50 protein-coding genes, 1 tRNA gene and 8 pseudogenes (1 of these 59 running past the window's edge) are annotated in these 56,145 nt (G+C 68.3%); 32 read left to right on the top strand and 27 right to left on the bottom strand.

Translation table 11 applies throughout. The annotated features are described in order from the left end of the window. The 5 genes and pseudogenes from NBG84_RS07535 to NBG84_RS07550 all read left to right on the top strand — a co-directional run. A protein-coding gene (locus NBG84_RS07535) for an amidase family protein (RefSeq protein ID WP_250918516.1) crosses the window boundary here: on the top strand, window positions 1–298 show its end. Its footprint begins 1,220 nt before the window's first position; 298 of the gene's 1,518 nt are visible here — the last part of the coding sequence; its start codon lies beyond the left edge, outside the window; its stop codon occupies window positions 296–298. Continuing rightward, window positions 295–684 carry a DUF2237 family protein gene (locus NBG84_RS07540; protein WP_250918517.1) on the top strand — a complete coding sequence of 130 codons (390 nt, stop codon included), beginning with the start codon at window positions 295–297 and terminating at the stop codon, window positions 682–684. The genes NBG84_RS07535 and NBG84_RS07540 overlap by 4 nt, the downstream gene beginning before the upstream one ends. After that, window positions 681–1,955, top strand: a complete 1,275-nt coding sequence (locus NBG84_RS07545; RefSeq protein ID WP_250918518.1) for an MFS transporter — start codon at window positions 681–683, stop codon at window positions 1,953–1,955. Before NBG84_RS07540 ends, NBG84_RS07545 begins: the two co-directional genes overlap by 4 nt. Window positions 1,956–2,049: 94 nt before the next feature. Next, a pseudogene (locus NBG84_RS40525) lies at window positions 2,050–2,109 on the top strand (hypothetical protein); the annotation flags it as partial. A gap of 156 nt (window positions 2,110–2,265) precedes the next feature. Next, a pseudogene (locus NBG84_RS07550) lies at window positions 2,266–2,461 on the top strand (transposase family protein); the annotation flags it as partial. Window positions 2,462–2,501: 40 nt separating this feature from the next. On the opposite strand, the gene NBG84_RS07555 reads toward NBG84_RS07550, so the two are convergent. The 3 genes from NBG84_RS07555 to NBG84_RS07565 all read right to left on the bottom strand — a co-directional run bounded on the left by NBG84_RS07555 (window position 2,502) and on the right by NBG84_RS07565 (window position 8,813). Beyond that, a complete protein-coding gene (locus NBG84_RS07555) occupies window positions 2,502–6,047 on the bottom strand; it encodes an indolepyruvate ferredoxin oxidoreductase family protein (protein ID WP_250918519.1) in 3,546 nt (1,181 codons plus the stop codon). A gap of 170 nt (window positions 6,048–6,217) precedes the next feature. Beyond that, on the bottom strand, window positions 6,218–7,234 hold the full coding sequence (locus NBG84_RS07560) for a 1-aminocyclopropane-1-carboxylate deaminase (RefSeq protein WP_250918520.1): 1,017 nt from the start codon (window positions 7,232–7,234) through the stop codon (window positions 6,218–6,220). Window positions 7,235–7,262: 28 nt separating this feature from the next. Next, entirely contained in the window at window positions 7,263–8,813 is a 1,551-nt protein-coding gene (locus NBG84_RS07565; protein ID WP_250918521.1) for a 4-hydroxyphenylacetate 3-hydroxylase family protein, read from the bottom strand. Window positions 8,814–8,968: 155 nt separating this feature from the next. On the opposite strand from NBG84_RS07565, the gene NBG84_RS07570 reads away from it, so the two are divergent. Then, the gene (locus NBG84_RS07570; RefSeq protein ID WP_250918522.1) at window positions 8,969–9,535 is read left to right on the top strand and encodes a TetR/AcrR family transcriptional regulator; all 567 of its coding nucleotides are present in this window, start codon (window positions 8,969–8,971) and stop codon (window positions 9,533–9,535) included. A gap of 8 nt (window positions 9,536–9,543) precedes the next feature. Here the strand turns inward: NBG84_RS07570 and NBG84_RS07575 are convergent. Next, window positions 9,544–9,882: pseudogene (locus tag NBG84_RS07575) on the bottom strand (transposase); the annotation flags it as partial. A gap of 565 nt (window positions 9,883–10,447) precedes the next feature. Continuing rightward, complete coding sequence (locus tag NBG84_RS07580; protein ID WP_250918523.1) at window positions 10,448–10,960, bottom strand: FBP domain-containing protein; 513 nt, start codon at window positions 10,958–10,960, stop codon at window positions 10,448–10,450. 479 nt (window positions 10,961–11,439) lie between these two features. Between NBG84_RS07580 and NBG84_RS07585 the strand changes: the two genes are divergently transcribed. Beyond that, window positions 11,440–11,673 (top strand): hypothetical protein, encoded by a 234-nt coding sequence (locus NBG84_RS07585; RefSeq protein ID WP_250918524.1) that lies wholly within the window; start codon window positions 11,440–11,442, stop codon window positions 11,671–11,673. Between the two features lie 250 nt (window positions 11,674–11,923). On the opposite strand, the gene NBG84_RS07590 is transcribed toward NBG84_RS07585, so the two are convergent. Continuing rightward, window positions 11,924–12,041: transfer RNA gene (locus tag NBG84_RS07590), tRNA-OTHER, on the bottom strand. A 13-nt stretch (window positions 12,042–12,054) separates the two neighbouring features. On the opposite strand from NBG84_RS07590, the gene NBG84_RS07595 reads away from it, so the two are divergent. Next, complete coding sequence (locus NBG84_RS07595; RefSeq protein ID WP_250918525.1) at window positions 12,055–12,624, top strand: hypothetical protein; 570 nt, start codon at window positions 12,055–12,057, stop codon at window positions 12,622–12,624. Between the two features lie 690 nt (window positions 12,625–13,314). Continuing rightward, window positions 13,315–13,380, top strand: a pseudogene (locus tag NBG84_RS07600) (hypothetical protein); the annotation flags it as partial. A 466-nt stretch (window positions 13,381–13,846) separates the two neighbouring features. On the opposite strand, the gene NBG84_RS07605 reads toward NBG84_RS07600, so the two are convergent. Beyond that, on the bottom strand, window positions 13,847–15,103 hold the full coding sequence (locus tag NBG84_RS07605; protein ID WP_250918526.1) for a sensor histidine kinase: 1,257 nt from the start codon (window positions 15,101–15,103) through the stop codon (window positions 13,847–13,849). Further along, window positions 15,100–15,780: a response regulator transcription factor gene (locus NBG84_RS07610; RefSeq protein ID WP_250918527.1), complete on the bottom strand. Its 681-nt coding sequence runs from the start codon at window positions 15,778–15,780 to the stop codon at window positions 15,100–15,102. The genes NBG84_RS07605 and NBG84_RS07610 overlap by 4 nt, the downstream gene beginning before the upstream one ends. 125 nt (window positions 15,781–15,905) lie before the next feature. Here NBG84_RS07610 and NBG84_RS07615 point away from each other — a divergent pair, with 125 nt between their 5' ends. The 7 genes and pseudogenes from NBG84_RS07615 to NBG84_RS07640 all read left to right on the top strand — a co-directional run bounded on the left by NBG84_RS07615 (window position 15,906) and on the right by NBG84_RS07640 (window position 20,915). Next, window positions 15,906–16,445 carry a hypothetical protein gene (locus NBG84_RS07615; protein ID WP_250918528.1) on the top strand — a complete coding sequence of 180 codons (540 nt, stop codon included), beginning with the start codon at window positions 15,906–15,908 and terminating at the stop codon, window positions 16,443–16,445. A gap of 11 nt (window positions 16,446–16,456) precedes the next feature. Next, window positions 16,457–17,515, top strand: coding sequence for a peptidoglycan-binding protein (locus NBG84_RS07620; RefSeq protein WP_250918529.1), 1,059 nt, complete (start codon window positions 16,457–16,459; stop codon window positions 17,513–17,515). Next, window positions 17,512–18,300: an ABC transporter ATP-binding protein gene (locus NBG84_RS07625; RefSeq protein ID WP_250918530.1), complete on the top strand. Its 789-nt coding sequence runs from the start codon at window positions 17,512–17,514 to the stop codon at window positions 18,298–18,300. Before NBG84_RS07620 ends, NBG84_RS07625 begins: the two co-directional genes overlap by 4 nt. After that, on the top strand, window positions 18,297–19,508 hold the full coding sequence (locus NBG84_RS07630; protein ID WP_250918531.1) for an ABC transporter permease: 1,212 nt from the start codon (window positions 18,297–18,299) through the stop codon (window positions 19,506–19,508). Before NBG84_RS07625 ends, NBG84_RS07630 begins: the two co-directional genes overlap by 4 nt. Window positions 19,509–20,263: 755 nt before the next feature. Further along, window positions 20,264–20,392 carry a hypothetical protein gene (locus NBG84_RS40530; protein ID WP_285366476.1) on the top strand — a complete coding sequence of 43 codons (129 nt, stop codon included), beginning with the start codon at window positions 20,264–20,266 and terminating at the stop codon, window positions 20,390–20,392. Between the two features lie 8 nt (window positions 20,393–20,400). Further along, window positions 20,401–20,565, top strand: a pseudogene (locus tag NBG84_RS07635) (DUF6444 domain-containing protein); the annotation flags it as partial. 176 nt (window positions 20,566–20,741) lie between these two features. After that, complete coding sequence (locus NBG84_RS07640; protein ID WP_250918807.1) at window positions 20,742–20,915, top strand: hypothetical protein; 174 nt, start codon at window positions 20,742–20,744, stop codon at window positions 20,913–20,915. 74 nt (window positions 20,916–20,989) lie between these two features. Here the strand turns inward: NBG84_RS07640 and NBG84_RS07645 are convergent, their stop codons facing one another. Then, complete coding sequence (locus tag NBG84_RS07645; protein WP_250918532.1) at window positions 20,990–21,514, bottom strand: DUF6326 family protein; 525 nt, start codon at window positions 21,512–21,514, stop codon at window positions 20,990–20,992. 162 nt (window positions 21,515–21,676) lie between these two features. Here NBG84_RS07645 and NBG84_RS07650 point away from each other — a divergent pair, with 162 nt between their 5' ends. Both NBG84_RS07650 and NBG84_RS07655 read left to right on the top strand, forming a co-directional pair. After that, window positions 21,677–22,822 carry a sensor histidine kinase gene (locus NBG84_RS07650; RefSeq protein ID WP_250918533.1) on the top strand — a complete coding sequence of 382 codons (1,146 nt, stop codon included), beginning with the start codon at window positions 21,677–21,679 and terminating at the stop codon, window positions 22,820–22,822. After that, complete coding sequence (locus NBG84_RS07655; RefSeq protein WP_250918534.1) at window positions 22,819–23,466, top strand: response regulator; 648 nt, start codon at window positions 22,819–22,821, stop codon at window positions 23,464–23,466. The genes NBG84_RS07650 and NBG84_RS07655 overlap by 4 nt, the downstream gene beginning before the upstream one ends. A 45-nt stretch (window positions 23,467–23,511) precedes the next feature. On the opposite strand, the pseudogene NBG84_RS07660 reads toward NBG84_RS07655, so the two are convergent. Next, a pseudogene (locus tag NBG84_RS07660) lies at window positions 23,512–24,367 on the bottom strand (amidase family protein); the annotation flags it as partial. A gap of 768 nt (window positions 24,368–25,135) precedes the next feature. Between NBG84_RS07660 and NBG84_RS07665 the strand changes: the two are divergent. Continuing rightward, window positions 25,136–25,365, top strand: a pseudogene (locus NBG84_RS07665) (transposase); the annotation flags it as partial. A 179-nt stretch (window positions 25,366–25,544) separates the two neighbouring features. Here the strand turns inward: NBG84_RS07665 and NBG84_RS07670 are convergent. Continuing rightward, on the bottom strand, window positions 25,545–26,024 hold the full coding sequence (locus tag NBG84_RS07670; RefSeq protein WP_250918535.1) for a helix-turn-helix transcriptional regulator: 480 nt from the start codon (window positions 26,022–26,024) through the stop codon (window positions 25,545–25,547). Between NBG84_RS07670 and NBG84_RS07675 the strand changes: the two genes are divergently transcribed. After that, window positions 25,935–26,522 carry an MBL fold metallo-hydrolase gene (locus tag NBG84_RS07675; RefSeq protein ID WP_250918536.1) on the top strand — a complete coding sequence of 196 codons (588 nt, stop codon included), beginning with the start codon at window positions 25,935–25,937 and terminating at the stop codon, window positions 26,520–26,522. The genes NBG84_RS07670 and NBG84_RS07675 overlap by 90 nt on opposite strands. 523 nt (window positions 26,523–27,045) lie before the next feature. On the opposite strand, the gene NBG84_RS07680 is transcribed toward NBG84_RS07675, so the two are convergent. Further along, on the bottom strand, window positions 27,046–28,335 hold the full coding sequence (locus NBG84_RS07680; protein WP_250918537.1) for a cytochrome P450 family protein: 1,290 nt from the start codon (window positions 28,333–28,335) through the stop codon (window positions 27,046–27,048). Between the two features lie 198 nt (window positions 28,336–28,533). Between NBG84_RS07680 and NBG84_RS07685 the strand changes: the two genes are divergently transcribed. Next, complete coding sequence (locus NBG84_RS07685) at window positions 28,534–29,037, top strand: YfbM family protein (protein ID WP_250918538.1); 504 nt, start codon at window positions 28,534–28,536, stop codon at window positions 29,035–29,037. Window positions 29,038–29,324: 287 nt separating this feature from the next. Here the strand turns inward: NBG84_RS07685 and NBG84_RS07690 are convergent, their stop codons facing one another. The 4 genes and pseudogenes from NBG84_RS07690 to NBG84_RS07705 form a co-directional block, all read right to left on the bottom strand. Further along, a complete protein-coding gene (locus NBG84_RS07690; RefSeq protein WP_250918539.1) occupies window positions 29,325–29,522 on the bottom strand; it encodes a hypothetical protein in 198 nt (65 codons plus the stop codon). 217 nt (window positions 29,523–29,739) lie between these two features. Further along, window positions 29,740–30,033, bottom strand: coding sequence for a hypothetical protein (locus tag NBG84_RS07695; protein WP_250918808.1), 294 nt, complete (start codon window positions 30,031–30,033; stop codon window positions 29,740–29,742). 166 nt (window positions 30,034–30,199) lie between these two features. Next, window positions 30,200–30,397: pseudogene (locus NBG84_RS07700) on the bottom strand (IS5/IS1182 family transposase); the annotation flags it as partial. Between the two features lie 207 nt (window positions 30,398–30,604). Beyond that, a complete protein-coding gene (locus NBG84_RS07705) occupies window positions 30,605–30,883 on the bottom strand; it encodes a GlsB/YeaQ/YmgE family stress response membrane protein (RefSeq protein ID WP_250918540.1) in 279 nt (92 codons plus the stop codon). A gap of 1,005 nt (window positions 30,884–31,888) precedes the next feature. Here NBG84_RS07705 and NBG84_RS07710 point away from each other — a divergent pair. Both NBG84_RS07710 and NBG84_RS07715 read left to right on the top strand, forming a co-directional pair. Continuing rightward, window positions 31,889–32,113 (top strand): hypothetical protein, encoded by a 225-nt coding sequence (locus tag NBG84_RS07710; protein WP_250918541.1) that lies wholly within the window; start codon window positions 31,889–31,891, stop codon window positions 32,111–32,113. Between the two features lie 5 nt (window positions 32,114–32,118). Beyond that, entirely contained in the window at window positions 32,119–33,471 is a 1,353-nt protein-coding gene (locus NBG84_RS07715) for a helix-turn-helix domain-containing protein (RefSeq protein ID WP_250918542.1), read from the top strand. Window positions 33,472–33,853: 382 nt separating this feature from the next. Here NBG84_RS07715 and ppk2 read toward each other — a convergent pair whose 3' ends face one another. Next, complete coding sequence (gene ppk2, locus NBG84_RS07720) at window positions 33,854–34,870, bottom strand: polyphosphate kinase 2 (protein ID WP_250918543.1); 1,017 nt, start codon at window positions 34,868–34,870, stop codon at window positions 33,854–33,856. A gap of 227 nt (window positions 34,871–35,097) precedes the next feature. On the opposite strand from ppk2, the gene NBG84_RS07725 reads away from it, so the two are divergent. Beyond that, window positions 35,098–35,259, top strand: coding sequence for a hypothetical protein (locus NBG84_RS07725; RefSeq protein WP_250918544.1), 162 nt, complete (start codon window positions 35,098–35,100; stop codon window positions 35,257–35,259). 462 nt (window positions 35,260–35,721) lie between these two features. Here NBG84_RS07725 and NBG84_RS07730 read toward each other — a convergent pair whose 3' ends face one another. The 3 genes from NBG84_RS07730 to NBG84_RS41485 all read right to left on the bottom strand — a co-directional run bounded on the left by NBG84_RS07730 (window position 35,722) and on the right by NBG84_RS41485 (window position 39,214). Beyond that, window positions 35,722–35,988: a hypothetical protein gene (locus tag NBG84_RS07730; RefSeq protein WP_250918545.1), complete on the bottom strand. Its 267-nt coding sequence runs from the start codon at window positions 35,986–35,988 to the stop codon at window positions 35,722–35,724. An 807-nt stretch (window positions 35,989–36,795) separates the two neighbouring features. After that, the gene (locus NBG84_RS07735; RefSeq protein WP_250918546.1) at window positions 36,796–38,502 is read right to left on the bottom strand and encodes a purine-cytosine permease family protein; all 1,707 of its coding nucleotides are present in this window, start codon (window positions 38,500–38,502) and stop codon (window positions 36,796–36,798) included. A 199-nt stretch (window positions 38,503–38,701) separates the two neighbouring features. After that, a complete protein-coding gene (locus tag NBG84_RS41485; RefSeq protein WP_425608595.1) occupies window positions 38,702–39,214 on the bottom strand; it encodes a DUF1275 family protein in 513 nt (170 codons plus the stop codon). 448 nt (window positions 39,215–39,662) lie between these two features. Here NBG84_RS41485 and NBG84_RS07740 point away from each other — a divergent pair, with 448 nt between their 5' ends. From NBG84_RS07740 to NBG84_RS07750, 3 genes are all read left to right on the top strand, one after another. Then, window positions 39,663–40,157 (top strand): RidA family protein, encoded by a 495-nt coding sequence (locus NBG84_RS07740; RefSeq protein WP_250918547.1) that lies wholly within the window; start codon window positions 39,663–39,665, stop codon window positions 40,155–40,157. Between the two features lie 107 nt (window positions 40,158–40,264). Next, on the top strand, window positions 40,265–41,008 hold the full coding sequence (locus tag NBG84_RS07745) for a FadR/GntR family transcriptional regulator (protein ID WP_250918548.1): 744 nt from the start codon (window positions 40,265–40,267) through the stop codon (window positions 41,006–41,008). Between the two features lie 76 nt (window positions 41,009–41,084). Continuing rightward, the gene (locus NBG84_RS07750; protein ID WP_250918549.1) at window positions 41,085–42,692 is read left to right on the top strand and encodes a gamma-glutamyltransferase family protein; all 1,608 of its coding nucleotides are present in this window, start codon (window positions 41,085–41,087) and stop codon (window positions 42,690–42,692) included. 377 nt (window positions 42,693–43,069) lie between these two features. On the opposite strand, the gene NBG84_RS07755 is transcribed toward NBG84_RS07750, so the two are convergent. From NBG84_RS07755 to NBG84_RS07770, 4 genes are all read right to left on the bottom strand, one after another. Further along, a complete protein-coding gene (locus NBG84_RS07755) occupies window positions 43,070–43,405 on the bottom strand; it encodes an STAS domain-containing protein (protein WP_250918550.1) in 336 nt (111 codons plus the stop codon). 742 nt (window positions 43,406–44,147) lie between these two features. Then, window positions 44,148–45,485, bottom strand: a complete 1,338-nt coding sequence (locus NBG84_RS07760; protein ID WP_425608588.1) for an NAD-dependent succinate-semialdehyde dehydrogenase — start codon at window positions 45,483–45,485, stop codon at window positions 44,148–44,150. Window positions 45,486–45,573: 88 nt separating this feature from the next. After that, window positions 45,574–46,674 carry an alcohol dehydrogenase catalytic domain-containing protein gene (locus NBG84_RS07765; protein ID WP_250918551.1) on the bottom strand — a complete coding sequence of 367 codons (1,101 nt, stop codon included), beginning with the start codon at window positions 46,672–46,674 and terminating at the stop codon, window positions 45,574–45,576. Further along, on the bottom strand, window positions 46,674–48,176 hold the full coding sequence (locus NBG84_RS07770; RefSeq protein WP_250918552.1) for an APC family permease: 1,503 nt from the start codon (window positions 48,174–48,176) through the stop codon (window positions 46,674–46,676). Before NBG84_RS07770 ends, NBG84_RS07765 begins: the two co-directional genes overlap by 1 nt. Before the next feature lie 235 nt (window positions 48,177–48,411). Here NBG84_RS07770 and NBG84_RS07775 point away from each other — a divergent pair, with 235 nt between their 5' ends. Beyond that, window positions 48,412–49,050 carry a TetR/AcrR family transcriptional regulator gene (locus NBG84_RS07775; RefSeq protein ID WP_250918553.1) on the top strand — a complete coding sequence of 213 codons (639 nt, stop codon included), beginning with the start codon at window positions 48,412–48,414 and terminating at the stop codon, window positions 49,048–49,050. A 679-nt stretch (window positions 49,051–49,729) separates the two neighbouring features. Here the strand turns inward: NBG84_RS07775 and NBG84_RS07780 are convergent. Further along, window positions 49,730–49,927: a hypothetical protein gene (locus tag NBG84_RS07780; RefSeq protein WP_250918554.1), complete on the bottom strand. Its 198-nt coding sequence runs from the start codon at window positions 49,925–49,927 to the stop codon at window positions 49,730–49,732. A 430-nt stretch (window positions 49,928–50,357) separates the two neighbouring features. Here NBG84_RS07780 and NBG84_RS07785 point away from each other — a divergent pair, with 430 nt between their 5' ends. From NBG84_RS07785 to NBG84_RS07800, 4 genes are all read left to right on the top strand, one after another. Continuing rightward, complete coding sequence (locus NBG84_RS07785) at window positions 50,358–51,194, top strand: hypothetical protein (RefSeq protein WP_250918555.1); 837 nt, start codon at window positions 50,358–50,360, stop codon at window positions 51,192–51,194. A 110-nt stretch (window positions 51,195–51,304) separates the two neighbouring features. Continuing rightward, window positions 51,305–51,835: a carboxymuconolactone decarboxylase family protein gene (locus NBG84_RS07790; protein WP_250918556.1), complete on the top strand. Its 531-nt coding sequence runs from the start codon at window positions 51,305–51,307 to the stop codon at window positions 51,833–51,835. A gap of 81 nt (window positions 51,836–51,916) precedes the next feature. Then, the gene (locus tag NBG84_RS07795; protein ID WP_250918557.1) at window positions 51,917–53,191 is read left to right on the top strand and encodes an MFS transporter; all 1,275 of its coding nucleotides are present in this window, start codon (window positions 51,917–51,919) and stop codon (window positions 53,189–53,191) included. A 53-nt stretch (window positions 53,192–53,244) separates the two neighbouring features. Further along, the gene (locus NBG84_RS07800) at window positions 53,245–53,625 is read left to right on the top strand and encodes a hypothetical protein (RefSeq protein WP_250918558.1); all 381 of its coding nucleotides are present in this window, start codon (window positions 53,245–53,247) and stop codon (window positions 53,623–53,625) included. 51 nt (window positions 53,626–53,676) lie between these two features. Here NBG84_RS07800 and NBG84_RS07805 read toward each other — a convergent pair whose 3' ends face one another. Together NBG84_RS07805 and NBG84_RS07810 are read right to left on the bottom strand one after the other, a co-directional pair. Continuing rightward, window positions 53,677–54,522, bottom strand: coding sequence for an ABC transporter permease (locus NBG84_RS07805; protein WP_250918559.1), 846 nt, complete (start codon window positions 54,520–54,522; stop codon window positions 53,677–53,679). Further along, complete coding sequence (locus NBG84_RS07810) at window positions 54,519–55,418, bottom strand: ABC transporter ATP-binding protein (RefSeq protein ID WP_250918790.1); 900 nt, start codon at window positions 55,416–55,418, stop codon at window positions 54,519–54,521. The genes NBG84_RS07805 and NBG84_RS07810 overlap by 4 nt, the downstream gene beginning before the upstream one ends. Window positions 55,419–56,145: the final 727 nt, after the last annotated feature.

A 56,145-nucleotide genomic window follows, 5' to 3' on the forward strand; every position in this document is an offset into this window, starting at 1 on the left:
CCTGGTGATGCCGACGGTCCCCATGCTGCCCCACCTCCTTCCCACCGATGCCCGCGAAGCCGCCATCGGCACCGATCTCCCCTTCGAGATGCACGACAACAACTGTGTCTACAACCTCACCGGGCATCCAGCGCTCAGCGTTCCGTGCGGGCTCGTCGACTCCCTCCCGGTCGGCATGCTCCTCATCGGCCGCCACGGTGAGGACGCCCGACTGGCCCGTATCGGAGCCGAGTTCGAGGAAGCCGTCTTCCGGTGCCCCGCACCCCCGACCACCCCCGCCGCCAGGAGCACACGATGACCGAACAAGCGCTGAACGTCCTGGGCGAGCCGCTCGAACCCTGCGGCTTCGACCCCGTCACCGGATACCGCCGCGACGGCCACTGCTACACCGGCCCCGACAATCCGAAAGGCCACACGGTGTGCGCCATCGTGGACGAGGGATTCATCGCGTTCCAGTCCACGGTGGGCAACGACATCGCCACCCCCAGACCGGACCTCGACTTCCCCGGTCTGAAGCCCGGGGACCACTGGTGCGTCATCGCCGTGAAGTGGTGGGAGGCGTACCGGGCCGGTCACGCCTGCCCGATCAACCTCGCCGCCACCAACGCCAGGGCGCTGGATGTGATTCCCCGCGATGTGCTGATGGAGTTCGGCGTCGGCCCCCGCCGCGGCGGGCCGAAGTGAGCCGCTGGGACGCCCTGCGCACCTACTCCGCACTGCCCTCCTCGGTGGGATACGGCTTCCTGCTGGTCACCCTGGTCGGCCGGATCCCGGCGACCATGGGGCAGCTCGGCTCCCTCCTGCTGGTCAGCGGCGCTACCGGCTCCCTGGCACTGGGCGGAGCCACCGCCTCCGTGTACGCGCTGGGACAGGCGGCCGGAGGCCCGCTGGTCGGCCGTGCCGCCGACCGCCGCGGCCACCGGCCAACCGGTCTGGTCTCGGCGCTGCTCCACGCGGCCTCCCTGGTGGCCCTGGTGGTGTTCGTCCAGGGGGACGCGCCGGTGTACGCGACCCTGACGGCGGCGGCCGCGGCCGGATTCTCGGTCCCGCAGGTGGGCCCGCTCTCTCGGGCCCGGTGGACCGCGCTGGTCCACCGCCGCCGGCTCACCGCGGGCCGGTTCCCGGTCGCGATGAGCTTCGAGGGGACCAGCGACGAGTTCGCTTTCGTCCTGGGCCCGGCACTGGTGGGCGTCATCGCGGCCGTGGCGTCGCCGCGTACGGCGGTCCTGGCCGCAGTCGCCCTCACCCTCACCGTGTGTGTGGCGTTCGCGATACACCCCACGGCAGGGCTGGTCAGCAGCCAGAAGGACGACGCCGACACCCATGACAAGACCGTCCCTCCGGTGCGCGGACTCCCGATCCTGCTGCTGGCCGCCGGACTGGTCGGCCTCGGCTGCTACTTCGGGTCGATCCAGGCAGCGGTCACCTGGCGCGCCGTGGACGCCGGTGCGGCCGGTGCCGCGGGGCTGGTCTACGCGGTGCTGGGGCTGAGCAGCGCGATCGCCGGGGTACTCGTCCCGATGCTGCCCGCCTCCTTCACCCTCGCCCGCCGGTTCCAGGCAGGATTTCTGCTGCTGGCCCTGCTGAGCGTGCCGCTCGTCCTCATCGGCGGACTGGGCGCCGGCGGTCTATGGGTACTCGGTCTGCTGATCGTGCTGCCCGGAATCCCCATCGCCCCGATTCTGGTCACCGCCTACACCCTGGCGGAGACGACCGTGCCGGTGCGGAAGATCTCCTGGGTGATGACCGTGCTCACCTCGGCCGTCGTCATCGGCTACGCGATCGGCGCGTTGGTCTCCGGCAGCCTCGCCGACCGCTACGGGCCGCTGCCCGCCTTCCTCACCGGTCTGGGCGCGGCGGCACTCGGCTCAGCCGTGGCAACGATGGGACGGCACCGGCTGGCGCCCCTCAGCCCCGGAGCGGTGCCGATGACGGCAGGACACGGCATCCAGTGACAGCCCGGACGGCCGGGGTTGCTCGCGCCCCGGCCGCTGAGGAAAGGGGCACCTCCGGCCCCATACCCGATGTAGGGGCGGCGATTCGGTGTCGGTGATCGATACCGCGACCAACACGGTCACCGCCACCATCGGTGTCGGCGATGCGCCCCGGGGGCTGGCGATCGGTACCGTACCGCCGCCCGCCACCGCTGATCTGGCCGTCACCATGACCGCCACCCCCACCCCCGGACTCGGCGGCCACATCACCTACACCCTCAGAATCACCAACAACGGCCCTCCACCTCTCACCTCTGCCACCATTCGAGCTCGGGGGCGGTGGGACCCTTTCCACCGGTCAGCAGGCGGTCAACCGGTCCCACGCCAAGATCCGCGCCCTCGTCGAGCAGGCCATGGCCACCCTCAAGTCCTGGCGGCTCCTCCGCAAGCTCCGCTGCTCGACCACTCGAATCACCTACCTCGTCCAGGCCGTCCTCACCCCGCATTTGGCCGACTCAGACCGATGATGGAAAATCCTCACTGCCTCCACTGCCGCGATCAACCAGCTCAAGGCTTTGATCGTCTCCGCGATGTTCCGCCGGGTTCCTCAGCGTGAAGTCCCATTTGCTTCTGATGCTCTGAAAGTTGTTGGCGGTACTGAGTGATGCTCTCCAGCTTGATCTTCTCGTAGCCACGTATCCCATCGGGTAGCTTGGCAGTCGCCACAGCGAGTTCATAGTTTTCCTGGCTCAGAGCATTGAGGATAAGTTGCATGGACTGGCGGTACTCGCTGATGAGGTTGCGCTCGGTGCGACGAACCTCGGCATACCCGAATACGTCAAATTGTGAACCGCGCAGCCTTCGAGCCAGAACCAGCGCTCTTAGAATTGGATTGAACCATTGCCCGAGCGTGATCTTCTTGTGCATTCCAAGTGCCCGAAGCAGTGGCGGGTGAAGCCGGTAGGAAATCCTGGCCTGCTCACCGAATTGGGCACGAACTGACGCAGCGACTTCGGGTGCGAGGCTGAGTCTCGCTACCTCATACTCGTCCTTGTACGCCATCAGCTTGTACAGATGGCGGGCAACTGCCTCAGCGAGCCTGGTCGTGCCAGGTACCCGCTGGGCTTCGGTTTGCCGCACATGCTCAACAAATTCCGTGTACTGCCGCGCGTAGGCCGCACTCTGGTAGGCGATGAGGTCAGGTGTCCGGACCTCGACAAGCCGGGCCAGTTCGGAGCCGGACGGAGCATGCACGCCGGCGATGAGCTCCTGAGCTGCGGGCGGCGGATTTGCGGCTGTTGGGGCCCCTTGTAGATCGAGCAGAATCCTGTCGAGGGCAACGGGATCGGCGATTGCCTGCCGCCCACGGCGGAATGCCTGAAGGTTGGCTTCCGCCTTCACGCCGTTGAGGATAATGGCCTTCTCGATGGCTTCGGCAGGAATCGGCAGCGCACCGCTTTGGAATGCCGCTCCGGTGAGCAGCATGTTTGCGAACTGGTCATCCCCGAGGAGGGTGCTGGCAAGTTGCCTGGCATCAAGGAGCACGGCCTCCCCGGGAAGGGTTGCCTGCACGATAAGTTCAGTTGTCTGTTCGACGCTGGGGAATGACACTGACGTGTCGCGCACCATGTGACCGGTAGGAACTCGCGACGTCGATACGACCGCAAGGGTACGAGCGGGGTCCGCCACCGTCAGGTTTCGGCTGTCAGCTGCGACCAACAGGTCGCATCCCAGGTAGAGGTCGCATTCTTGCTCGGCAGCTTTGCCGGTCACTTCGACTGGTCCGTCGACAATTTTGATGTCGGAGACAACGGCTCCGCCTTTCTGGGCCAGGCCGGTCTGATCCAGCGAACGGGCCTGGCGCCCCGCCGTGGTCGCCGCCGTGACCAGGATCTGGGAGAGAGTGACTACACCTGATCCTCCGATTCCGGTGATCCTGGTTGTGTGTACGCCCCCTGCGGGCAGGGCTGTACGCTGGCGCGGCGGGGGCACAGCGTCTGCCTCCAGTGGGGGAGCAATACGAGGCCGGTGCCCTGGGGCTGGAACGATCGTCAGGAACGACGGGCAGTCTCCCTCAAGGCACGAGTAGTCCTTGTTGCAGGAGCCCTGATCGATCTGCGTCTTCCGCCCAAAGTCAGTCTCCACGGGCTGGACCGACAAGCAGTTGGACTTGGTCCCGCAGTCCCCACAGCCCTCACAGACCCGCTCATTGATCATCACCCGCTGGACGGGGTCTGGCAGCATGCCGCGCTTACGCTTGCGTCGCAACTCCGTGGCACATTCCTGGTCGTGGATCAGGACGGTGACGCCTGCCACTTTGGCCAGGGTCTCCTGTGCTTCGACGAGGCGGTCGCGATGCCACACTTGTGCCCCTCCGGCCAATTTGACGCGGCGGTAGCGACGAGGCTCTTCGGTCGTAACGATGATCCGCTTCACGCCCTCCGCGACGAGAGCGCGAGTGATTTCAGGAACGGACATGACGCCGGTCGGCTGCTGCCCCCCGGTCATGGCAACGGCAGAGTTGTACAGCAGTTTGTAGGTGATGTTGATGCCGCCGGCGACCGCGGCGCGCACGGCTAGACTTCCAGAATGGTGAAAGGTTCCGTCACCGAGGTTTTGCAGTAGGTGATCGCGTTCGAGGAAGGGTGACATGCCGATCCACTGGGCCCCTTCGCCGCCCATCTGGGTGAGCCCGGACACCACGCCGGTCTGCTGCTCGTCCATCACAAGCACCATGGCGTGGCAGCCGATGCCGGCGCCCACAAGCGAACCCTCGGGGGGCTTGGTGGAAGCATTGTGCGGGCAGCCGGAGCAGAAGTACGGAGTACGGGTCAGCAGGGGAAGGTCGATACGTGCGCGCTGCGGTCGGCGGGCTTGCTGCCACTGCCGCACCGACGGAAACTCGTCATGTGCGATGAGGCGAATCGCCAGGCCCTCCGCGACGCTATCCGGGTCAAGCTCCCCACTCGGAGGGAAGAGCGGGCGGCCGTCCGGGAGTCGTTTCCCGATGACCGCAGGGGCGTTTGGGCGACCGTAGAGCAGGTCCCTGACGGCACCTTCCAAGAAGGGCCGCTTCTCCTCCACCACGATGATCTCGCGTAGCCCGGTAGCGAATTGACGGATGGCAGCCGACTCCAGTGGGTAGATCATGCCGACCCGCAGTAGACGCACCCCGCGCCGGTTCAGTTCGGCGTCATCCAGCCCCAGCGTGCGAAGCGCCTGCCGCACATCGAGGAAAGTCTTGCCTGCGGCGAGGATCCCGATGCGGTCGTCCGCGCTGGAGCACTCCTGGCGATTGAGGGTGTTGGCTGCGGCGTACTGCCGTGAAACCTCCAGGCGGATACCGTCCCTGCTCTCTTCCAATGGGGTGATGTGCGGCTGCAGCAGTTTGGACCCAGGTGCGTGACGGAAGGGTTTGCCCTCCAACAGGAGCTCTGGCGAGGCGGGCACGATTCGGTCCGGACCGACCTGGACGGAACTCGATCCGTCCGCAACGTTGGTGGCGATCTTGAGCGCGACCCAGAGCCCGCTGGCACGCGATATGGCGACAGCGTGTAGTCCGAGATCGAGCACGTCCTGGGAGTCCGCGGGATACAGGGTCGGCACGCCGAGATCGGCGAGCAGTTGCTCGGAGGCGCCGGGAACCGTTGACGATTTCGCTGCCGGGTCGTCCCCGACGAGCGCTATTGCGCCCCCGAGGGGGTGTGTACCCATCAGGTTGTTGTGACGCATGGCGTCCGCTGCCCTGTCCAGGCCGGGAGATTTTCCGTACCAGTATCCGGTGACCCCTTCGAAACGCCTGTCTGGAAAGGCGGCAGCAAGTTGGGAGCCCTGGACGGCCGTTGCAGCGAGTTCCTCGTTGACGCCGGGCCGGAAGACGATGTCCAGCTCGTCGAGGTGTGCCTGCTGTCGGGCCAGCTCCAAGTCGTAGCCGGCCAGTGGGGAGCCTTCGTAGCCAGAAATGAATCCCGCTGTGGCCAACTGGGCACGCTGGTCTGCGCGACGCTGGTCCAGAGGCAGCCGGACAAGGGCCTGGATACCCGTGAGTTGAACAGTTTTCCCCTCCGCTCCATAGCGGTGATCATTCCTGAGCTGTGCATCCTGATGGGCCATCGTCAGGGCTTCCCTTCCATTGCAACGGGGCGCCTCGAGGAGGGGCCACAGGAGAAATTCGCGTGAGAGCGCCGAAGGGGAATACCCCAAACGGGGCGCTACCACAGGAGGCGACGCCGCGTAGAGGGGTTTCATCGGTCTTGCAGGCGGGCGCGAACGCAGAGTTGGCGTCAGCCGCTTAGGAAGGGGTAGCTGTAGGCACTCAGTGCGGGCACTCCGCCAAGGTGTACATACAGCACCCGCGATCCCGAGGGGAATTCACCTCGCTCAACCATGTCAATCATTCCCTGCATCGACTTTCCCTCGTACACGGGGTCGGTCATCATCCCTTCCAGTCTTGCGCAACGCCGGATCGCATTCACTGTTTCGGTAGACGGAACGCCGTACCCCGGGAAGGCGTAGCGGGTGTCCAGCACGATATCGGCATCCGTAATGGTATGTCGCACACCGAGAAGCTCTGCAGTATTTTCGGCGATTCTCCTGATCTGGTTCCTGGTTTCGACGGGACTTGCTGTCACATCAATCCCGATGACTGATTGACTGCGGCCTTCGCGGGCAAGTCCAACGACCATGCCCGCCTGGGTACTGCCCGAAGCAGAACAAACGACGATAAAATCGAATGTGAAGCCGAGATCGCTTTCCTGCTGTCGCAATTCGTCAGCGAACCGCGCATATCCCAGGCCACCCAGAGGGTGGTCCGAAGCGCCGATCGGGATCGGATAGGGTTTGCCGCCCTCGCTGCGGACCTGCTCGAGTGCTTTCTCCCAACTCTCTTTGACGCCGATGCTGAACTCTTCTTCGGAAAAGTCGAGCTGCGCGCCCAGGACGCGACTCAGGAGCACGTTTCCTACGCGGTCGTAGGTGACGTCCTTCCAATCCACCCAGCTACCTTGGACGAGACGGCACTTCATGCCGATCTTGGCTGCGACGGCCGCGACTTGGCGGGTGTGGTTCGACTGGATGCCGCCGATGGACACCAGGGTGTCGCAGTCCTGAGCGATAGCGTCAGGAACCAGGTACTCGAGCTTGCGCGTCTTGTTCCCGCCGAAGGCGAGGCCGCTGTTGCAGTCGTCCCGCTTGGCCCAGATCTCGACCTTTCCGCCGAGGTCCGCGCTGAGCCGTGGGAGCGGTTCCAATGGGGTGGGACCGAAGGTCAGAGGGTATCGGGGGAATCGGTCGAGATACATGATCGCTCCTCGTTCTCCTGCAGCACCGTCACGATCCGTGACAGCCGGTGGAATTCTCGCCTTCGATGCTCTTTTCCGTTGTCTCCGGTATCTGACAACCGACGGCGCAGCAGCGCCCGGGCTGCTTGGAGACCTTTCGGCCGTCATCGGCGACGCCGCGGGCGATGAGGCGTTCCACGAAGGCAGACTTCTCCTCCACGGGGTAACTACGCCAGATCTCACGCTTCATGGCTTCCGGTGAGCCGCCGCCGTGCAGCGAGATCACCGAGTACCAGCCGCCTTGATAGGAAGCAGTGAGGTCCTCGATCAGTCGGGCTACCTCGAGTCGTTGTGAGGCAGGTACACCGGGGCGTGCGCTGAGCACCGCGGCCAACGAGGCCGCGGTCTCGGGGTTGTGATCCTCTTCCGGCGTGGGCAACGCGACGATCAGACCGCCCGAGACATGGTGAGCTAGGCGATGCATGTCATAGATCTGGGTGGCGAGTAGCAACTTCCCGATATTGGCAAAGACGGGTTCGGGGGACACCGTCCCGGAAGAGTCCTTGGCGCCGTATACCGAGGCCGCCACGCCGCAGGCATAGAAGCCTTCCACGATCTTGATCAGGTCGACCAGGGCGTCACGGATATGACCGTGGCGGTCAGGGTCGAGGCCGTTGGCCCCAGCCATGAGCACCCCCGCTCCGATGAGAAGGTCCCCGAAGCCGGCGCGGGCTCCGATGCAGGAATGGCGGTGGTGGGAGGCGTACGTGGTCACTAGGTGGCCCGCTGCCTCCGCTTCACCCGCGAGGAACACACGCTCCCAGGGAACGAACACGTCTTCGAACATGACGACCCCGGTGGACTGGCCGTAGCGTGCCGAGAACCGCGCCGCAGCCTCGCCCGGCCGCCCGGCCGGTCGCGCGACAATGGTGATGCCGGGTGCATCGACTGGCACCGCGCAGCACACGGCGAAGTCGGCGTCCTCCTGGGCCATAGCACGGCCCGGCATAACGAGGAACTCATGCACGTATGGCGCGCCAGTGACGATGGCCTTCGTGCCACGAAGCACGATCCCGTCGGTCCGGCGCTCGGTGATATGCACGTAAACGTCAGGATTGGCCTGCTGGCTGGGCCGCTTGGCACGCTCACCCTTGGCGTCGGTCATGGCCACCCCCAGTGTCAGGTCTCGGTCCTGTACGTCATGGAGGTAGGCAAGGAAGCGCTGGTGGTAGTCGCTGCCATGTTCGGAGTCGGTGCGGTTGGTCGACTGAAAGATCGCGTTCAGGGCGTCGTGGGTGAGGTAGCGCTGAGCGCAACCGGACTCGCGACACACCAGCCGCACTGCTTCAAGCTTGGCCAGAAGGTCATCGGGATGGGTGTTGATATGGAGCATCCGGTTGACGATCTTGTCCGAGGTGCCCTGCCGGGCAGTCATCAGCGGCTCGTACTCGGACTTCCTGGCGAAGTCATAGGTGACTCCCACGGCAGCGATCCCGGGCGCGAGGGCGGCGTCATCGGCCACACAGGTCACGGCACTACCGTTGACAAACACCCTCGGCCGGTAGGAACGGAGCGACTCCCGATAGTCCTCAGAGCTCATCAACACAACGAACCTCCTCAAGAAATTATTGTTCGACAGTGTGAACACTGTTAGATTTACAAGTCAAGCGTTAATCAGGGCCGATGAGAGAGAGAATCTTGAACGACGATCAACGCCAACGGCGTCAGCGCTCTGTCGGGAGCCTCAAGCGAGGCATGATCCGCGATGCAGCCCGAACAGTGTTCAAGGCTGAAGGGCTGGAAGGCTCAAGCCTGCGAGCTATCGCGGCGGAAGCCGGGTACACCCCAGCCGCGCTGTACGCCCACTTTGACTCCAAGGAGGCGCTCTACGCCGAGGTGCTAGAAGACTCCCTTGGCAGGCTCACAGCGTCCATCACGCAGGCAGGGTCCACCGCCGGTACTCCCAACGCCCGGCTCCACGCTGCCGCCATGGCCTTCTTCGACTTCTACGCCGAAAACCCGTCCGACCTCGACCTGGGGTTCTACCTGTTCCGCGGCGGCATGAAGCCACAAGGTCTGGGAAAAGAGCGTGACCAGGTACTCAACCAGGCCCTCGCCAGAGCCCTCAAACCCATCTCCGAAGCCGCCGCGAATATCGGAGTTGCTCCAGAGGAGGCCAATCTCCTGGTAGTCGAGATCTTCGCCCACGCCGCTGGACTCCTCCTACTCACCCACACCGGACGCATCCGCATCTTTGACGCGGCCGCACCGGACCTCATGGAGCGCTACATCACCGAAAAGATCAACATCCTGACCTCCTAGTGATGTTGTCAAGCCGCGACTGTGACAGGGAGTTCACTGTGGAAGCACCGTCCCTCACGAATCAGGGCCCATAGGACGCCGCCCCGTCGTCGGGCCAGCGCGAGGACGGCATGGGTGTGCCGCTTGCCTTCGGCGCGCTGGCGTTCGTAGAAGCGTCGCAGTTGCGGATGCTGATGAGCGCGGAGGTGTAGAGCACGCGTTGCAGGCCGCGGTGGTAGCGCCTGGGGCGGTGCAGGTTGCCGCTGACGTTGCCGGGGCACCGGGGCGACGCCCGCGAAGCTGGCCAAGCGGTCGGCGGTGCCGAACCGGCTCATGTCGCCCGCGGTGGCCGCGAGGAACTCGGCGCCTCCGACCGGATGCGCAGTCAGAGGGTCGTGGAAGAGGTGATGTGGCGGCGGAAGTGTGGGGCATGAGGCCCGCCGAGGGTCCACCGGCGGGCCGTGATCCGGAGTGCGGGGTGAGCCAAGCGGGCGGCCGACTACGGCGCGCCAGTCGAAGCGCCCCACCCTGCGGGGCGATCACAAGCCTGGCGCTGCCCGGGCGCGGGGTGAGGAAGCGGAGACCGACCGCGGCCGGGTACGGGGGGTTGCCGACTGCGCCCCTGACGCGGTCCAAGCTGCGGCAGTGTGCGGGAGGCGGTGCATTGTGACCGGGGCCTCGGCGGCGCTGCTTTCCCCCATCAAGCAACATCAGCGTGCCGAGCTCACGGTGGAGCTCGGCCCGCTGATGCTCTGGGGCCGCGTACCGATGCGATCCACCGCCCCCTGGGGCCCTTCTTCGCAGACCACTTCCTACTCTGGGGCTCTTCCCTCACTTCTGACGTCAGCTCACCAGACTCTGTCCAGTGAGCCGTCACCCACCGCAACCTCAGGTTGCCGAGAAGGCCTCCGTGTCTTCCATCTCTGGATCACCTCACGTTCTGTGGCGTGTGGTTCGTTCGGTGTCGGACAGTGAACGTATGAAGGCGATCGTGCGCGAGCGCATGCCTTCGCGGCGCGCGGCGATGATTTCGTCGCCCGGGGGGTCGAAGGCGTGGCGGATCGGCTTGGTATGTATCTTCACCGCGCAGTCGAGGTCGGTGCACAGGAGAAGGCCGACGGTGTTCAGACGTTCACGTTTGTCGCGTGATGGGCGTCGAGCGGTAAAGAGTGAAACCTCGTTGAACCGGCGGGTGGACCGGCACAGGTCGCACATCATCGCGCGCGATCCGTGTACCGCGTGGTTCGGAGCCTGCTGCAGCAGCACTCCCAACGCCTGGTCGTCGGCCTCGGTGACGAGGTAGGCGCGCTTCGCGGCACGCAGATCCCGCCACCCGAGGTAGTCGATCCGGTGCCACGGGGTGTCGTCGAACCAGGCTGGTAGTCGAACCTTGCTCTCGGTTGGGTCCAGGTTCACGATCGCGCCGCGCACTTCTTCCCTGGTCATGGGTCGCATGACTTCTCCTATCGCCGGTGGCAGGCGAAAGTGCCGGTCAGGATGTTCTGTGGAGTGCTTGAGAGAGTCTTGTTGGTGCTGGACACCCGGGGTGCTCCTTGCTGGGAAGTCTGCGATGACAGCAAGAGCAGGCCGAGCGGCCTCGACGAAGGTACCCACTCCAAGCGCCGCGACATGTGCGCGGGCGGAGACATGGGCTGATTCAGAGCACCGGAGAGTGTCACGTCCGGTCACCGTCCAAGAGAGAACGGCATCGCGAAGACGGACTACTGGCTAGACGGTGCCGCGAGGCGCGCGCGGCGCGAGCCGAAACATAAATCTCTCTCCTAGGGCGCACAAGGCCCAGAGTGGATCGAAGGAACTGCGCGAGAGTAACAACAGCTCCCAGATGAATGCCAACGAATTTTCGGGCACCGCTCCACCACCGTCGGTGGTGGAGCGCTTGCCGCGGTGGCAAGCGCCTCGGCGGTTTGCGGGCTGATCCCCGAGAGGGCGGTGGTGAGAACGTCGATCGTGTCCAGGACATCTTCGGCCGCGACCGTGCTCCAGGTGGGGGTGACGACGTCGACGAGCTGGCGGACGCCCACGACCGCCGGCTCGACCGACTGCTCAACCCCGGGCGCGGCCCGGGGGTTCAGTCGCATACCGGGTTCGACGACACCACCGGCGACGCGCTGGAGCCAGCGTTCAGGAGCGGACGGTAGCCGTGTTGGCCGGGACGCTGCTCCTCTAGGGACAGGTCCCGGCCCTCCTCGGCTCTCTACACCACGGGCCCCTGCCAGACTCTTGGCAGGGCCCCTGCTGCCCGAAGCCATGAGTCACTCGACGTCTGCGGAGCTTCGAGTGCTGCCCAAATTCGTATACAGGTGCTGTCGGCTCGTGGGCTCCGGCCCAACTTCTGTGGACCCGGCCTGACGAGACCTTCCGTGCGTCGGCTCAAGTCCAGGTCGGCTGCAGTGCCGACGGGATTCGAACCCGCGGACAGACAGGAGCAGGCCCGCCCCGTCTCCGTCAGTCGACATGAGGGAACCTCGCCCACGTCGATCGCAATGGGCCGCTCTGCCACGGCACCGCAACCTGCGGGAATGCGCGCAGACCCGCTCCACCTCAGAGTAGGGACACCGTCCTCTGCGGACAAACCCTTATCTGGAACAGAGGACCTCTACCCCTGGTCCACAGAAGTTGAGCCAGAACCGGCTCGTGAACAAAGCCACTCGATCACACCCTTTCCGGAAAGCCCCATCAACGGCTTCTACGATCTACGCATACTGGATCCCGAGCTGCTGGAACGGGTCACCGCTCGGCGCGCGGAACTGGACGAACTCGAAGAACAGCTGGCCAAGCAGTTGGCGAAGGTGCGGGCGGAGCGGGACGAACTCGCCGTCGCAGAGAGAGTCCTTGAGCGGGTGAGCGAGCAGATTGCCGACGAGCGTGCCGAGACCGCGCCGGTGCCGGGGCATGTGGGAGGGCAGGTGGTAAGGCTGATCCCGCACCGCGCGGCGGGTGTGGAGGAGACCGCGCTCCCGCCGGACTACCAGCGGATCCTCCCGGCCGTGCGGCAGGCCACCGGGCAGGTCATGGCCCGCCAGGTCGGCGAGATGGTGGGGTGGATGTCAGCGTGCGGACCAAGCTGGAGCCGCTGCGCGGAAAGCTGATCGGGATGGTCGACCGCGGCTGGCTGCGGAAACTGCCCGACGGCCGATTCACCACCCGCCTGTGACCGGGGGCGCCGCAGCACGGCGGTGAGTCGGGGCGTAACCGGGGTGTCCCCAGCGTCCGTTGGGCACAGTGTGAAAAGAGCCAAAGAGCACGCGACGACACCTGGCAACCTGTCAACCTGTCAACCTGTCAACCAGTGCCGCGTCTCGCTGTCCACGCGCACCGTCAACCACCGCGCGTTGACGGCGGATGGTCTTCGGGAGGTCGGGCACGGTGGCAGACGGTGCTGAGCGGGCTTGTCCCGCCATGCGGCTCATGGTGCGGGACGCGTACGGTTCCGGCGATCTGAGCGCGGCTCCCGTACGCGCCGGAGGGTTCATCAACTTCGTTTACTGGCGGGGAATCGATCTGGGCCGGCCGCTCGGCGAGGCCGAGCGGATCCGCGGCCAGGAGAACCTGTACCGGCTCGTCCTGGGCTGCGCAGGCCCGCTGGAGGGCCTCAGCGTGGTGGAGGTGGGCTGCGGGATCGGCATGGGATGCGCGCTGGCGCTGAGGGAGCGCGGTCCCGGGGCGCTGGTCGGCACGGACATCCATCCGCAGCGGCTGCGGCGGGCCCGCGACGCGCAAGCTGGCCTGCTCCGCCAGGAGCCGCAACGGCTGCGGTTCGTGCTGGGAGCGCGGCGCGGATGCCGTTCGCGGACTGCGAGTCCGACGCCGTCATCAGTGTGGAGGCGGCTCAGCGCTTCCCGGACCTGACCGCATTCGCGGCACAGACGGCGCGGGTGCTGCGGCCGGGCGGTCGGGTGGTGGTGGCCAGCTTCTTCACGGTCGACGACGCACCGCGCCGGCCCGGGGAACTGGCCGCGCTGCTGGAGACGTCTGCCAGCGGCCTGGACATCGGACGGCCGGTGACGACGCTGACCGGGGCGTTCACGGCGGCCGGGCTCGTCGGCGGCCCGTGCGAACCGATCGGCCGCCATGTCTGGTCCGGCTGGGACCTGCGGCTGGCCCGGCGGTGGGCGCCCGGAACCTGGCCGCGAAGCTTCCTGCGCGCCTACGAGGATCAGATCCTCGGCTACTACGTGATCGTCGCGCCATCGGCCGGAGGCGCCCGCCGGGCCGGATCCGCGTGCGGTGGTCGGAGACCACCCCCCGGGCCTGAAGTAGTGGGCACGCGGTGTCGCGAGATCGCTCGACGACGCCGTCCGGCGCGACGCTTCACGAACGGCCGCCGCCGCCGGAAAAGCCCCTGGGTGATCCGCTCGGATGCTCCGGGAACACCACCCGGAGGGTCAGGCCGCCGCCCGGGTTCGCCTCCGCCGTTGCCTCAGCGCCGTGGGCGCGGGCGATGGACGTGACGATCGAGAGGCCGAGGCCCACTCCTTCGCCCGCCGCGTGTCTGCGTTCCTTCAGGCGGCGGAAGGGCTCGAAGAGCAGTGGCACGTCTTCGTCGGGAACGACCGGTCCCGTGTTGGTGACCTCCAGGCTGCGGTCCTCGGCCGTGGCTGTGATTCTGACCGTGCCGCCGCGGTGGTTGTAGCGGATCGCGTTGCCCACCAGATTGTTCACCAGATGGGTGAGCAGTACCAGGTCGCCTTCGACGGTCATCGGTTCCGTCAACGTCTTGATGGCGATCCCCTGTCCCCGTGCCTCGTCGCTGAAACCGGCTGCGACGATCGCGACGGTCTCGCCGAGCGCCACGGGTTCACAGCGCTCCAGGCCGCCTCCGTGGCTGGCGGCGAGCAGCAGGAGCGACTCGATGAGCTGTTCGCTGTTGTCGGCCGCGTCGATGAGCTGGCGCCGGATCCACCTGATCCGTTCCGGTTTGGGGTCGGGATCGGCCAGACCGATCTCGGCAAGCGCCCGCTGGATCGCCAGTGGTGTGCGTAGCTCATGCGCGGCGTTGGCGGCGAACCGTTGCTGGGCGGTGACCAACTGCTCGATCCGGCCCAGCATCTGATCGAAGGTGTCGGCGAGTTGCTTGAGCTCTCCTGGCGGGGCCTTCAGGTCGATGCGCTGGTGGAGGTTCTCACCGGAGAGCTTTTGTGCGGTGGTCGTGATGAGGCTGACAGGACGCAGCACCCGGCCCGCCATCCACCAGGCCAGGAACACCGAGAGAGCGGCGAAGGCGGCGAGGGCGATCGCGGACACCGTGAGCAGTCGCTGGAGCGTGGTGTCCGTGGCCATTTGCACGGTCTCGGTCACCGCGAAACTGCCCGCCTCAGCCGACGAGATGAATTCGCCGGGACTGACGGTCTGCGGGTTGCCCAGGTCACCCTTCAGCTTCGGATCCACCGCACCGCCGATGCGGGCGTCGAGCCCGTCCTGGACGAGCAGGTAGATGACCGTGACCAGCACGCATCCGGCCATCATCAGCAGGCCCCCGTAGAGGGCGGTGAGACGGGCCCGCTCACTCGCGAGCCGTACACGCGGAATCCGCTGCGGAGCCCGGCGTGCGAACGGACGCCCGGTCAACGCTCCTCCCTCGCCGCGGTGTACGCGATGCGGTACCCCGCCCCGGGGACCGTCTCCACCACCGGCGGTTCCCCGAGCTTCCCCCGCAGCCGGCTCAGCGCGACCCGCACCGGGTTCGTGTCGTACCCCGCGTGCTCGTCCCACACCTTTTCGATGAGGTCCTCGCTGCTGACGACCGAGCCGTCGGCCCGCATGAGCGTTTCGAGTACGGCGAACTCCTTACGGGTCAGATTCAGGTGATGCCCGTGCCGGCTTGCCTGCCGCCGCGGGATGTCCAGCACTATGCCACCCCGTTCGAGCACCGGCGGCAGCGCGGGCTGCGCCCGGCGGCCCAGTGCCAGGACCCGGGCGAGCAGCTCGTCGTACGCGAAGGGCTTGGTGAGGTAGTCGTCCGCGCCCAGGCCGAGGCCCTCGACGCGGTCCCGTACGGTCCCGGATGCCGTGAGCATCAGTACGCGGGTGAGGAGCTGCTGCGCCACGACGCGTCGGCAGACCTCGTCACCGTGCATGCCGGGCAGGTCGCGGTCGAGTACGAGCACGTCGTAGTCGTTGGTCTGCAGTTTGCGCAGACCGATGGCGCCGTCGTGGGCGATGTCCACCGTGATCGCGTCGCGGCGCAGCCCCTCGGCGATCATTTCGGCCAGGATCGTCTCGTCTTCCACCAGCAGTACACGCATGTTCCCTGTTTACCCGATAGTGACATTTCGGCGCTGTGACGTGGTCGGAAAGAGAAGCGACACGGCCTCTTCGGCCACTGTTCCTCCCGTCCGTACTCAGGTGAGTCCGTAAGGGAAGTGGAACCATGAGGAATCACAAGCTCGCCGTGGCCGTCGCGTCAGGCATCGCCGGTCTGGTCCTGTTCGTCTCCGGGTGCTCCAGCTCCTCCGGCGGAGAGGAGTCGTCGTCCTCCGGGGAATCGGCTGCCCCGGGCGGCGGCTCGGGTGGGGACGACAGCGCGGCGAACGCCGTCGACAAGGACCAGAAGCTGCGCAAGTGCCTCCGGGACAAGGGCGTCAAGATCGCCGACCTCCCGCCGGGCACGGACCCGCGCACGCAGACGCTCTTCCCGCCGGAGGGCACCCCGCCGGAGAAGTGGCAGAAGGCGCTGGAGGCCTGCGGGACCTCACCGCAGGGCGGCAGCGGCGACGGCGCTTCGGACCAGCAGCAGTCGGACCAGCAGCAGTCGGACCAGCAGCTCAAGATCATCCAGTGTCTGCGCGGCAAGGGCTTCACCATGCCGGACCCCAAGCCCGCCAAGGGCGGCATGACCGAGGCGTTCCGAGTCCCCCAGGGTGCCGACCCCGACAAGTTCATGACGGCCCTGAACGAGTGCGCCGCGTGAGGCGCCGCACCATGGCCGTTTCCGTCGTGCTGGTCGCGGCTGTCGCGGGCGGCGGCTTCGCGGTCACCGCCCTCGGCGAACCGCAATCCGAGGAGGGCAGGGTGGACCGGGAGGGCCGGGCCGGGCTCCCGCCCGCCACCGCCTCCGTGGTCAAGGGTGATCTGAGCAACAGCACCGGCATCGACGGCACCCTCGGCTACTCCCAGCAGCGCAAGGTCAACGCGGGCACGGCCGGCACCCTGACCTGGATCACATCCAGCGGTTCCAAGATCAAACGCGACGGCAGGCTGTACGCGGTCAACGGCCAGGACGTCCGGCTGATGTATGGCGCCGAGCCGATGTACCGCACACTGAAAACCGGCTCCAAGGGCACCGACGTCAGGCAGTTGGAGGAGAACCTGCGCGACCTCGGATACGGGACCGGGCTCGCCATCGACGACGAGTACACCGCCGGCACCGCCGACGCGGTCAAGCGCTGGCAGAAGGCGCACGGCCTGAAGCAGACCGGTCAGGTCGGTCCGGAGCAGATCGCCTTCGCCGCGGGGCCCGTACGAATCCAGAGCGCCGACGTGGCGGTGGGCGACCAGGCAGCACCCGGCCAGGCGGTCCTGACCACGACCGGTTCCGATCGTGTCGTACGTCTGGAGGCCAAGGTCTCCGAGGCGTCGCTGGCCAGGACCGGTGGCGAGGTCGCGGTGGAGCTGCCCGACGGCACCGTCACCAAGGGCACCGTCACCTCCGTCGCCTCCGTGGCGAAGCCGGGCTCGGACCCGAACGACAGGACGCCTCGTATCAGCATCGTCGTCACCTTCGACGACCCGGCCGAGGTCAAGGGCTTCGACAAGTCCCCCGCCACCGTCAAGTTCGACGGTGAGACGCGTAGGAACGTGCTCAGTGTTCCGGTCGGCGCGCTGCTCGCGCTGGAGGACGGTTCCTTCGGCGTCCAGGTCGTCGAGGGCGGCGAGGCGCGCGAGGTCAAGGTGAAGCTCGGTCTCTTCGCCCAGGGGCAGGTCGAGGTGACGGGCGACGGGCTGAGCGCGGGCATGAAGGTCGGGGTGCCGAACTCATGAGCGGCGCCTCCCCGCACCCGCGCGTGGCGGACTCCGGCCCGGTGGCACCGGCTCCCGTCCCGGATCGGGCCCCGGCCCCTGTGGTCGAGCTGGCCGGGGTGACCAAGGAGTACCCGGGCGGGGTCGCCGCGCTGCGCGGGGTGGACCTGACGATCAAGGCGGGGGAACTGCTGGCGATCGTCGGCCCCTCGGGCTCCGGAAAGTCCACCCTCCTGCACATCGTCGGCACCCTCGACCGGCCCACGGCCGGCTCGGTCGCCATCGCCGGACACGACGTCGGCCGGCTCTCCGACCGCAAACTCTCCGCGCTGCGCGCCCAGCACATCGGCTTCGTCTTCCAGGCGTTCCACCTGGTGCCGGGCATCAGCGCCCGGGACAACGTGGCCGAGGGGCTCCTCTACTCCGGGCTGTCACGTGCCGAACGGCACAGGCGGGCCGCCCGTGCTCTGGAGCGGGTCGGCCTCGGTGACCGGTTGAAACACCGACCGCACGAGCTCTCCGGTGGTCAGAAGCAGCGTGTCGCCATCGCCCGTGCGGTCGTCGGGGAACCCGACCTGCTACTCGCGGACGAACCGACCGGCGCGCTGGACACCTCGTCAGGCAAGGCGGTCATGCAACTGATCCACGACCTCAACCAGGAGGGCGCGACCATCGCCGTCATCACCCACGACACGGAGATCGCCAAGATGCTGCCGAGGCAGGTGCGTATCCGGGACGGGCAGGTCGTCCAGGACAGCGCGGCGCAAGGACACGTACGCACGCGGATACGGGGGGACGCCCCATGACCGCGCACCGGCAGCGGCCGACACTCAAGGCGGCCCGGCTGACCCCGCGCGACATCCTGCACACCGGGTCGGCCGGGATGCGCAGCCGGCCCCTGCGGGTGGTGCTGTCCGCCCTCGGGATCGCCATCGGGATCGCCACGATGATCTCGGTGGTCGGTATTTCGGCATCCAGCAAGGAAAAGGTCCTGCAGGAGCTCGACAAGCTCGGCACCAACATGCTGAAGATCACCCCCGGTGACGACCTGCTGACCGGGAAGAAGATCCCGATGGCCGAGGACGCGGTCGGCAGGGTGGCCAGGATCGACGGTGTCGAGCATGTGGGTGGCACCGGCCTGTTGGAGCATTCCGTACGCCGTTCGGAGAAGATCTCCGAGGACATCACCGGCGGGATCACTGTCCAGGCCGCCACCGAGGGCCTGCTCACCACCCTGCGCGGGCAGCTCCGCACCGGGACCTGGCTCAACAAGGCCACCGGCACGTACCCGGCTGTCGTTCTGGGCGACGTCGCGGCGGACCGCCTCGGCATCTCCCGGCCGGGCCAGCGGGTGTACATCGACGGCCAGTACTTCACCGTCCTCGGCATCCTCGACGACCTGCCGCTCTCACCCGAGATCGCCCGCTCGGCGCTGGTCGGGTGGGGCATCGGCAAGAGCATGCTCGGCTTCGACGGCCACCCGACGACGCTGTACGAACGCTCGGCGGACGCCGAGGTCGGCAAGGTCCACAGCCTCGTCGCCCGAACCGTGGACCCGCAGACCCCGCGCAACGTCAACGTCACGGACCCGTCCGCCGGCCTCCAGGCGAAGGCCGCGACCGAGGGCGCGTTCAGCAATCTGCTGCTCGGCCTTGGTGGAGTGGCGTTGCTGGTTGGCGGTGTCGGGGTGGCCAACACCATGATCATCTCAGTGCTTGAGCGTCGGTACGAGATCGGACTGCGCCGCTCCATCGGCGCGACCCGGGGGCAGATCCGGGGCCAGTTCGTCACCGAGTCCCTGCTGCTGTCCGGCCTCGGTGGCGTGGCGGGCATCGTCCTCGGGGCTGCGGCAACGGGCGTGTACGCGACGAGCAGCGGGCTGCCGTGGGTGGTTCCGCTCTGGGCCGTCGGCGGTGGGTTCGGCGCGACACTGGTGATCGGCACGGTCGCGGGCCTCTATCCGGCGGTACGAGCGTCCCGCCTGTCGCCGACGCTGGCGCTGCACGCGGCGTGAGGCGCCGGCGGGCGACGGGCCGCAGCCAGATGGCCGGGGCACGGCTGTCTGTCCGGCCGGGGGCCAGCTCTTTGCGCACTGCCGCGGCGCCGGGGCGGCAGGGGTGGCCGGGGTGTCGATGCCGCCGCGCACCAGGATTACTAGGTGGCGGACGGTGTCGCCGCCGACGGCCGCGTTGACCTTGGCGATGATCTGCCGCTGGTGGAGGGAACTGGGTGCGGTAGGCGTCGGAGGAGGGTCGAAAGTGCGGGGGGCGGGGTCTCCCCGTCGAGGCCGACGGCGACGAGGCCGGAGACCTCAGGTGTCCCGGAGGCAGTGGCCTGGTCTCGGCTTTCAGCCGCTTCGAACGCTCCGCCGCCTGGTGCTCGAAGCAACACGGGCAAAGGACATCAACGGTTTTCATGGCACTGCAGTCGCCGCTGGTGCGGGGTTCGGTCTTTCGGCGCAACCCGGGCCAGGAGCGGCCCCGACGCCAGCACAGCATTCCCCCTTCCCCTTTTCCAGGCCTTCGCCTGGGAAAGGGGGCAGCGTACTGACCATGCTAGGGAGCGGGTTTGCAGGTCACGGTGGTGTCGGTCATGCCCGAGGCCACGAAGTACTGCCGGTATTGCCTCAACTCATCGTTGGCCAGGTTCATCTCCGCTGCTGAGAACGCGCGTGTCCATTCAGGGTGGGTCGCGACCTGTGGGGTTGAGCAGGCTTGATCTTCGTTCGGGACTCGTGGACGATCTTGGCTTGTGTCCGATCTTCGTGCGGTGAACGCTCGTCTGCGCCAGGTGGTGGCGGACAAGGATGAGCTGATCGCTTCGCAGGACACGCTGATTCGGTTGCAGCGGGATCAGTTGGCTGGTCAGGACGAGTTGCTGGTTGAGCAGGCCAGGTGATCGCCCTGGTGGAGGAGGAGAACGCGGCGTTGCGGCGCCAGGTGGGGCTGGACTCGACGAATTCCTCCACGCCGCCCTCGGCTGATTCGATCGGGGCGAAGGCCAAGCGGCATGAGGCGAACTCGCGGCGGGAACGGTCCAAGGACCGCAAGCCCGGTGGGCAGCGGGGACACCCGGGCTCGGGCCTGGAGTTCGCGCCGGTCTCGGAGTTGGCTGGCACAGTGCCAGTCGGGCCCGCCGAGTGCTCGACCTGCGGCGAGTGTCTGGATTCGAACGCCCCTGGTGAGGGGTTCACCCCGGTCCAGCAGTGGGACGTCCCGCCGGTGACACTGCGCAAGGTCCAGTTCGAATGGCCGAGCTCCAAGCCAAGATCAGCGGGAGCTGGCGCAGCATGCGAGGACTCACCGCGTTCTGCCGCGTCCGTTCCTACGTCGCCACGGCCAAAGCCCACGGTGTCGAGGTCTTCACAGCCCTACGCAACGCCTTTCTGGGCGATCCCTGGAGCATCGCCACACCGGCATGACCACCAGGTCACCGCTGAATGGACCGTGCCCGCGGGTGGCGCGAGCGAAGGATGGTCGGGCGCGGGGCGGGCAGTCACGCCTGCCGCGGCCTGCGGAGTGGCTCGCTGTCGAGGCCGGCTGCCAGGGTCGCCGGTGATGCGGTGCGGCGTGGCCAGGTCCAGGCGGAGCGCAGGATGAAGGCCAGGAGCAGCACCTCAAGTCCGATGGAGAGGCCGTAGAAGGAGAAGTAGCTCCAGGACTCCCCTACCGCGTTGAACATCGAGACGGGGATGTAGAGCGTTGCTACGACGAGGTTGATGGTGCGGTTGACACGGGCGGGCAGTGTCGCGGAGAGCAGGATCATGAGGATCGGAATGGCCATGAGCGTGAGCGCGATGGCGACAAAGGTTGGACCGATGTCGAACTCGTGGACGATGCCGGCCAGGATGTCGTCGACGAAGCCGGGCTTGTACAGGGCGAGGTAGTCGACGTAGATGTAGAGGAACATGAAGCTGGTCCATGCTGCTGCGAGCTTGGCCTGCACGGGCATGCGCAGATCTTCCAGCGTGCTCTGGGACGGCGGATTCTCTAGTGCGGTACGGGATTGAGGCGTTCTCATCACAATGCTCCCTGGCTTGATGGGGTGGGTGCTTTCCACCTTCACGGATGCCGGCGGCGGGCACATCAGCCGCGGAGCCTGATTCGACCTGGCCGTTGGCACAGCCGGGCTCTTGTACTTTCGGCGGATACACGGAGCACGCGGGCCGCCTAGGCTGATCAGATGGCCACCAACGCACTCCGCTCGCTGTGGGCCGAACCTCGACCCACGAACGCCCCGGACCGGAGGCCGCGGGACTGGGCCTTGGTCGCGGTACTGATCTGCTGGTCCCTGCTGGAAGTGGTGCTTCGCCAGGACCTGGCGCCACGCCCGCTGCTGCTACTCGCGGTGCTCGCGGTCCTCGGCACCCTGCTGTGGCGACGCACGCACCCGCTCGTCGCGGTTGCGGTCTCCTTCGGCACGTTGACGATCGTCGACATCGTCAGAATCCTCACCGGGTCGCAAGGCGCCCTGCTGAACAGCATCTCCGCGGCGCTGATCCTGGCCTACGCCCTGTTCCGGTGGGGCTCCGGTCGGGAAGCCGCAAGCGGCATCGGCGTCATCCTGCTCTGGCTGGCCGTCACCAACGTCGCCGACACCACCAGCCTGGCGGATTCGGTCGCGTCATACGGGTTCTTCCTGTTCGCCGCCGCGCTCGGCGCCGCGATCCGCTATCACACGAAGATCCTCATCCGCGACATCGACCAAGCCAAGGCCCGCGAACGCGAACAGCTCGCTCGTGAACTCCACGACACCGTCGCCCACCACGTCTCGGGCATCGCCATCCAGGCCCAAGCAGGACGTGCCGTCGCGGCCTCCCACCCCGAGCGTGCCATTGAGGCCCTGGCCATCATCGAGGACGCAGCGACCCGCACCCTCACCGAGCTGCGCGCCATCGTCGGCGTGCTCCGCGCCACACAGGACACCGAGTTCGCGCCGCAGCCCGGCGTGGCCGAGGTCGAGCAGCTCGCCACCGATGGCCAGACACGTCCCTGCGTCGAGGTGACGCTGTTCGGCGAGTTCGACGACCTCAGCCCGGCGGTCGGGGCCGCGATCTACCGCCTGGCCCAGGAGTCCGTCACCAACGCTCGACGGCACGCCCGCCACGCCACCCTGGTCACCGTCGCCGTCACAGGCGACGCCGACCAGGTACGGCTGACCATCGACGACGACGGCTTCGCCGCTGGCGGCCGCGCCCCAGCAGGCTACGGCCTGGTGGGCATGCGGGAACGCGCCTCACTGCTCGGCGGCACCTTCCACGCGGGCCCCGCCGCCGAGCGGGGCTGGCGGGTAGAGGCGGTCCTGCCTCGAACCGGGACGCCACGATGAGCATCAGGGTCCTCATCGCCGACGATCAGCTCATCGTGCGCACCGGGCTGACGATGCTGCTCGACGCCCAGCCCGACATCGAAGTGGTCGGCGCGGCCGCCGACGGGCGAGAGGCAGTCCGCCTGGCGCTCCAGCTGCGCCCCGACGTCGGCCTGTTCGACATCCGAATGCCGCTGATGGACGGCATCGATGCCACCCGACGCCTCGCCGGCCCCAGCGTCACCGATCCCCTGCCGATCGTGGTCATCACCACCTTCGACCTCGACGAGTATGTCCACGGGGCGCTCAGAGCCGGCGCCCGCGGATTCCTGCTCAAGGACGCCGGACCCGCCCTGCTGACCCAGGCCATCCACGCCGCCGCCGCCGGAGACGCGCTGATCGCACCCAGCGTGACTGTCCGACTGCTCGCAGCGTTCGCCCGCGCACAGACCTCACCACCGAGGCAGCCGATAGAACCGCTCACCGCCCGCGAGGAGGAAGTCCTCGTGCCTGTAGCCCAGGGCCGCACCAACAATGAGATCGCCAGCGAGCTTTACATCACCACAAGCACCGTCAAAGCCCACCTCGCCAGCCTCATGCGAAAGCTCGGCGCCCGAAACCGCGTCGAGGTCGCCATGTGGGCCCACGAGACCGGCCGCGTCTGACGCCGCGAAGGCTCCCGCCGCCGTTTGCCGCAACCCCCCACAGCGTCACAAAGCGGCTCGGGCGCATATCGACCAGCCTTGTAGTACGCCACTCCCCCGGTCCGTTGCTGTTCGGGAGGCTCGGTCGGGAACACGCTGCAGGTTCGGGACCGTCTGGCATGGGGGCACGATGAGCTGCGCTCCCACCGGCAGACCCGCGGGGGCCGACCCGCTGGTACGGCGGTGGCGGGCAGGCCGGGCATGGTGGCCAGACCGGCCCAGACGAGCTGGTCGAAGTGCGGGTACCCGACGCCGTCGTTGCCGACCCGGCGTTCCAAGACATGGGGTTGTGATCGTGCGGGAGTGCGGGAGTGGGCGTGATGGGACACACCACGGCGTCGAACTCGCCGAAGAGTTGCCGCCAGCCGTGGCGGTGGAGCTCGCGACGACTGTTCGCCTCGATCCAGTCGCGGTGGCTGCACACCATGCCGCGCAGCCGTGTCGCGTCGAGGCTCTGGTCGTCTGTGCTCAGTTCGGCGGCGTAGGTCCGCGGCTGCTCGTACCCTTCAACAGGAAAACGCGCAACGGAGCTCGAAGACAGCAACTGCGTGTAGAGCGTCCCGGCTTCGGTCAGACCGGGCAGCAGCGGAGTGTGCCGTTCGACGAGGGCGCCTCCGTCGACAAGGGCGTCGTCCACCCGGTTCACACCCGCCCGCATAGCGGGCCCGGTCGGAATGAGCGGATGCTCGTCGAGAACCAGGACCCGGAAGTCGCCGAGCCGCTCGGGGCGCGCGGGCGGCAGCGTCAAGTCGTGCGCTTTGCCGAGCGTCCGCGGGTCCGGTCTCATGATGTCGAGCAGGAGCGTGAGGTCGCGGGCAGTGCGCGCCATCGGACCGACGACGGCGAGGTCAAAGTCGACCGGCTACTGGCACTCTTGCCACATGGCAATCGCGGGGTCTCGCACGAAGACGACGGACACATGGCTCATGCCTGCTGATGAGGTGCTTCTGGGGAAACGGATCGCTGAGGTGCTTCCCGCAGCCGGATGGCACTGCAGCCACCCGGGGCCTCTGGGTCTGCACCAAGTGCACCTGCATGCCTCGATCGAGTCCGCGCTGGGTTGCGGTAGCACGCAAGCGTTCCTCGGCCTCCCGGCAGGCGCCTCCCTGCCAACGACCATCGTTCCGGCTCCCGGCGTCAGCGCGCCGTGCGGACCGCCGATCGCAGCAGTTGTCCAGTTGCTCTGTTCACGCCTCAGGACGGATGAACGGGGTGAGTTCTTCGAGAGCGGGCGCCTCGCGGTGCGGTGGTTCGAGCCCGAAGTCGGACCGGAAACGCATCAGACGCTCACCGAGCAGACACGGCTGGTCTGGACTGCGTTGCGAACCGCGACCCGGCCGGCAGCGATCGAGACAGCAGTTGGTCGCCGCACTACAGGAACGAGAATCGGGCCCGCTGCCCATGACCAGGTGATCCGCCAGCAGGTGCCGCTGGCGGGACCAGGCGGTGAGCGGTTTCGGCTGGTGAACTGACGATCAGGCAGGCTCGTTCGGTCAGTTCTCCATCCACCCTGCTCGGACTGTGACTCGAACTGTGTCCGCTCACCCGGGCGTTCCCGGGTCGTGAAGGCGGCCTTCGCTTGCTGTTGTGGCCCGTCGCAGAGATCCGGGATCAACCGACGGCCGTTGCCATGAGTGTGGTGTGCCCGGATGCCCGGCGGGATGAGCTGTTCGAGATCACCGATGCGGTGCTGTGCGTCGACGGGCCGGTGTGGTCTCACTGGTGGATCCGACGTTGGTGCCCGAACACCGCCGGGCGCACGGCGCGTTGAACGGAGCCCTCAACGGCGGCCGGATCGACGTCGAGGGGTTGCGGACGGCGCTGGCCGGGCCGCCGTTGCCCCGGTTCGAGGGCGGGCGGGGTGGGAGGCCTGGTGTCGGAAGTACGGGGGCACGACGACGCAAGGGTGGTGGCCGCGCGGAAGAAGCGCATCGAGATATCTCGCGGCCATCTGTAGCGTCGCGGTTCAGGGCACTCCCCAGGGCAACGGAAGTCGAGAACTCACCCAGCCACCACACCGCATCCGACTTCCTCCAGCGTCAGGGGTGCTGCCCGGTTCGGTCCGGTTGGCCGGGCCGCGTGCGGGGTTCCGGTGTGCGCTGCCATGCCCGCGGAGTCACCCCATACGCCTCCCGGAAGCGTCTGGCGAAGTGGCTTGCGTCCCGGAAGCCCCAGGCATGGGCGGCCGCGCCGATCGGTCTGGTGCGGCCGTTGGGAGCGGACAGGGTGCGGCGGGCGCCTTCGAGGCGTTGTTCGATCAGCCACTGCTCCAGGCTGATGTCCGACCGGGAGCACAGGCGGTACAGGCCGCGAAGGGAGATGCCGTGGGCCGCGGCGATTGCGGCCGGTGTGAGATCGGGTCGGGTCAGATGGGTCCGCGCGTAGGACAGGACGCGCTCCAGCAGAATGTCGGGCGGTGCGGATCGTGCGTGGGGGTCGATCGCCCCCGACCTCGAACGCTTCGAAGCCCAGCGGGCCGGCTCGCACACCACCGAGATCGACAGTTCACACGTCGCCATGATGTCCCACCCCGGCACCGTCACCCGGCTCATCACCTCCGCCGCCCGCACCACGGCGGCCACCCGATCAGCGTCACGGCCACACCGGCCCGCCACGGACCGCCGTTGTCCCGGCCGATCACCGGACAGGTGACCGGATTCGCCCTCGGCTGGGAAGGCCAACAGCACGGTGTCCTCTGGATCTCCGGAGACACCGTCCTCTACCGCGGGCTGCGCGAAGTCGCCCAGCGGCTCACTGTGGGCACGGCCCTGCTGCACCTGGGCGGCGTACGCTTTCCGATCACCGGCCCGCTCCGGTACACCATGACCGCGGCCCAGGCCATGGAGCGGTGCCGCTGGCTCCGGCCCCACACAGCCATCCCCGTCCACTACGAGGGCTGGCACCACTTTTACGAAGGCCGCCCGGGCATCGAGCGTGAGCTCACCCGCGTACCAGACGACATCCGCGACCGGTTCCGTTTCCTGCATACCGGAACCGCCACCGGCATCGACGCCTGAGGCGGGCGACATCGAGGGGGTGGCGGCCGCGAAGCAACCGCATTTCGCCGCCCGCTGTTCTTGGCCAAGGCACAGACTTCGACCAGCGGAGCGTTCGTGTCGAAGACAGGCAGTATCAGCCCGGACAACAAGAAGTTCCCGTCGATCCCACAGGAACCGACCGCAGGGCGGTGCCAGACCGGCACCTTCAAGCGTCGTCAAGCACGTACCACCGGCGCCACCGACCCGCGCACCACTACTCGCGGCGCCCCGCCCCCACCAGTGCGTGGAGCTTCTTCCCCGCTTCGGCCACCCGGCGGGCCGCGGCTTCCTCCGTCTGACTCCGCGCGTGACGTGTTCGGCGTCGTCCTTCGCGCACGGCCCGCACAGGGGGTCCCACTCGCCAGGTCAGGAGTTCTGCCCCCTACCGGCTGCCCAGGGCCGTCGGTGAACTCGTTTCCGCAGCGCGCAGGCGTGCCCCGCAGCGGCGCCGAATGCGGCGCCGCTGCGCCCAGATGCCCGCGCCACGATGGGCCGGTGCGGGCTACTCCCCCGCGGGGATTCGGGGTTCCAGGCGTACGGGGAGGGATGTCAGGTGCCAGTTGACAGGGTTGCTGCCGCGTCGTGGATGTTCCTGATCAGTGGCGAGCCGCAAGTCGGGTACGCGGGCGAGCAACTCGGTCAGGGCGACGGCGGTCTCCTCCTGTGCGAGGTGCGCGCCCAGGCAGCGGTGGACGCCGTGTCCGAAGCCGAGGTGGGGTTCGCGGCTGTAGCGGGTGCGAGTGAGGTCGAGGCCGTCGGGGTCGGTGAAGGCGGCCGGATCGCGGTTGGCCGCGGAGACGATCGGAAGGACGGCTTCCCCGGTGCGTACCGGGGTGTTGCCGACGGTGGTGTCGCAGATGGCATAGCGGGGCAGCGCGCGTACGACGGGTCCGCAGTAGCGCATGAGCTCGTCGACGGCGTGCGGCATGAGGGTGGGGTCTTCGCGCAGCAGGGCGAGTTGATCGGGGTGGGTGAGCAGCGCTTCGGTGCTGTTGGCGATGAGGTTGACCGTGGTGATGTGCCCGGCGACGACCAGGTTGACGATGAGGGCGACAAGTTCGTCGGTACTGAGTCGGTCGTGGTGGTGGGGTGCGAGCAGGTCGGAGATGAGGTCGTTGCCGGGGCGGGTGGCATGCAGCTCGACGAGGGCGTGGGCGTCGGCGACCATACCGGCGAGGGCGTCGCCGAGTTGGTCACCGCAGACGCCGGCGGTCAGCGTGGCGCTCCGCGCCCGCCAGCGCTCTCGGTCGGCTTCGGGAACGGCGATGAGCTCGCAGATGACGGTGATGGGCAGCGGTCGGGCGAAGTGTTCGATCAGGTCGACGACGCCGTCCTCGGCGTGGTCCGGCAGGCGGTCAAGCAGGTGGGTGGCGACGGCCTTGATCCTGGGGCGCAGCGCGGCCACACGGCGCGGGGAGAACGCGGCAGTGACCAGGCCGCGCAGTCGGCGGTGGTCGGGGCCGTCCGAGTCGAAGATTCCGGCGCGCAGGTACTTCTCGTGCTCCGCGTACATGCCGCGGGCTTGCCAGGTCTGTTCGGTGCGGTGGGCCACCGCACCACCGGGGACGGTCGTGGCGTCGATGGTGAAGGCGGGGCCGCTCATGATGGTGCGGATGTCAGCGTGGCGGGTGGCCACCCACATGGGGTCCACACCCGGGACGCGGCCCCGCACCATCTGCTCGCGCTCACGGATATGGGTGTAGGCGGTGAACGGGTCGCGGATCAACTCCTGATCCGCGAGGTCCAACAGTTCGCTGTCGGCCTGGGTGGTGCCCGGGTCCTGCACAGCCATGTCGGAACGCTCCAAACACATGGATGTCTCAGGTGACGGCATCATGGCAGCGGCCCACACCCCACCGCCGACCGCCCGCGCCAATCCACCTGAACGAGGGTATTCGCCGCGAGCATCGCCACCGTCGGTGAACCCGCGCGAACCTCACCACCACACGGTCACAGGGGTGTTGTCAGTGGCGGCTCCTAGGATCCGGCCATGAGCATGATCGGAGAGTACGCCCGCCTCACCCCCACTGAGCTGGACCGGGCGGTCCAGGACCCCTACTGGGCCTGGGAGTTCGTCGAGGAGCACCTGGCCGCGGCGCCAGGCGACGGCACACCCGTTCCCGGGGGCCGTCTGCACAGCACCGGGAAGATGTGGCACGCGCTGGAGTATCTGCTGAGGCTCCGGGGCGTCGAGGTGAACGTGGTTCATGGTGAGGAGGAGATCCCCGGCGCGGGGCACTGGGGGTACGGAGTGCCCCGGACGATCAGCCCGGAGCGGGTACGGGTCGCCGCGAGCGCGATGAAGGCGATCACCCCGGAGGGACTCGTCGAGGAGGTCGCCCCGGCGGAGCTGGCGGACGCGGGGATCTACCCCTGTACGGGCTCCGACCCCGTTGAGCGGCTGGACGACGTGGCGGTCGCGTACCAGGATCTCGCTGCCTTCTTCAGGACGGCCGCCCGTCTCCGGCAGGGCCTGGTGGTCTGGATCGCCTGATGGAGGGCCCGCGGGTGCGACCAGAACGAGCTCGCCCTCCTCCGCGGCCGAAGACGCCGGGGGACGACCGCTGGTGGGAGGCGCCGCGGTGCCGGAGGTGTATGACCATCAGCTGCGGCCAGGCCGGGCGGACTAGCCGGGCAGGCGCGGGGCGAGAGAGTCCCTGGTGGATTCGGCGTGCCGGGCATGTCAGCGTGATCGGAGGACGCCGGGCCCAGGATCTCGTCCCGGCCCTGGCCGCGCACGACGATGGGCACGCTGTCCATGCCCTCCAGGGCGCCGACTGTTCACATTCGCTTGCGGCCCTGCGCATCGCAGGGCAGTCTGCCCATGCCGTACACCGCCCGGAATTCGCGGGTGGCTTGGGCTTCGGTCTCCGCGATAGCGGTGGGTTTCACCCGGACCAGGCCGGTGAAGGGGCGTTCCACATCGCGGATCATCAGCAGCGCTCCGGTCAGCAGGGCGGTGATCAGCAGCAGTGCCACGAGTTGGGGCCTGTGTGTCCGGCCCAGCGTGTACAGGGCTCCACCGGAACGCGGCCGGTGGAAGAGCGCCGGGCGGGCTCATGGACCACCACCGCCTCAACCCCAACGAGGAGGCGACCATCCCCACCGCTCCGAAGCCATGGGCCCCGTGGTGTGTTTCGTGGTCGTGCAATGGGCTGTCTTCCCAATCACCCACCGCACCCTGACCGTCACCGCTTTATGCCTGGTCGGGATCAGCGACGAGTAGCCGGGGTTCGAGGTCGGTCAGATCGTCGGCGTCGTAGTCCAGTTCGGCCGCCGCCGACAGCAGTCGGGTGTACTCCGCCCGCCCGAGGAGGAGCCGGAAGGAGTTGACCGTGTTGACGAGGTAGTCGATGGCCATGTCCGGCTCGCCGTTCGCGACCAGTTCACGAACCGATGTCAGTGCCGGCACGGAGATCCCGCGTGTGACGGCTCTCCGTTCCAGGGCGTCTACCACCGCGTACACCGATGCTGCTGCCGTCCGCGTCATGACCGCCGTCCAGATTCCTTGCCCGTACCGCACGACGTCTGAACCGTCCGGTGGGGCGACGATCATATCGCTGCCCGCGCCGGAGGCCGCGTGAACCAGCGACCGTCCCGTAAATGATCTCCGAGCCGTCTCGGGCGGGGCAGCCGTCGCGCTGGCCGCTCGTCTGTCCGCCGAGTGTGAGCCTGTGCGCCCGTGCGATGCCCCACATGACATCGTGGACGCCGTCGCCTTCGGGGTGACAGTCGCTAATGATCTTCCAGGCCTTCACCCGGGCCACGATGTGCTCGACACGGGCGCGGACCGGCATGTGGGACCGGCCGTGTGCTTCTTTCCCGTCCGGGAGGCCGGCCTGGCCGCGCTCGCGGGCGCCACCGAGGAGTGGCTGCTCCCTGGAGGGAGTAGTCACCCACATCTCCCCAGAGGAGTTGTCAGAAGAAGACGAGGATCACGGGCATGACGGGTCTTCTCTGCTGACTCCGGCCACGCGCCCGCTGGGACCCGGCAGCGAAACGGCTCCGCCCTCAGGAGGAGGGGGAGCCGCTCGGGTCAGTGCCGCTCGGGTCAGTGCCGCTCAGGCGTGGCGGTGGTGGCGCTTGTTACCGGTGACCAGTCGGTAGACGGCGAGCAGGATGACAGAGCCGATGATGGCGGCGATCCAAGTGGAGAGGTCGAAGAAGCCGTCGATGGAGTCGACGCCGAATATGACCTTGCCGAGCCATCCGCCGAGCAGACCGCCCGCGATGCCGATGAGCATCGTGATGATGATGCCGCCCGGGTCCTTACCCGGCATCAGCGCCTTCGCGATGAAGCCCGCGAGCAGTCCGATCAAGATCCAGGCAATGATGCTCATGCGCTGCTCCTACCTCGATGAATAAAGCCGGTGTTAAGTCTCGTCTGCACCGTGCCGAGGTTTCCAAACGTCCGGACCGCCTGATCATCGCCGGCGGGGCAGCTCTGGCGGGCAGCCGGTTTCGTCGCGGTACAGCCATGGGCTTCGTCGTGGTACAGCCGCCCCATGTGGTGTTCGGGTGGCACCGTGCCGCGCGGGTGGACACAGGTGGACAAGTGCATGGCAGGCCGGCCGACTTGGTCACACTGATCGCTGTCCAAACGATCCGGATTCGCCCTCACGGCTCACTCGCGTCAGGTGGGGGCTTGGAGGCGGCGAACCAGGGACCGTCAGCCTCTGCGTGGAGTTCCTGTTCCTTTCCCGTCGCCTCCTGCCGGAGCGCGACGGTGTGCCGCGCGGTGGTGCGGGAGGCTTCGACATCGGCGGTGCGGGCCCATCTGGTCCGGGAGACGGGTTCGCCGGGTGCGGGTCCTGGCACTGGCGAACAGCGCCAGGATCGTGAGCGAGGACCCGCGGCAACCGAGTCCGCCCGCTCCGATTCACCCGATTGCCCGCAGTACATCGCAGAGCCCCCGCAGCAGGCACTGACCGTGCTCAGGCGCACGCCCAAACATCGCGGATGCCGTACCCCGGGGACAGCAGGAGGACATGGATGCGGGAATCTCTGCGTCAAAGGGGCGCTGAGCAGGGTCGATGCAGGGAGCACTAGGTCGCTGGAGGGGGTCGGTGCTCGGGACAGGAGCGCGGGAACGCATGAGCTCCGCCCAAGAAGGTGGGACAGAAATGCGGGTTCCTGGTGTCCATGAGCAGTGTGACCAGGCGAAATGTGCAGACATGACGGTCACTGCGGCTAGCCGGTCACGGGGACACCGACGCGGATTAGGCGCTGAACGGGGTCGTGAGGCAGCCCCGAATGCTGCAACATCCTCCTACGAAGGCGTCGGCAACCCGCCTTGAGCGCACGCCTTCTACCCACTCGCAGTACATCCATCTGGAGTTAGACCCGTGAGCAACCCGACCTGCGGCACGTCCTGCGTCGTGCCGACTCCCCTCAAAGCCACTGAAGTAGTGGTCCTCATCGTCATCGTCATCGCCGCGGCGGCCTTAGCCCTCGCCGGCTTCCAGTCCGTGGGCGTGATCGTCCTGACCGCCGAGGCATCAGTCCTCGGAGTTCAGCTGCTACGCCGACTGCGAAGTAGCCGCTGTACGCCGGGATCCGCGGAGGCATAACTCCCATGGGGCGCAGGGAGAACCCGATCGTTCAGTGCAGCAAGTCTTTGCTCGCCCTGGCGACCTGGCTGCGCGCCGGCCGTGAGGAGGCGGGGCTGACTTATCACCAACTCGCCTCCCACACCGGCTTCAGCGCCGACACTCTTTCGCGCGCCGCTTCCGGACGCAGCGTCCCGCGAAACCGGAGCGTGGTCGTCGCGTACGCCCAGGCATGCGGCCGCAGCCCCAAGGAGGCCGAACGCCTGTGGAACTACGCCCGACGGGACGAAGCGCGAGCCCAGGGCGTACTCAATGGAAACCGCAGTGGAGGCCACATAAGCGTCGTGAAGGACTTCGCAGACCTCCACTCCGCCATCGTCGACCTGTACCAGGACAACGGAAGCCCGCCCCTGCGGTGCCTTGACCCGCGCACCGGAGGCCTCGGGCGGCTACCTCGTAGCACGGTTGGACGAGTCCTCAAGGGCCAATCCACGCCCAGCCGCCGATTCGTCCTCGCATTCGCCGAGGCGTGCGGTGCGCGCCGGGCAGACCTGGAGGAATGGGGGAAGGCGTGGGACCGCGCCGACGCCGATCGCAGGAACACCCGGGCTCGCCGTATGAGAACGGGACGCCCGCAGAACCTTCTCACCAGGCACGATCGCGTTACCCCCCGCGACCTCCAGTTGCTCATGAGCGACCTTGAGTTGGCGGCACGCAAGGCACCCGGGCTGAAGTTTCTGGTGGCCATCCCCGATCCGAACGAGACGAGACCACAGCAGTCCGCTCGCATGGCCCGCGAGCTCCTGGTCGACCAGGCACAGCGACGAGGTGAACTCACCTGCCCTCAGTGCCGACGGCCCTCGCTCGGCTACGACAACGTGAAGGGGTGGACCGCGGTCCTCTGCGGCAACTGCTCCGCCGAGCAGGCGGGGTCGCTCCTTCCCTCCCACGAGGAACCGCCCCTCGCTCCTTCGGCCTCTCTTTGGCCCACTCCGCACTCTGTCCCGTCTGCCGCACCCCGACCAACGTGGTACCCGGTCCCCCCGCATTCGCCCGCCCGGGCACACCCCGCGGACACGCAGACCCTGGAACTCAAGGTCCCCCCGGACGTTCAGCCCACACCGCTGCCACGCCGGATACCCCAGGCCGACTGGCCTGACCCGGTCGACCCGACTCCCGCGCACCCCCTCGACACTGACAGCCTCGTCACTCTTGTCGACCCACTGCCGCCCGCGATCAACGGTCCCGCGCACCCTGCACCGCCTGACCTCGCACGTTCCGAGACCCCCTTGACCCCCCGTGTCCGCATCAGAACTCCCGGAAGCAGACCAAGCCCGACCATTGACTTGCGTCGGCCATTCAAGCGTGATGATGACTGACCCATGGTGTTGCTCTTCCGGCTCATGTGCCCTTCACCCGTAGCAGATACGGAACAGTCCGCGACGGTTGACCCGCTGTGTCTGAAGACGCGTATGAGTGTGGCGGGTACGGCGCCTGGTCAACCGACCGAGCCCGCGAACTCCCCAGAGCGGCAGGCAAGGACACAGCCCAGCCCCCCCCCATAGCCGAGACCAGGGAGGACGGAGGATTCACCGAGGTCTGGGAAGGCCTCAGATACCAAGAGGAAGTCGTCAGGAACGTCTCAGACCAGTGAATGGCAAGAGCGAGCAGAGCAAAAGGGGAAAGCGGAGCAGGGCCAAGAAGAGGTGGGAAGGCACGGGGAACGAGCAGATCAAGGCAAGTACTCGTCCCCCGTGCTGGTCACGAACTCGGGCCTGCCGTATGAACGGGTACGGGCTCGCTCGGTTGCGGATGCTGTGGATGACGGCCGGGGCCGAGAGGAAGGCCTGCCAGCGGAGTGGGAGAGAGTGCGGCGTCTTCCTCCCCGGCTTCCAGAAGGGTGTCGGCGGCGCCCACGATCAGCGGGTCGGGCCGCCCGACCGCGGCGACGTCCTTGCGGTCGTAGTCGATGCGCGCCAGGAGGCTACGGATCGCCTCCAGCCGAGCCCGCCGCTTGTCGTTGCTCTTGACGACGGTCCAGGGTGCGTGGTCGGTGTCGGTGGCCCGGAACATGTCGACCTTGGCGGTGGTGTACGCGTCCCACAGGTCCAGCGAGGCAAGGTCGGTAGGTGACAGCTTCCACTGACGCACCGGGTCGACCTGTCGGATCGCAAAGCGGGTGCGCTGCTCGGCGCGCGAGACGGAGAACCAGAACTTGACCAGCAGGATCCCGTCGGCCACCAGCATGTCCTCGAAGGCGGGGCACTGCCGCAGGAACAGCTCGTAGTCGTCCTGGGGGCAGAAGTCCATCACCCTCTCGACCCCGGCGCGGTTGTACCAGGAACGGTCGAAGAAGACCATCTCGCCGGCGGTCGGCAGATGGGTGACATAGCGCTGGAAGTACCACTGTCCGGCTTCCTGCTCGGTCGGCTTGTCCAAGGCGACGATTCGAGCCCCGCGCGGGTTGAGTCGCTCAGTGAACCGCTGAATCGTGCCTCCCTTCCCGGCAGCGTCCCTGCCCTCGCAGACCACCACCAGCCGCGCCCCCGTCTCCTTCACCCACCGCTGGAGTTTCAGCAGCTCGATCTGCAGAATCCGCTTGGTCCGCTCGTACTCCCCCCGGCCCACCTTCCGGTCGTACGGATAGTTCTCCTCCCAGGTACGTATCGAGGCGCCGTCCGAGTCCAACAGCACCGGCTGCTCCGGCCGATGGTCGTCCACGCTCAGTCCCGCCAACAGATCCTCGGCCTCGGGCCGCTCCGTCTCTCGCTCGTTCACCTCCCGCTCCTACCCCCATGCACGTGATACCTGCCCCAAGATTCGAACGTTTCGCGCCACAATGTCGTGCCATGCCATAGACCGGCCCACTGTGCGGTGCAGCCACGGGTATGAAGACGGACGAGCCCGCGGCGAGCCCCTGAGCTGAGCCGGAACGGGGTAGACACATCGCCTTGGCCCGAACCGGCATGAGGCGATGGTCGCCGCGGGCCTCTACTCCGGGCACGATGCCGCCCACGGTATTGCTGCCGATCGCGTACCCGGCTGAGCTGATCCCGTATGTCACCGCGGGTACCGACGGAGGCCTTGCCGCGCACAAGCCCGCTCGGGACGCGGGCCTGACCTTCGCCGGCAACCAACGCCGGGGCAGGCAGCAGGAAGGTGACTGATGAGAGCCACTCCCCCGGCTGGCGTCGTCCGGAGCGCCCCGGTGCGCGGCGGAACCAGCCCCTCCGCGTGCCACCGCGGGCGGCCACAGGCCCTTGGCGATGGCATGGCCCGGGCATCCTCCCCCAGCCACCCGCCGCCGAATTGCTGCGCGGCCGCTATGCCCTCGGACCGGAGACCCGGGCGGTATCGCAGTACCACGGTGGACAACCGCCCAGGCCCGGCACACGGAAAAGCTGAGGGTCCCCACCCGCTGGTGAGGACCCTCAGTGGTCTGCGCGCCCGTCGCGTGATGTGACGACGTTGTCTCCGTCGTGGCAACGCCTACGATCGGGTTGCCGGGGCGAACATGCAGGTGCCCTGCTACAGGTCACCTATGGCGTGTACGGCGGCGCCCGCGGCCGGTCACGGAGTCGCCAGCGCTTCGTGCTGGTGCTGGTGCTGGTGCTGGTGCTGTCGGAGTGTCAGACACGCCAGATGCGAAGGTGGTACCGCTGTGTGGTGGCGTTGAAGGCGCACTCATAGATGGACGCGCCGCCCCAGCTCACAAACCAACGGCCGGCATGGTCACACTCGGCCGGGGTGGCGTAGTCGCCCCGGGGCGACCAGTTCGTCGGCCCGACCACCGACGCGGCCTGGGGGGCGGCCTGGGCCGTCGGAGCGGTCATGAGTCCGGCACCTGCCATGGCCGCCGCGACGGTCACGGTGGCGAATACCTTGCGAACAGACATGAGGTTGAGCCCTCCCTCGTCGTCTTCGCCCTCGGGGTCCCTGCCCCGGTGGCGAAAAGAAGAGTGCTCTTGCGTATCGGCCGAATCAACAGGAAGCGCATATTCTATTCTGAATTGGCTTATATATTGATAATCCGGCCGATAATATGCGTGCGGCACGCAGATGGCGGGGCTTACTCGTGTAGCTGAGTTCCACGCCGACATCACAGCCGTCATGACGACGAGTCAGAGGGGTTCAGTTCCGGATAGGTCCGGACCATTATGGCGAACCGATCGAGATCCGGCCGGTCATGAGCGAGGACTTCACGGCACGACCGGCCGACCCCCACGACGCCCGGCGCGGGCAGCGCGCTGCCCGGACCGATGAGCGATGGACCGATGAACGGCGTGGCCGGACATGACCATGGACGCCCCCAAGCCCCAGTAGCGCGTCCCGGGCGGAACCACTCCTTGAAGCGCACGTTGCCGTGGGAGGCGCCGTGGGTGACCATCTCTGCGGCAGCGGGGTCCCTGAGTGCCCGCGGGCACATGTCGCGGCCGCCCACGCCGGATCGGCGGGCCCCGGACCGAGCCGCCGACCGCTGTTGATCGAACCTGCCCCACCCCTCTTACGCCTTTTACGCGCCGATCCGGAACCTGGCGACGGTGGCGAACACGCCACCCCCACAGCTGTACGTCCACTCCTCGTGGGACGAATGCGGGTTCGCTGGCGGTATGAACGGCGGTACCGCCCGTCGGCGTACATGCGGTGGCCGTTCCGAGGATGATGCGGGCGGCGGTCGCCCCCCGCCCGGTCAAGCGAGATCTCTAGGAGATCACCGAGGATGTTGCCGTGGGGGCGGTTCCGTCGGCGGCCGGTTCGGCGTCGGGTGTGCCGCCGCCCCGGTTCCTGGCGTGCCCGCCGGGGGTGGATGTGCCGCGGGAGGCCCTGGCCTCGGCGAGGACCGCTCGGCGGAAGGTGCGGCTGCGGCCCCCGCAGTCCGCGCAGATCGCCGGGCTGCCCTCGGCGGAGGGGTCGCGGTCCATCTCCGCGGCGATGTAGGAGTGGTCGCAGCGGTGGCAGCGCACCCGGGTCTCCCAGATGTCGTCCACCTCGTCCCGGGGGTCGAGCCCTCGGCGCAGCACCGGGGAGTTGGCGACGCGCAGGGCCAGCAGATAGAGCACGATGCTGAGGACGAAGGTCAGCGGCGATGACCAGGTAGTGCCGAAGGTGCCGGTGAATTCGAGGACCATGATGCCGGTGAGCGAGGACACCAGCCACACCACTGCTCCCGGGGCGATGGTGGCGACGCGTCCGGGGCGGAACTCGGGCAGCCCGTCACGGTCGCCCTGGCGGTGCAGGACGATGTGGGTGAGCATGATGCCGACCCAGCCGACGACGAACGCGCCCTGCCACGCGAGTGCGGTGAGCACGTAGCTGAGCACATCGGTGAGCATGATCAGGTAGGTGACGAGGCTGGCGATCGCCAGGGCGGCGACGCGCGGTATGCGGATGTGGAAGAGCCGGGCGACCGTGGCTTCCAGGTTGGTGGAGGCGACGTAGTAGTTGGCGGTGTTGATTCGCGACTGGGTCAGCCAGACGACCCCCAGTCCCCAGACGCCCATCAGGCCCACGATGGTGTCACCGATCGCCGTCTCGGTGGGCGCGCCCGCCTTGTTGGCGACCAGGACCAGGAAGATGCCGATCATTCCGTTGACGAAGTAGCAGAAGAGGTAGAAGACGGGGCCGAAGGTGACGACGCCGTGGTAGCGGCTGTCCTTCGGCTTGCCGAAGCGGCCGAAGTCGATCGTGTACATCATGAACACGAACACACCCATGTAGACGAAGAACGCGTACATCCAGCCCGGCGCCCCGAGGTCCGGGGTGATGTCGGGGGTGTGGGTCAGCCAGCCGGAGGGCGGGTACTCCCGTACCGCCAGGATGATCACGATCATCAGGCCGGTCCAGTACAGCGGGAGCAGTGCCCCGTTGAACTTGTCGAGCCAGCGCCGTACACCGCCGATGGCCATGGGGACGTTGCTGAGGATCGAGATCGCGTACCAGACCTTGATGTCGAGGACACCGGTGTAGGCGTGGAGGGCGTGGGCGATGACGGAGCCCTCGAAGACGGCGTAGTAGATGGCCGTCGCCGCCAGGACGAGTGGAGCGAGCACGGAGCCGATGTACCCGAAGACCCGCTGAGAGATCAGGGCCACGGTCAGCCCGGTACGGGCCGCGTACGAGGAGAAGAAGTAGTTGACTGCTCCGAAGACGGCGACGGCGAGCAGGATGCCGATCAGGGTGTTGACGGTGCCGACCGTCACGGCCAGCGTGGCGGCCGTGACGAGGTAGAACATGCCACTGACCAGCGCGTACCAGGTCATGGTCAGCGACAGGCGGCCACTGCGCCAGGTGAGCGGAACGATATGGGTGGAGTAGTCCTCATTCGTCGCCTCCTTTACGACCCGGGGGTCGTCGGTATAGGAGACGTCGAGGGGGACAGGGGTAGAGACGTCCGCACGTGAAGAAGTCACGGGAAGTCCTCGGGGAAGGCCGCCAGATAGCGGGGCGGGGAGCGTCGTGCGAGATCGACGCGGGGCAGCTTGGTCGGCCTTGAGGCCTTCCGGCATGGGCGGCCTCGTGTGGCCAAGCTCAGGGCCGACGAGCCCATTTGTCAACGGTCTCGGGTGAAAATTCCGCAAATTCAATGGAAATCACCATTGAACGCGGCTTCTACCTACGGATTTCGTTGTGTCTGCCGAGGTCGGGCTGCCGGCAATGTGATCGCGACGAGCGCCGGGGCGATCGCCGGGGCGCGGTCGGCTGCCGGCTCAGCGTGAAGCCACCCCCGAGGGCTCCGGCGACCAGCGCGAGTAAGGACGCAAAGGCGCGGACGGCGTTGCCCGGCGGAGCCACTCGCGGCCGATTCGACCCAGCGGTCGGTGTGCCGGTGACGCATGTCGTCGTGATCCCGGCGACGGCGAACCGTCGCGCGCGAGCGGTCTGGAGGCCCGGCGCCGGGACCGCGACGAGCGCCGTGCCCCAGGACTCACCCGGGCGGATGTCGGCGGCGAACCGGCCCCCGAGGAGGGCCACTTGGCACATCAGGCGGACGACGAGGGTGCTCGTGACGCGGCGCGGCCGCAGGCCGTCGGCGGGCAGGCCGCGGGTGAGCCGGAAGGCCATTGCCGAGCGGGCCGCGAACGCGCGTGTGGCGGACGCGGCGCGGGCGGCATACCGATCGATGGCGTGCGTCCCAGGATGCCGAACAGGACCAGGTCGCCGGTCATGTCGGCGGTGAAAACGCTCCTGAGGCCCAGTAGGCCAGAGCGCCCGCGGCGACGGTCAGCAGGAGCGGGAGAACATCAGCGAGCAGCCCTGCCCCCCGGTCGGCGGACCGCGCGGAAACGGGCACGGCGGGCCCGGCAGGACGGGCGGGGAGCCCGCCGCTCCCGGGGTTCGCGCCGCTTCGAGCAGGACGGCGGGACCGGCCGGGGCATCGCCGGGTTGAGTGAGCACGCTGGCTGATCCTCCGTCTCCGTTGCCTGCCGGTTGCCGTTGCCGCGCACGGCGGCCGGGTGGCGGAAGGGCTTGACAGGGGGGAAAGCGTGTACGAACAATAAGCCCACTTGGTCGGACCATCTGACTATCTTGGCCCACCGGCAGGGCCGCTCGATCACCGAAGGCACAGCACATGGCGTACACAGACCCCGAGAGCCGCGTTCGTGAACTCGGTCTCGTCATCCCCGACTTCTCCGCCCGGCCCTACTACGGCGGCGACTACGGGTCGATGAAGCCCCACCACATCAGCGGCAATCTCCTCTTCCTGGGGGGCCACACCGCGGACGACGCGGACGGCAACGTCCGCAACCCCGGGCGCTTGGGCGCGGACGTCACCATCGAGGAGGGCTACGAGGCCGCTCGGCTGACGGCGCTGAACTGCCTGGGCGGGATACGGCTGGCTCTGGGCTCCCTCAACCGCGTGAGTTCCCTTGTACGCTCTCTGTGTTTCGTGGTCACCACCCCGGAATTCGAGGATGTGCACAAGGTGTCGTCGGGGTCCACCGACCTCTTCCGCGATGTCTTCGGCCCCGAGGCGGGACTCGGCGGACGCGCCACCATCGGCGTGATGAGCCTGGCCCGGCGCAGCTGCTTCGAGAACTGGCTCACGGTCGAGATCGACGACTGACGCCGCCGCGCCTCGGGGTCGCCATGTTCCGCCGAGGGCGCTGTCCCGGCAGCGCGGCGACCCCGAGGCGCGCCCCTCACCCACCCGACCCGACGAAAGGCCACCCGGTGCCCATCGACTGGACCCTGATCGCTCCCGAGGCCGGTCTCGGGCCGCACCGGCTCGCCGGACGGCTCCAAGGACTGATCGAGGAGGGGCGGCTGGCTCCCGGCGAGCGCATCCCGGCCGAACGGGAACTGGCCGAGGAACTCCGTATCTCCCGCACCTCCGTACGGGAGGCGCTGCGGGAGCTGGAACTGCGCGGGCTCGTGGACCGCAAACCCGGCCGGGGCACCATCGTCACCGGCGCGAACCGGCCTGACCTGCACCCCCGCCAGCTCGGCGACATGACCAACGCCGCGCGTCTGGTGCACGAGGTGATGGATCTGCGCTCGGCCGTCGAACCGCCCGTCGCAGCGCGGGCGGCGGTGCGCGCCACCGAAAGCGATCTCCAGCAACTCGCCGAACTGCTCTCCCGGGCCGATCGCGAACGCGACCGGGAGAATCTGGCCGCGCTCATCGAGCTGGACGGCGCTTTCCATGTCGCCGTCGCCCGGGCGGCCCACAACCCCATGCTCACCCGGCTCCTGGAAGCCACCAATGAATGGGTCGGCCCGTCGCGCGACCCCGCGTATCAGAGCACCGAACGCCTGGCCGCCTCCCTGCGCGGACACCGCCGTATCCTCACGGCTCTCATCAGCCACGACAGCGACGCCGCCGCGCAGGCCATGGCCGACCACCTCAGCGAGGTCCAGGGCATGATCATCGGTGCGCTCGGCCGGGGGCTCGACGACCCCCCGACGCCGTCCTGATCAGGGATCCGGTCCCGCCCGTCCGTTCACCCCGCCGTACCAGGCGTCCGCCACCGTACTCAGGAAAGCCCTCGCCATGCCCAAGCCCCTGTCCCCGCCCGCCCGGACCCGTTCGTACGGCCTGGCCACTCCCCATGCCCTGGCCACCGGCGCGGGCGATGCCGTCCGGCGTGAGGGAGGCAACGCCGTCGACGCGGCACTCGCCGCGGCGATCGCCCTCACCGTCGTCTATCCGCACCAGTGCGGTGTGGGGGGCGATCTCATCGCGCTCGTCGCCCTGCCCGACGGGCAGGTGATCGCCGTCAACGGCAGCGGCGCGGCACCGCTCGCCGCCACTCCGGACGCTCTGCCGGGTCCGCTGATGCCGGTGACCGGTCCGCACTCCGTGACGGTTCCCGGCGTCGTGGCCGGCTGGGCCACCCTGTCCGAACTCGCCGGCAAGCTGCCCTGGCGGCAGTTGTTCACCCAGGCCATCGCCTACGCCCGCGATGGTGTGCCCACCGCTCCCGGTGTGGCCACCGCGCTGCGCGAGGAAGCCGGTGAGCTGGTGTCCGACGACGGTATGCGTGGCGTCTTCTTCCCCGGTGGGGAGCCGCTCACCGCAGGGGTGACCCTGCGTCAGAGCGCGCTCGCCGAGTCGCTGGCACAACTGGCCTCGGACGGTCCGAAGGCGTTCTACGAGGGGTCTCTCGGGGCCGGGCTGGTCGCCCGGTTGCGTGAACTCGGCTCCCCGATGACCACGGACGACCTCGCCCGCCACGCTACCGAGACCGGCCCGCCGCTGTCGGCCGTCTTCCGCGGCGAGGAGTATCTGACGGCCCCGCCGAACTCCCAGGGCCTGCATCTGCTCCAGGCCCTCGGCCTCATCGAGCGCCTGCCCTCCGACGCCGATCTCCTCGGCGCCGACGCCCAGCTGACGGCCCAGGTCTTCGACGCGATCACCCATGACCGCGAAACCCACCTCGCCGACCCCCGGCACGTAGCGGTGCCGGTCGGCGAACTCCTCGGCTCGGCGCATCTGGACGCGCTCGCCGCCTCGATCCTCGCCCGGCCGCGTCCTCGCCCGCAGGCCGGGCCGGCTCCCCAGGCCGCCGCGTCGCGGCCCAGCGGTGACACGGTCGCCGTGGTCGCCGCCGACGACGAGGGATACGCGGTCTCCCTGATCCAGAGCCTGTTCCACAGCTTCGGTTCCGGCATCCTCGACCCCGCGAGCGGCATCGTCCTGCACAACCGGGGTTCCTTCTTCGACCTCGCCCCCCACTCCCCCAACCGCCTGACCGGCGGCCGCAGGCCCGCGCACACCCTGATGCCGGTCCTCACCCGCCGGAACGGCACCATCACCGGGGCCCACGGCACCATGGGCGGAAAGGCCCAGCCCCAGATCCACGCCCATCTCGCGCTGCGCCTTCACGCGGGCGACGACCCGGCGCTCGCGCTCGCGCGCCCCCGCTGGGTGATCGGCGGGCTCGGGGTCGACGAGCCCGCAGGGGTGGCCTCCGTGGAGAGCACCGTGCCCAACGCCGCCGTGGCGGCCCTGCGCGGCAGCGGCTATCGCACCGAGATCCTGGGCGACCTGGACGAACAGGTCGGCCACGGACAGCTCGTACGCCGAACCCCTGAAGGTCATTTCCAGGCGGCGACCGACCCCCGCAGCGACGGCTCCGCCACGGCGACAGACGCCTGAGCCGCGGACCGGTTCCTTCCTCTCGGCGGCGCTCGCGCAGCTCAGGAATCCAGTGGGGCAACGAGACCCGCAAGGGCCGACTCGACCTCGGACAGCGCCGAGGACGCGAACCCGGGGGTGCCGTCGCTCGCTTGATGCGGCGCATCCTCCCCACGGCCGCGATCTGGTACTACGACCGTACGGATCAGCCAGAGCCGCGCTCACTGACCGCCTACGCCCACTGGCCCCGTCCATCGCCAAGGGAACCGGGCCGTCTGTCACTGAACTACCCCTGGGCGGGCGCTCACACGGCGATCTCGGCGGCGCGCGGTGCGATGGCGGCGGCGGTGGGAGATGCTGACGGCGGCGAGGAGCCGGCCCGACGAAACGCCCTGCCGTCAAGCGGCGTGGCCCAAGGGCATCTGAGGCAGTAGGCGGGGAAATCGCAGGGTGGGGAACAGCTCTGCGGCCAGCCCCAGCAGCCGTAGTTGCTGGGGCGCCAGGCCCGTTACCGATATCCGGTGGATCGGGCTGTCCTGTCGCTGCTGGTCGCAGAGCAGGTTCAGGCCGGAGACATCCATGAAGGTGGCGTCCTGCAAGTCCCAGGTCACCTCGGTCACCTCGTGCGGTAGCGCGGCGGCGGTGGCGCGGAGCGCGGGCACGGTGTGGTGATCGATCTCTCCGTGGGGAGTGATCCAGGCAGCGGTGCCATCGATCATGGTAGTGACGCGCATCTTGGGCGGAGCCCCCTTCCGGGGGTGGTGAGCCCACAGGCGAAACGCCCGAAAGGGCGGCCGACGATGGCGGGAGCTGAATGCCCGGAGTGGGGGCAACGCCCAGACCCCAAGGGCCGGACGTTCACGGTGCCGGCCCGTCTCATGTCCGCCCATCGTCGCACGACAGGATCCGTATGAACCCCGCCCAGTCCATGGAACCCCCCACCGCACATCGCACATCGCACATCGCACAAAGCAGCGCCGAGGGCGCGGGGCGTTGTCATCAGGTCTCCGGGGGCCGGCCACCCGTGCCGGCGTCATCGGACCGGTGTAGGGGCCTGGGTGTGGGACCGGGTCCCCCGCCCCCGCCCGGTTCGGCGGTGTGCGACTCGGGTTCGGCTCCGCGGACGGTGGGCACGGTGCTGCCCTCGGAACCCTCCGGACCGCTGGCCGGGTCGGCGGCCGTCCGGCCCCTACGCGAATCCGCGCAGGGGCCGGGGCCACTCCGGGAAGGCACGCCTTCACCGCGATCTGACGACCACGACCGTCGGGTTCCCGCTTCCGCCGTGCCCGCACCTGGCCGGGCGGGTCTGCCCGCGGCGGATGCCACACCGCACGGTGCGGGAGTTCAGCGAGCGGAGCAGGCACGGCGAGGCTCCGAGCCGCCAGTCCGAGGGCCTTGGGAGCGGAACGTCTCGTCGCTCTCGATCCTGGCCCTGTTCCTGGCGGACTCCGCGTTCGGCAGTGGACCGGAGGCAGGTCAGGCGACGGTCCGGATGAGCTTCTTGTTGACGAACTCCTCGATCCCGGGCCGGCCGAGTTCGCGGCCGAACCCGGAGCGCTTGACACCGCCGAAGGGCAGTTCGGCGCCCTCGGCGCCGACCCCGTTGACGAAGACCATGCCGGCCTCGATCTGGTTGGCGACCCGCTCAGCCTGCGCTGGGTCGGTGGTGAAGACGTACGAGCCGAGACCGTAGGGGGTGTTGTTGGCTATCCGCACGGCGTCCTCCTCGTCGGAGGCGGGGAAGACCATCGCCACCGGGCCGAACAGTTCCTCCCGGGCCGCCGTGTGCTCGGTGGTGAGCCCGGTCAGGACACCAGCCGGGAAGTAGGCACCGCGCCGCTCGCCGACGCTGTGCAGGATCGCTCCCTGGGCCACGGCCGCGTCGACCTGCCGGCCCAGGTTCTCGGCTGCGGCGGCCGACGACAGCGGCGCACCGCTCTCGCTCGCGAGCAGCCTGGCGGTGAACCGCTCGACGAACTCGTCGTGGAGGTGGTCGAGGACCACGAACCGCTTGGCGGCGTTGCAGGCCTGGCCGGTGTTGTCGAGTCGGGCGGCGACGGCGGAGTCGACGACCGCGTCGAGGTCGTCGGTGGACAGGACGATGAAGGGATCGGAGCCGCCGAGTTCGAGGACGACCTTCTTGAGGTGCCGTCCGGCGATCTCCGCGACGGCCGCGCCGGCCCGCTCCGATCCGGTGAGTGAGACTCCCTGGACCCGGGGGTCGGCGATGACCTCGGCGATCTGCTCGTTGGTGGCGTACACGTTGACATAGGCCCCGGCCGGGAAACCGGCCTCGGCGAACAGCTCTTCCAGCAGCGCCGCGGTAGCCGGGCACTGGGGCGCGTGCTTGAGCACGATGGTGTTGCCGAGGGCGAGGTTGGGGGCGGCGAAGCGGGCGACCTGGTAGGCGGGGAAGTTCCAGGGCATGATGCCGAGGAGTACACCCACCGGGCCGCGCCGAAGGACGGCGGTACCGGGACCGGAGACGACGTCGAGTGGTTCGTCGGCGAGGAACTCCTCGGCGTGGTCGGCGTAGTACCGGTAGATGTCGGTGCAGAAGTCGATCTCGCCCTCGGCCTCCTGGAGCGGCTTGCCCATCTCGCGGACAATGCTCGCGGCCAGTTCGGCCCGGTGCTCGGTGTGCAGATCGGCGAGCCGTCGCAGCAGTGCGGCTCGCTCGGCCACGGAGCTGGCGCGTCCCCAGGCGGTAGCCGTGTGGGCGGCGTCGACGGCCGCCGTCACCTCGGCGTCGGTGGCGGTGGGGTAGGTAGCGGTGACCACACCGGTGGTCGGGTCGGTAACGGCGTACATCATGCCTCCTGGAGTCGGTCGGGGACGGCCGCGGCCTGTGTCGTCCCGGGGTGTGTGGGTGCGTGTGCCGCGCGCCGGGTGGAGGAGCGGCTCACGGCTCAAGAATCGTTCGGACGCCGGTGTTCGACCGGAGATCGTCGAAGGCGGCCGCCGCCTCGTGCAGGGGACGGGTACGCCCGACCAGGTCGTCCAAGGGCAGTCGGCCGGCCAGGTAGAGGCGGGCCAGTTTCGGGATGTCGATCTCCCCGATGCTGGAGCCGTAGTTGCAGCCGAGGATCCGCTTGCCCTGGTCGGCGAGGTCGAACGGGTCGAACTCGGCGGTCGCGCCGGTCGCCGCCATGCCCACGAGGACCGCCGCCCCGCCTGAGGTGAGCATGGCCGGGAGGGTGCCGATGACCTTGGGGCTTCCGATCGCCTCGAAGGCGTAGTCCACCCCGCCGAACTCTTCCTGACACCAGGCGGCGACATCGGTCCCGGCACCGTCGAGGGTGTGGGTGGCGCCGAACTTCCGTGCTGTGGCGAGGCGTTCGGGTGAGAGGTCGACGGCGATGACGGGGTCGGCTCCGACCAGGCGCAGACCCATCACGACGGAGAGTCCGACTCCGCCCGTGCCGATGACCACCGCGGACTCGCCGGGGCGGACGCCCGCGGTGTTCACGACGGCGCCGACGCCGGTGGTGACGGAGCAGCCGAGAAGGGCACCGATGTTGAAGGGGAGCTCGTCCGGGACCTTCACCGCGGCCACTTCCGGTACTACCAGCCGCTCGGTGAAGGCGCCCAGTCCGAGGTAGGGCCACACCGGCTCGCCCTGGTCGTCCGCGAAGGGGGTGCTGCCGTCGGGGAGCATGTTGGCGACGGCCTTGGTGCCGGTGCACAGCCATGCCATCCCGGCCACGCATTTGCGGCAGCGGCGGCAGGGCGCGAACCAGGACAGGACGACGTGGTCACCGGTCTTCAACGAGGTGACGCCGGCTCCGACCGCGGTCACCACTCCGGCCGCCTCATGCCCGAGGACCAGCGGGCGGTCGCTGGGCCAGTCGCCCGTGACGACATGCAGGTCCGAGTGGCACACGCCCGCTGCGCGTACGTCGATCTCGACCTCACCGGGCCCGGCGGGCCTGAGCGACACCTCACGTGAGCCCAGCCCTGAGAGGGGGTCGAAGACGATGGCGGGGGAGAGTTTCGACGGCATCACGGTGCCTTCACCTTCTCAGTGGTCGGGGTTGCGGGGTCGGTGGCAGCGGCGGCGGGGAGTTTGGCGTGGGGCTTGGCGATCGCGACGTAGAGCAATCCGGCGACGAAGAGGACGGAGAAGACCAGGATCACGGCCCAGACCTGGACCCAGCTGCCGTCGGCCGGGGCGAGCTCGACACGCGGCCAGGCGATGTTGACGGCCTCGAAGAGCAGCCACACGACGGCGAGCACGTTGATCACCAGGCCGGTTCGTCCTAGCTTGAACAGTCCCGCGGCGGGGTTCCACCGGCCCGTCAGCCTGGCGACGAGCGCCACGACCGCCACCGTGAGGAAGATGAAGTAGAAGCCGCCGGAGCCGAAAGCGATCAGGGTCGCGGCTGCGTTGCCGTTCAGCCCGAGCAGGAGTCCGAGGCTGGCGAGCACGGCCGTCGCGATGAGCGAGACGTACGGGATCTGGCGCGGCCCGACGGTGGCGAGCTTCGATGAGAAGGGCAGCTGGCGGTCACGGGCGAAGGAGTAGACGGCGCGGCCGATGTACGTCTGGATCGAGATGGCGCAGGCGAAGAACGCGATCAGGATGAGGAGGATGAAGGGCTTCTCGCTCCATCCGCCCAGTCCCTGTGTCACGGCGGTGAAGACCGGGTCGGCCAGTGCGCCGGACACGGCGTCCTCGGGTTTGCGCAGGGCGAGGGTCACGGCGAGCCCGGTCAGCAGGACGGTGAAGGCGACGAAGAGGTAGGCGCGTAGGAGTGCCCGGGGGACGCTGCGTCGCGGGTGCTCGGTCTCTTCGGCGACCTGTGTGGTCGCGTCGAAACCCAGGAAGGCCCAGCCGGCGACAGCGAGAGCGGTCAGGAAGCCCGCGAGCGCGGATCCGCCGGAGACCGACTCCGCGCCCAGTGTCTCGAAGAGGATCCCGAAGCCGTTGTTGTGCACGAAGACCAGCAGGAACACGCTCACCGCGATGGAGGCGACGCCCTCCGCGATGATGCCGGCGTTGAGGAAGTGCTTCACCGGGTTGACACCGAGGAGGTTGATCCCGAGAGCCACCGCGACGAAGACCACACCGAGGAGCACATGGGTGGCCGCGGAGAGCGTGCCGTCGCCGAAGAGCATGTGGAGCCAGCTCGCCCCCAGGTAGGCCACGGTGGTCAGGGACGCCACGGCGGAGGCGAGGTAGATCCAGCCGACCAGCCAGCCGAGCCGTGGTCCGCCCAGCCGGCGCACCCACTGGTAGACCCCGCCCGTGATGGGGAACTGGGACGACAGCTCCGCGTAGACCACGGCGACCATCAGCTGTCCGAGGAAGGCGACGACGACCGCCCAGATCCAGGCGGGGCCGGCGAAGACGAAGCCCAGCTGGACAACGGCGTAGACCCCGACGACGGGCGAGATCGTCGCGAATCCGATCGCGAACACCGCCCACGCGGACAGGGTCCGTTTCAGCTCCTGCTGGTAACCGTACTCGGCGAGTTCGCCGGCGTCGGTGCGAGTGTCGTCCACGTTGGTCTCCTGTGCGGGTGCTGCGCGCTGTTTCGTGTGCGCGGGCGGTGCCCGTGCCGCGGGTTGGGAGTCGGCGCGGGTGCGCCACAGGCGCCGGTTCGAGGGGGTGATGGTGCACCACTCCCCCGCCGCTGGGGGCGATCTCTCACCCCTGAGCTGCGGTTTTCTATAACCCTACCGCTATTGGTCGCATGGCCAATTGCCGATTGGTCACTCACTCAATAGCATTCGCTCCATGACGTCAAGAGATTCCGGCACCCGAACCCGCAAGGCACCGGCCGAGCGCCGCCACGAGATCATCCGCGCCGCCGCGCAGGTCGGGCTCGCCGAAGGACTGGAGTGCATCACGCTGCGGCGGGTCGCCGAAGAGCTCGATGTCCAGCCCGGACTGGTCGGCCACTACTTCCCCGCGGCCGACACGCTGGTGGCGGAGGCCTTCACCAGTGCCACCATGGCCGAGCTCGACGGCCTCCTCCCGGAAAGGCCGGACGGCCCCGGGCACGAGACCCCGCTGAACACCCTGCGGCGCTTCTTCACCCTCCTCGCGAGCACCGAGTTCGACAACGTCAGCAGGCTCTGGTTGAACGCACGGCACCTGTCGCGCTATCGCCCTGTGCTCCGCGACCACGTCATCGAGCAGGAGCTGCTCTGGTGCCGCCGGATCGAGCAGCTCATCACCGAGGGCACGCGGATACAGGTCTTCCACTGTGCGAACCCATGGGCGACGGCCGTGCGCATCCTCGTCGCGATCGACGGAACCAGCGCCTACATCAACACCAGCGCCGACGCCCGTACCGCGCCGATCGCAGACCTGCCCCGCACCACCGCGGAGACGGAACTCGGACTGCCGCCCGACAGCCTGGCGACCCCCTGAAACCGCCGCCGGACGCATCGCACTGGCCTATCGCTGGGCAGTCGAACGAACATGGGCTGGGTGATGCCCGCCCAATGGCACGGGCGGGACCCACGAACGGCTCATCCAGCATGGCGAAGTCTTGATCACTGGGACGGCGATCACCCTTGTGACCAGGTGCCTCACCCGCGAAAGAGGGATCTGACGTCCTGACGACACCAGATCCGTCCTGGACCGTAGATCAGCGTGGCAGGGGTTCCTCGTCGGTGGCCGGTCGTGCGGGAGGCTCGACGTAGTCATGGGTGTCGTCATGTTCGCGCGTCTGGCGTTCGATCCGCTCCGCATGAGCCTGCGGTTCTGGCGATCGTGCGGGAAGCCGGGTCGTTCACCCGATGCCCCGACTCCAACCGGAACCGATCGGCCCGGTCCGGCGCCCGGCGGATCAGGGATCGGCGGCCAGTTGAGGCGACGACACCCCAGCCCCGAGCCCCTGCCGTCGTCCGGTACGACACCCAACCGATCTCGTGGCGCCTGTTCACCACGCTGGCCGCGATGGGCTCTCGGCGTTCGGCGGTAGGCCCGCCCCCTGTGGATACCGCAGGCCTTTCGTGGCACCGCGGCGGCCGACCAGCCGTCGGCCTCCACGACACCACGAGTCCAGTCCCGGTTGTCGCGCTGGAGGCGGCGTGGGTGGGCTGGTTCAGGTGAGGAGGCCCTCAAGCGCGGCAGCAACGGCGGCGGTCAGGGTGATGACGGCGGCGAACGCGGTGGCGGCGCGGGTGAGGGCCGTGGGGTAGGTGGCGCCATCCATGCGGGCGAGCTTGCCCGCACCGGCGGCAGCCAGCAGCGCGACGACGGCCACAAGGGCGATGGCGAGGAGGACGACAGGGACGGTCACGGCACACTCCCGGCAGGGGTAGCTGGCTGACGTGGTCGAAGGTCGCCGAAGCGGTGTGCGCCGTGGTTCGCCGGGTGGGAGGCGGACCACGGTGAACACATCACGGCACCCGGGGGCGGGCATCCCCCACGACCAGGACGACCGCCCTCTGGCACTCACCGAGTCGAGCAAGTGGCCGGCCGCATTCGTCAGGAAAGGGACGGGCACTGGGGGCGTATCACCGGGTCCAAGGCCCTCCGGGACGGCGGACCGGTGCCGTCCGCCCGGGTCACGCAGCGCCGCACCGGGGGCGGGATCCCCTGACGACATGCCGAACGGTAGAAATACCTGGCCGGAATACCCCTAGGGGGTATAGTGTTGCGACAGATGCCGGGGGCACGAAAGACACCCGAGCGCATCGCAGAGCACGCATCACACAGGTGGAGACACGATGAAGAACGATTCCGGCCACGATATGACCAGCCACAGCGGCCACGGCAGTGCCCTTCCCGGGGGACTGTCGGTCTCCCAGAGCGGGTACACCGTCGAATTCGACTCGACGATCCTCTCCACCGGGGTGCAGACGGTCACCTTCCGGGTGACCGGCCCCGATGGACAGCCGGTCACCGAGTTCACCCCCGAGCACGAGAAGCAACTGCACCTCATCGCCGTCCGGCGCGATACGACCGGGTTCCAGCACGTGCACCCGGTGATGGACGAGAAGGGCACCTGGAGCGTCGAACTAACCCTGGAACCGGGAGACTGGAGGTTCTTCGCCGACATCCACCCGACCGGTTTCGACGGGACCATCACGCTGGGGATCGACGCCTCGGTCGCCGGGCAGTACGACCCGCAGCCGCTCTCCGAGGACACCCGCACCGCTCACGTCGGCGAGTTCAGCGTCACCCTCGACGGCGAACTCGTGCCCGGCGAGGCAAGCGACCTCACGCTCACCGTCAGCCGGAACGGGCGGCCTGTCACCGACCTGCAGCCCTACCTGGGCGCGTACGGGCATCTGGTGGCGCTGCGGGTCGGCGACCTGGGCTACCTCCACGTCCACCCGGAGGGCGAGCCCGGTGACGGCACCACCGAGCCGGGGCCCGAGATCACCTTCATGGCCGCCGCACCGTCCGGCGGCACCTACCGCCTGTACTTGGACTTCCTGCACGACGGCGTGGTCCGGACGGCCGATTTCACGGTGCGGACCGCCGCGATCACCCCCCGCTCGGACACGGCATTCCAGGCAGCACCCGAGCACATGAGCCACAACGGACACGCGCACCACTGACCGCAGGAACGTCACTGGGTGGCTGCCGCGACATACAGCGCGGCCAAGGGGCGTTCGACGAGTCGAGCGCCCCGCCGCCCCCGGAACAACTCCACGCCGGAAGGACCGTCATGCCCCGCCTGACCCGTCTCACGCCCGATACAGCGGTCGGCGCATCGCGCGACCTCCTCACCGAGTTGGTCTCCCGCCACGGCCAGATCGGCGAGATGGTCTCCACGATGGCGCACTCGCCCGCCGTTCTGGGCGGCTACCTCCAGCTCAGCCGGGCCATGGGGCGCGCCAAGCTCAACCGTAAGATCAGCGAACGGATCTCGATCGCCATCCAGGTCCTGCAGGGTTGCGGACTGTGTCTCGACGCTCATGTCAGCGCCGCCCGCGCAATGGGAGTGGACGAGGAGGAGATCGAGCGTGCCCACGCGGGCACCTCGGCTGATCCCGCGATCGCGGCGATCATCGCCCTCGCCATCCAGATCTACCGCGAACCCACGTCGATCACCGACGAGCAGGTCGTCGCATTGCGCGAGCACGGCTACAGCGACCGCGCGATAGCCGACGTCGTCGGCGTCGTCGCACTGAACATCCTCACCGGTGCCTTCAACCTCCTCGCCGGCCTCACGCCGGAGAGCGGCGCCGATGAGTAGAGACATCCCGGCCTCCCTCTGTGGGGCCTGTCCTCCGATCCGAGGCCGTGCGCCACCGCATGGACATGGAAGGAACACGCCATGCGTCTGTTCGCCAACCGCGACTACCGCCTCCTATTCAGCGCCCAGATCATCGCCCTGTTCGGTACGGGGCTGACAACAGTGGCCCTCGGACTGCTCGCCTACGACCTCGCCGGCCCGCGCGCCGGCACGGTCCTCGCGACCGCCCTGACCGTCAAGATGGTCCTGTACGTGGTCATAGCTCCGCTCGCCGCCGCGTACGTCGACCGCTTCCCCAGAAGAACCCTCCTGGTCCTCCTCGACGTGGTGCGCGCCGCAGTGGTCCTGGCACTGCCACTCATCACCGAGGTCTGGCACATCTACATCCTGATCGGCCTACTCCAAGCCGCGTCCGCGGCCTTCACCCCGACGTTCCAGGCCGTCATCCCCGACATCGTCACCGATGAGTCGGACTACACACGCGCCCTGTCGGCATCCCAGGTCGCCTACACCATGGAAAGCCTGCTCAGCCCCGTACTGGCAGCGGTCGCCCTGGCATTTATGAGCTTCAACTTCCTGTTCCTTGGCACCTCCGCCGGATTCTTCCTCTCCGCCCTGCTCGTCCTGTCGGCGCGCATTCCCAACGCCCGTCCCAGCGGCCACGCCCAGGCATGGGACAAGGCGGCCTCGGGGATCAGGACATTCCTCAGGACACCGCGGCTGCGCGGCATCATGGCGCTCAACCTCGTGGTCGCGGCGGCAGGATCAATCGTCGTCGTCAACACCGTCAACTACGTCCGTGACGAGCTCGATGGCTCGCAGTCGGATGTCGCATGGATGCTCGCCGCCTCCGGCACCGGAACCCTCCTGGCCGCCCTCGTACTACCCCGCGTACTCGACCGGGTCGCCGCCCGCACCGTCATGGTGGCCGGCGCCGGAGTCCTCGTGGGCGGCACGATCGCCGCGGTGGCTCTCACCGCGACCGGCCTGACCACTTGGACCGGTACGGCGATCGTCTGGACCGTGATCGGCATCGGAATGGCGCTGGTCGTCACACCGACCGGCAACGTCCTGCGCTCCTCCGTCGAACCGAACGCGATCCCCGAGGCCTTCGCGGCCCAGTTCTCCCTGTCCCACCTGGCCTGGCTGATCACCTACCCCATCGCGGGGTGGCTCGGTACGAACGCCGGCTTCGCTCTCACCTGGTCCATCCTGGCGGCCCTCGCCGGGGCGGGCGCCGTCGGCGCCCTCCTCCTGTGGCCACGCCACGACGGACGGCGAGCCGAGACCGGACCCGCGACGTCCGACCGGACCCCGCTTCGGAAGGACAGGTCCACCCTGGCCAAGGCCGCGTAGGCGCTCTGCCGGTCTACCGGTTTGCGCGCACGCACACGATCCTGGTCAGGCGCATGATCGAACAGGGCTTCCTTGAAGCCCTGTTCGATCGTGTCGTTGCCTCGCCGCACTGTCCGCCTCTTGTTCTTGCCGGGCATCCCGTGACCGCGGCTGCTGCCGCCGATGCCCACACCCTGGCCGGCACCTCATGGGCCCGCGTCACGGGCCACTGGCCGCTGGACCACCGAGCGAAAGGCATCCACCCGACGCTCGCCCGCGCCGAACTCCATGCCTTCCTGGCAAGCCGATGCCTCCCCCTCCACGACCGCGTTCGGTGGCCCGCGGCGCGGAACACACCGCGCCCCATCGTCCCGGGTCGCGCCAACGACCGGCCCACTGCCGCAGAACCGGCCGAGACGATCAGCGCCCTCGATACGCCCCACCAGCGAACGTGACGCCCCCTCTCCACAGGTCTGTTTCCGTAGTCACCGAGGTGAGCTCTCGGTCTATCCGATCCGCTGGAGCGCCTTGTCACGACGCTCGGCAACGGCGGAGCCCGACTCGCGACGGGCCATCCGGCGCAGCACCATCGGGGCCGCGATCAGGCCGAGGGCGGCCCAGGCCCCAAGAACGCAGATGGTCTCCACATGCCGCCAGGATTCGCCGAGTTCGACGCTGGCCGCGCTGTCCGGTAGCAGCGCGGAGCGCATGCCGAGGCTGAGCCAGTAGAACGGGAACGCCTGGGCGGTCCACTGCAGCCACTCGGGCAGTGCGGTGATGGGATAGAAGACGCCGGATATCGCGACCAGGCCCAGGACCGGGATCGACACAAAGCCCGCGCCCCGGGGGGTGGAGATCAGTGCGCCGAGCATGGCGCCGATGGACTGGGTTGCCACCAGTCCCAGGAGCAGCACCCAGGTCAGGGTGAGCCAGGACCCGACGCTGGCGACGTCCAGTCCGTCGACGATGAACAACCCAGGGATCAGGAGGATCGCCAGATATGCCAGGGTGCTCCCGGAGGCCGTGACGAGCTTGCCGATGAAGTAGCCGCTGATGCCGTTCGGGGTGGCCTTGGCGCGCAGCAAGGTGCCGTCTTCGCGGTCTGCGGTGAGGTACTGGATCACCAGGAGTGCGCCCAACGCGATGAACATCCCAAGGGTGCCCGGCAGTGCGAGGGTGCCCAGGGTGAACCCGCTGGCTCCGTAGCTGCTGTCTCGGAGGAGGTGGATGGCCGTCAGGGTCGCCACCGGCCAGAACAGTTGGCCGATCAACTCGGTGCCGGAGAAGGACTGCCGCAGTTCGATCAGGCCGCGGCTCAATCCGACTCGCAGCAGTGTGGCGGTCAAGCTCATCGGGCTGCCTCTTCCTGGTTCTCCTTTGAGCTGTTCATCCCGGTTGCCCGGCTGGGGTGGGATTCGGTCTGCTGGACCAGGGAGAGATAGGTGTCCTCCAGGGAGGACACCCGGACCTCAAGGTTGGCTACGGCCGCTCCGTACCGTTGAAACAGGTCGAAGACGAACGGGGTGGATGCACTGGGCTGATGGATGAACCGTTGTCCGCCGTAGGTCCAGCGCACCTCGTCCTTGCCCGCGATCTGCTGGGCGAGCTCCTGTGCCGTGCCGTCGGCGACGATCCGGCCAGCGTTGAGGATCAGGATGCGGTCGGCGAGCTTCTCCGCCTCATGAAGGTCGTGGGTGGTGAGCACGATCGTGGTCCCCTGCTTCTCGGCGAGGTGGAGCACAAGGTCGTGGAACTCGCGTCGGGCCTGCGGATCGAGCCCGGCGGTGGGCTCGTCAAGGAAGAGCAGTTCGGGGCGGCCCACGATGCCGATCGCCACATCCAGCCGGCGTCGCTGGCCACCGGAGAGCGTGTTGATCTTCTTGTCGGTGTGCTCGGTCAGGCCGACGGCGGCTATCAGCTCGTCCGGGTTCCACGGCCTCCTGATCAGCTCGGTGGAGTAGTCGGCGTAGTAGGAGCCAAGGTGGCCCAGCAGCTCGCGCACTCGCCATTTGCCATGGTCCCGCCACGACTGCAGGACCACCCCCACTCGCGCCCGCCACCGCTCGTCGCTGTGCGCCGGGTCGGTGCCGAGTACCTCGACCCGGCCGGCCGAACGCATCCGGAAGCCCTCCAGGATCTCGATCGTCGTGGTCTTGCCCGCCCCGTTCGGTCCGAGCAGGGCCAGTACCTCTCCGCGGCGCGCCTGGAACGTCACGCCGTGCAGGACATCGTTGGTGCCGTAGCGCATGCGCAGCCCTTCGACATCCAGAGCGACCCGCGTCACAGCCCACCTCGCACGCGCTCCACGAGGTCGGTTCGACCCTCCTCGCCGGCCTCAGGCTCGGCGCGATCCACGACCGCTGGAAGGCACCTGTCGTACGGGCTCATCCCGCCTCCTCACATGACTCCGCGGCAATGAGCCGCTCGGCGTACTTCTCATGGACCGCCTGACGCCTGATACCGAGCGCCTCGGCGGCCTACCGCCAGATCCAGCCCGCCCGCCTCGCCTGTTCGACGGCGGTGTCTTCGAGTTGGCCGGCCAGGCGGCGGCAGTACGGCGACAGGCACGAGCGACTCCGCTGGCTCCCCGCCCACCGTATGAGCAACTTTGGTTGACTAACTCACTTTAGTCAACCCTGATTGCCAAAAGCCGCTACCGCTCAGAGTGGGGCGACCCCGACCCAGCGGGCGGCCGGGCCGGTACGGACGGTTCCGGTTTCGTGTTGGGCTCGGACCTCCGCGCGATGGCTTCCGCAGCGACTGAACGACGCAGCTTGGCCATCGGGTCACCGACCTGCCCCGGAGCGATCGCCGGAACCTGTGACGGAAGGCCGCACCGACCCAGCGGTGGTAGGCGTCCACGTCGCCGTCGCTGCCGCACACGATCGTGGGGATGTGTCGCTCGGCGAGGCGGTCACGGTCTTCGGGGGCGCCGCATTGCCGGGCACGGCCGACGGTTCGACGACGGCACCTCG

The sequence above is a fragment of the Streptomyces albipurpureus genome (assembly GCF_023701525.1).
GTDB lineage: Bacteria > Actinomycetota > Actinomycetes > Streptomycetales > Streptomycetaceae > Streptomyces > Streptomyces albipurpureus.

Coding starts and splice junctions, on each gene's coding strand:
- NBG84_RS07785 (WP_250918555.1), top strand. CDS start 50,358: ATGAAGAACGATTCCGGCCACGATATGACCAGCCACAGCGGCCACGGC.
- NBG84_RS07805 (WP_250918559.1), bottom strand. CDS start 54,522: ATGAGCTTGACCGCCACACTGCTGCGAGTCGGATTGAGCCGCGGCCTG.
- NBG84_RS07655 (WP_250918534.1), top strand. CDS start 22,819: ATGAGCATCAGGGTCCTCATCGCCGACGATCAGCTCATCGTGCGCACC.
- NBG84_RS07610 (WP_250918527.1), bottom strand. CDS start 15,780: ATGCGTGTACTGCTGGTGGAAGACGAGACGATCCTGGCCGAAATGATC.
- NBG84_RS07795 (WP_250918557.1), top strand. CDS start 51,917: ATGCGTCTGTTCGCCAACCGCGACTACCGCCTCCTATTCAGCGCCCAG.
- NBG84_RS07680 (WP_250918537.1), bottom strand. CDS start 28,335: ATGGCTGTGCAGGACCCGGGCACCACCCAGGCCGACAGCGAACTGTTG.
- NBG84_RS07570 (WP_250918522.1), top strand. CDS start 8,969: ATGATCCGCGATGCAGCCCGAACAGTGTTCAAGGCTGAAGGGCTGGAA.
- NBG84_RS07765 (WP_250918551.1), bottom strand. CDS start 46,674: ATGCCGTCGAAACTCTCCCCCGCCATCGTCTTCGACCCCCTCTCAGGG.
- NBG84_RS07760 (WP_425608588.1), bottom strand. CDS start 45,485: ATGATGTACGCCGTTACCGACCCGACCACCGGTGTGGTCACCGCTACC.
- NBG84_RS07800 (WP_250918558.1), top strand. CDS start 53,245: ATGATCGAACAGGGCTTCCTTGAAGCCCTGTTCGATCGTGTCGTTGCC.
- NBG84_RS07810 (WP_250918790.1), bottom strand. CDS start 55,418: ATGCGCTACGGCACCAACGATGTCCTGCACGGCGTGACGTTCCAGGCG.
- NBG84_RS07775 (WP_250918553.1), top strand. CDS start 48,412: ATGACGTCAAGAGATTCCGGCACCCGAACCCGCAAGGCACCGGCCGAG.
- NBG84_RS07730 (WP_250918545.1), bottom strand. CDS start 35,988: ATGTCTGTTCGCAAGGTATTCGCCACCGTGACCGTCGCGGCGGCCATG.
- NBG84_RS07640 (WP_250918807.1), top strand. CDS start 20,742: ATGGCCGAGCTCCAAGCCAAGATCAGCGGGAGCTGGCGCAGCATGCGA.
- NBG84_RS07790 (WP_250918556.1), top strand. CDS start 51,305: ATGCCCCGCCTGACCCGTCTCACGCCCGATACAGCGGTCGGCGCATCG.
- NBG84_RS07695 (WP_250918808.1), bottom strand. CDS start 30,033: ATGACGCGGACGGCAGCAGCATCGGTGTACGCGGTGGTAGACGCCCTG.
- NBG84_RS07620 (WP_250918529.1), top strand. CDS start 16,457: ATGGCCGTTTCCGTCGTGCTGGTCGCGGCTGTCGCGGGCGGCGGCTTC.
- NBG84_RS07740 (WP_250918547.1), top strand. CDS start 39,663: ATGGCGTACACAGACCCCGAGAGCCGCGTTCGTGAACTCGGTCTCGTC.
- NBG84_RS07595 (WP_250918525.1), top strand. CDS start 12,055: ATGCGCGCAGACCCGCTCCACCTCAGAGTAGGGACACCGTCCTCTGCG.
- NBG84_RS07715 (WP_250918542.1), top strand. CDS start 32,119: ATGGGGCGCAGGGAGAACCCGATCGTTCAGTGCAGCAAGTCTTTGCTC.
- NBG84_RS07755 (WP_250918550.1), bottom strand. CDS start 43,405: ATGCGCGTCACTACCATGATCGATGGCACCGCTGCCTGGATCACTCCC.
- NBG84_RS07615 (WP_250918528.1), top strand. CDS start 15,906: ATGAGGAATCACAAGCTCGCCGTGGCCGTCGCGTCAGGCATCGCCGGT.
- NBG84_RS07645 (WP_250918532.1), bottom strand. CDS start 21,514: ATGAGAACGCCTCAATCCCGTACCGCACTAGAGAATCCGCCGTCCCAG.
- NBG84_RS07685 (WP_250918538.1), top strand. CDS start 28,534: ATGAGCATGATCGGAGAGTACGCCCGCCTCACCCCCACTGAGCTGGAC.
- NBG84_RS07565 (WP_250918521.1), bottom strand. CDS start 8,813: ATGAGCTCTGAGGACTATCGGGAGTCGCTCCGTTCCTACCGGCCGAGG.
- NBG84_RS07560 (WP_250918520.1), bottom strand. CDS start 7,234: ATGTATCTCGACCGATTCCCCCGATACCCTCTGACCTTCGGTCCCACC.
- NBG84_RS07725 (WP_250918544.1), top strand. CDS start 35,098: ATGCCGCCCACGGTATTGCTGCCGATCGCGTACCCGGCTGAGCTGATC.
- NBG84_RS07580 (WP_250918523.1), bottom strand. CDS start 10,960: ATGACCAGGGAAGAAGTGCGCGGCGCGATCGTGAACCTGGACCCAACC.
- NBG84_RS07625 (WP_250918530.1), top strand. CDS start 17,512: ATGAGCGGCGCCTCCCCGCACCCGCGCGTGGCGGACTCCGGCCCGGTG.
- NBG84_RS07540 (WP_250918517.1), top strand. CDS start 295: ATGACCGAACAAGCGCTGAACGTCCTGGGCGAGCCGCTCGAACCCTGC.
- NBG84_RS07650 (WP_250918533.1), top strand. CDS start 21,677: ATGGCCACCAACGCACTCCGCTCGCTGTGGGCCGAACCTCGACCCACG.
- NBG84_RS07670 (WP_250918535.1), bottom strand. CDS start 26,024: ATGGCGACGTGTGAACTGTCGATCTCGGTGGTGTGCGAGCCGGCCCGC.
- NBG84_RS07750 (WP_250918549.1), top strand. CDS start 41,085: ATGCCCAAGCCCCTGTCCCCGCCCGCCCGGACCCGTTCGTACGGCCTG.
- NBG84_RS07630 (WP_250918531.1), top strand. CDS start 18,297: ATGACCGCGCACCGGCAGCGGCCGACACTCAAGGCGGCCCGGCTGACC.
- NBG84_RS07705 (WP_250918540.1), bottom strand. CDS start 30,883: ATGAGCATCATTGCCTGGATCTTGATCGGACTGCTCGCGGGCTTCATC.
- NBG84_RS07555 (WP_250918519.1), bottom strand. CDS start 6,047: ATGGCCCATCAGGATGCACAGCTCAGGAATGATCACCGCTATGGAGCG.